This window comes from Levilactobacillus humaensis (genome assembly GCF_024345185.1).
GTDB classification, from domain to species: Bacteria; Bacillota; Bacilli; order Lactobacillales; family Lactobacillaceae; genus Levilactobacillus; species Levilactobacillus humaensis.
In genome coordinates this window covers 1-41063 of sequence record NZ_BROB01000022.1, presented here as the reverse complement: position 1 = coordinate 41063, position 41063 = coordinate 1, and the positions used below count along the sequence as shown (strand labels likewise).

At 49.2% G+C, this 41063-nt stretch carries 36 protein-coding genes; 7 read left to right on the top strand and 29 right to left on the bottom strand.

All coding sequences use genetic code 11. The annotated features are described in order from the left end of the window. Positions 1–488: 488 nt before the first annotated feature. Entirely contained in the window at positions 489–803 is a 315-nt protein-coding gene (locus OCU14_RS08155; protein WP_261810600.1) for a DUF7671 family protein, read from the bottom strand. After that, a complete protein-coding gene (locus OCU14_RS08150) occupies positions 800–1840 on the bottom strand; it encodes a lipoate--protein ligase family protein (protein WP_261810599.1) in 1041 nt (346 codons plus the stop codon). Before OCU14_RS08150 ends, OCU14_RS08155 begins: the two co-directional genes overlap by 4 nt. Before the next feature lie 141 nt (positions 1841–1981). Here OCU14_RS08150 and OCU14_RS08145 point away from each other — a divergent pair, with 141 nt between their 5' ends. Continuing rightward, on the top strand, positions 1982–2356 hold the full coding sequence (locus OCU14_RS08145; protein ID WP_261810598.1) for a glycine cleavage system H family protein: 375 nt from the start codon (positions 1982–1984) through the stop codon (positions 2354–2356). Between the two features lie 51 nt (positions 2357–2407). Here the strand turns inward: OCU14_RS08145 and OCU14_RS08140 are convergent, their stop codons facing one another. Beyond that, positions 2408–3391, bottom strand: coding sequence for an aldo/keto reductase (locus OCU14_RS08140; RefSeq protein ID WP_261810597.1), 984 nt, complete (start codon positions 3389–3391; stop codon positions 2408–2410). A 209-nt stretch (positions 3392–3600) separates the two neighbouring features. Between OCU14_RS08140 and OCU14_RS08135 the strand changes: the two genes are divergently transcribed. Further along, positions 3601–3816 carry a P8 family protein gene (locus OCU14_RS08135; RefSeq protein ID WP_261810596.1) on the top strand — a complete coding sequence of 72 codons (216 nt, stop codon included), beginning with the start codon at positions 3601–3603 and terminating at the stop codon, positions 3814–3816. Positions 3817–3875: 59 nt separating this feature from the next. On the opposite strand, the gene OCU14_RS08130 is transcribed toward OCU14_RS08135, so the two are convergent. The 7 genes from OCU14_RS08130 to OCU14_RS08100 form a co-directional block, all read right to left on the bottom strand. After that, complete coding sequence (locus OCU14_RS08130) at positions 3876–4502, bottom strand: histidine phosphatase family protein (protein WP_261810595.1); 627 nt, start codon at positions 4500–4502, stop codon at positions 3876–3878. A gap of 15 nt (positions 4503–4517) precedes the next feature. After that, on the bottom strand, positions 4518–5459 hold the full coding sequence (locus tag OCU14_RS08125; RefSeq protein WP_261810594.1) for a DMT family transporter: 942 nt from the start codon (positions 5457–5459) through the stop codon (positions 4518–4520). A gap of 190 nt (positions 5460–5649) precedes the next feature. Next, a complete protein-coding gene (locus OCU14_RS08120; protein WP_261810602.1) occupies positions 5650–6294 on the bottom strand; it encodes a methionine ABC transporter permease in 645 nt (214 codons plus the stop codon). Between the two features lie 39 nt (positions 6295–6333). Further along, the gene (locus tag OCU14_RS08115; protein WP_261810601.1) at positions 6334–7380 is read right to left on the bottom strand and encodes a methionine ABC transporter ATP-binding protein; all 1047 of its coding nucleotides are present in this window, start codon (positions 7378–7380) and stop codon (positions 6334–6336) included. Positions 7381–7454: 74 nt separating this feature from the next. Further along, on the bottom strand, positions 7455–8261 hold the full coding sequence (locus OCU14_RS08110; RefSeq protein ID WP_261810593.1) for a MetQ/NlpA family ABC transporter substrate-binding protein: 807 nt from the start codon (positions 8259–8261) through the stop codon (positions 7455–7457). A 508-nt stretch (positions 8262–8769) separates the two neighbouring features. After that, entirely contained in the window at positions 8770–9318 is a 549-nt protein-coding gene (locus tag OCU14_RS08105) for a DNA-3-methyladenine glycosylase I (RefSeq protein WP_261810592.1), read from the bottom strand. A 454-nt stretch (positions 9319–9772) separates the two neighbouring features. Continuing rightward, positions 9773–11413, bottom strand: a complete 1641-nt coding sequence (locus tag OCU14_RS08100; protein WP_261810591.1) for a peptide ABC transporter substrate-binding protein — start codon at positions 11411–11413, stop codon at positions 9773–9775. Positions 11414–11814: 401 nt separating this feature from the next. On the opposite strand from OCU14_RS08100, the gene OCU14_RS08095 reads away from it, so the two are divergent. After that, on the top strand, positions 11815–14064 hold the full coding sequence (locus OCU14_RS08095; RefSeq protein WP_261810590.1) for a glycoside hydrolase family 3 C-terminal domain-containing protein: 2250 nt from the start codon (positions 11815–11817) through the stop codon (positions 14062–14064). A gap of 189 nt (positions 14065–14253) precedes the next feature. Here OCU14_RS08095 and OCU14_RS08090 read toward each other — a convergent pair whose 3' ends face one another. From OCU14_RS08090 to OCU14_RS08070, 5 genes are all read right to left on the bottom strand, one after another. Then, complete coding sequence (locus tag OCU14_RS08090) at positions 14254–14700, bottom strand: GNAT family N-acetyltransferase (protein ID WP_261810589.1); 447 nt, start codon at positions 14698–14700, stop codon at positions 14254–14256. A gap of 17 nt (positions 14701–14717) precedes the next feature. Next, positions 14718–15701, bottom strand: a complete 984-nt coding sequence (locus tag OCU14_RS08085) for a choloylglycine hydrolase family protein (RefSeq protein WP_261810588.1) — start codon at positions 15699–15701, stop codon at positions 14718–14720. A 557-nt stretch (positions 15702–16258) separates the two neighbouring features. Beyond that, complete coding sequence (locus tag OCU14_RS08080) at positions 16259–19408, bottom strand: AAA family ATPase (protein WP_261810587.1); 3150 nt, start codon at positions 19406–19408, stop codon at positions 16259–16261. Between the two features lie 3 nt (positions 19409–19411). Continuing rightward, on the bottom strand, positions 19412–20542 hold the full coding sequence (locus OCU14_RS08075) for an exonuclease SbcCD subunit D (protein ID WP_261810586.1): 1131 nt from the start codon (positions 20540–20542) through the stop codon (positions 19412–19414). A gap of 16 nt (positions 20543–20558) precedes the next feature. Next, the gene (locus tag OCU14_RS08070) at positions 20559–21119 is read right to left on the bottom strand and encodes a DNA-3-methyladenine glycosylase I (protein ID WP_261810585.1); all 561 of its coding nucleotides are present in this window, start codon (positions 21117–21119) and stop codon (positions 20559–20561) included. Positions 21120–21336: 217 nt separating this feature from the next. Between OCU14_RS08070 and OCU14_RS08065 the strand changes: the two genes are divergently transcribed. Both OCU14_RS08065 and OCU14_RS08060 read left to right on the top strand, forming a co-directional pair. Continuing rightward, entirely contained in the window at positions 21337–22263 is a 927-nt protein-coding gene (locus OCU14_RS08065) for a matrixin family metalloprotease (RefSeq protein WP_261810584.1), read from the top strand. Positions 22264–22538: 275 nt separating this feature from the next. Next, complete coding sequence (locus OCU14_RS08060) at positions 22539–23501, top strand: GH25 family lysozyme (RefSeq protein WP_261810583.1); 963 nt, start codon at positions 22539–22541, stop codon at positions 23499–23501. Between the two features lie 172 nt (positions 23502–23673). Here OCU14_RS08060 and OCU14_RS08055 read toward each other — a convergent pair whose 3' ends face one another. The 4 genes from OCU14_RS08055 to OCU14_RS08040 form a co-directional block, all read right to left on the bottom strand. Then, a complete protein-coding gene (locus tag OCU14_RS08055) occupies positions 23674–24804 on the bottom strand; it encodes a family 8 glycosyl hydrolase (RefSeq protein ID WP_261810582.1) in 1131 nt (376 codons plus the stop codon). A gap of 175 nt (positions 24805–24979) precedes the next feature. Further along, positions 24980–25300, bottom strand: coding sequence for a carboxymuconolactone decarboxylase family protein (locus OCU14_RS08050; RefSeq protein ID WP_261810581.1), 321 nt, complete (start codon positions 25298–25300; stop codon positions 24980–24982). 14 nt (positions 25301–25314) lie between these two features. Next, positions 25315–25725: a cupin domain-containing protein gene (locus OCU14_RS08045; protein WP_261810580.1), complete on the bottom strand. Its 411-nt coding sequence runs from the start codon at positions 25723–25725 to the stop codon at positions 25315–25317. Next, the gene (locus OCU14_RS08040) at positions 25725–26159 is read right to left on the bottom strand and encodes a MerR family transcriptional regulator (protein WP_261810579.1); all 435 of its coding nucleotides are present in this window, start codon (positions 26157–26159) and stop codon (positions 25725–25727) included. The genes OCU14_RS08045 and OCU14_RS08040 overlap by 1 nt, the downstream gene beginning before the upstream one ends. Before the next feature lie 560 nt (positions 26160–26719). On the opposite strand from OCU14_RS08040, the gene OCU14_RS08035 reads away from it, so the two are divergent. Then, on the top strand, positions 26720–28948 hold the full coding sequence (locus OCU14_RS08035) for a KxYKxGKxW signal peptide domain-containing protein (RefSeq protein WP_261810578.1): 2229 nt from the start codon (positions 26720–26722) through the stop codon (positions 28946–28948). Positions 28949–29016: 68 nt separating this feature from the next. On the opposite strand, the gene OCU14_RS08030 is transcribed toward OCU14_RS08035, so the two are convergent. The 10 genes from OCU14_RS08030 to OCU14_RS07985 all read right to left on the bottom strand — a co-directional run bounded on the left by OCU14_RS08030 (position 29017) and on the right by OCU14_RS07985 (position 40606). Next, positions 29017–29583, bottom strand: a complete 567-nt coding sequence (locus OCU14_RS08030; protein WP_261810577.1) for a TetR/AcrR family transcriptional regulator — start codon at positions 29581–29583, stop codon at positions 29017–29019. A 215-nt stretch (positions 29584–29798) separates the two neighbouring features. Beyond that, the gene (locus tag OCU14_RS08025) at positions 29799–32018 is read right to left on the bottom strand and encodes a SpaA isopeptide-forming pilin-related protein (protein ID WP_261810576.1); all 2220 of its coding nucleotides are present in this window, start codon (positions 32016–32018) and stop codon (positions 29799–29801) included. A gap of 363 nt (positions 32019–32381) precedes the next feature. Further along, positions 32382–33224, bottom strand: coding sequence for an aldo/keto reductase (locus OCU14_RS08020; protein WP_261810575.1), 843 nt, complete (start codon positions 33222–33224; stop codon positions 32382–32384). Between the two features lie 51 nt (positions 33225–33275). Then, a complete protein-coding gene (locus OCU14_RS08015) occupies positions 33276–34457 on the bottom strand; it encodes an MFS transporter (protein WP_261810574.1) in 1182 nt (393 codons plus the stop codon). A 106-nt stretch (positions 34458–34563) separates the two neighbouring features. After that, positions 34564–35751, bottom strand: a complete 1188-nt coding sequence (locus tag OCU14_RS08010; protein ID WP_261810573.1) for an MFS transporter — start codon at positions 35749–35751, stop codon at positions 34564–34566. A 111-nt stretch (positions 35752–35862) separates the two neighbouring features. Next, positions 35863–36510: a TetR/AcrR family transcriptional regulator gene (locus OCU14_RS08005; protein ID WP_261810572.1), complete on the bottom strand. Its 648-nt coding sequence runs from the start codon at positions 36508–36510 to the stop codon at positions 35863–35865. A gap of 66 nt (positions 36511–36576) precedes the next feature. Beyond that, complete coding sequence (locus OCU14_RS08000; RefSeq protein WP_261810571.1) at positions 36577–37797, bottom strand: ABC transporter permease; 1221 nt, start codon at positions 37795–37797, stop codon at positions 36577–36579. Beyond that, positions 37797–38519, bottom strand: a complete 723-nt coding sequence (locus OCU14_RS07995) for an ABC transporter ATP-binding protein (protein WP_261810570.1) — start codon at positions 38517–38519, stop codon at positions 37797–37799. The genes OCU14_RS08000 and OCU14_RS07995 overlap by 1 nt, the downstream gene beginning before the upstream one ends. A 136-nt stretch (positions 38520–38655) precedes the next feature. After that, complete coding sequence (locus tag OCU14_RS07990) at positions 38656–39603, bottom strand: ADP-ribosyltransferase (RefSeq protein ID WP_261810569.1); 948 nt, start codon at positions 39601–39603, stop codon at positions 38656–38658. 337 nt (positions 39604–39940) lie between these two features. Then, positions 39941–40606 carry a type 1 glutamine amidotransferase gene (locus OCU14_RS07985; protein ID WP_261810568.1) on the bottom strand — a complete coding sequence of 222 codons (666 nt, stop codon included), beginning with the start codon at positions 40604–40606 and terminating at the stop codon, positions 39941–39943. Positions 40607–40845: 239 nt separating this feature from the next. Between OCU14_RS07985 and OCU14_RS07980 the strand changes: the two genes are divergently transcribed. Then, entirely contained in the window at positions 40846–41016 is a 171-nt protein-coding gene (locus OCU14_RS07980) for a DUF1697 domain-containing protein (protein WP_261810567.1), read from the top strand. Positions 41017–41063: the final 47 nt, after the last annotated feature.

The window sequence follows — 41063 nt, the reverse complement described above, 5'->3', positions numbered from 1 at the left end:
CACAATGGTGATGTGCCCTTTTATTATACAAAAATGGTGTTGATGGATTTACCATCAACACCAAATATCATAGATCCATACTTTCGGTCAGGATTTTTTGTTGCGATCTAATTCTAATTTTATTAGCCAAATCGTTATGTTGCCTAGGTACCTGTGAAAACTGGAACGGTTTGTCTGATCCTGTAAGGGTCAGACAAACCGTTTATATCTTTGTCATGCACACCAATATAATCACTAACAACTCCCCTAGCCGGAGGAGGCCAGAGATGGAGCCGGCCGTGGCGGTGGTGTTAACTGGTGCCTTTTCCAGTTTACAGCACGGGCGACTTTGAAGACCCGCGCTTCTGGCGGGGCTTCAAATCGAGCGAGAAGCCCGCCCTTCAGGCTGAAGCGTCCCCACAGCAGGCGGAACCTCTGGCAGCCGCAGGCGGCCAATCTTAGCCTAAATTAAAAGGGCCATAATCCCTTCGATTACAGCTCCAATATTTCTATTTCGGTAACTGCGACTGGGCCAATTCAAGAACATCTGGACCAACGAATTCACTCGTCAGCCGTTGCATTGGCGTAAACTGGTGGCGTTCCTTGAATGGCACAGGGGAAGCCGCCACCACGGCCACCTTGAGGTTGTTTTCTGTCAGGAAAATCTGCCCGACCCCCTGATATTTGCCCTTACTGTGTTTCCCGGTTCGCCAGGAATGAAGTTTGAAATCCCCATCTGGTTCCCGCTTAATTTCATATTGTCCCGAGGCGTTGGCCGCTACCGGCACCCCTATATATTGATTCACGGCATATTTGCCCTTCATTCGTTATCCTCCTTAGTCAAAGCCGACGCGACGATAGCGACATCGCTAGCCGCCAGCACACCACGTTCAGCAGCGGCTGACAACACCGGGGTGACCGCCGCTATCGTGGCTGGTTGCCCCATCAGTTGTTCAGCAATCGCTGCCAATTCAGTTGGCGTCCCTACCGTCCCAAATAAGGCCACGCGTCGGTACTGACCCGCGTGACGGGTAAAGTTCACATGGAGATCACCACTTGCTAACTGGCAACGGCGATACTCCCGTAAGCCAGGATTGGCCCCATAATTCCAGGCATCAGTTCGATATTTCTCCGCGAGCCGCTGATCAATCACTGACCAGTCTCGATCTGTCAGATGATAGGTTTCAATCTGGTCTAAGCGATCTACCTTAAAAATATGACACAGTAAGGCCGTCTTAAATTCTTGGATTGTCAGGTCACGATAGGCCGGCGCCAGGTATTGGCGGAGATTCGTGATGGCTACGCGATTGGAAGACACCCCACGATGCGCATGCTTGGTCACCGGCAATAAGACGTGGTGCGCCGCATCAACGTTGAGATCATACATGATAGTCCCCCCGGCAGCGTAGCCCTCGCCACTTTTAAACATGGTCATCCCCGAGAACTTCTTTTCACCAACCACGAGATTACTCTTCTGGCGAATACCAAGGTCTGACACGCCCATGGCCTTTAATGCCCTTAAGATAGGATCGGCGAAGATGGCGTAGTCGCCAAAGACTGAACCATCTTTGGGATCGCCATTCACGATATGTTCGAAGATCAAGTTCCGTTCATCGTGGTAGACGGCACCCCCGCCAGAGGTTCGGCGGACCAACTGAACGTTCTGATCGGCGAGGTAGTGAAAATCCACTTCCGCCGCCACGTTCTGATTGATGCCGACGATAACCGCTGGTTGATTGACATACATCATGAAACCATGTCCCGGTAACTTGAGATCATTGACCAAATAATTATCAATAGATTGGTTCACCACAGCGTCCGTAACCGCTTGACCATTTCGATTGGTATCAATAAGAAACATCGTGTCAACTCCCTTGGTTTCAACTTAATAAATGTAGTTTAGCATAACCCTCTCCCCGTTCCAATTCTCAAGGGATTCCAGTTGTCAGGCTCGCTGATTAAAGGCTATACTGAAGGCACGATTAAGAAGGAGCGAACTGCGATGGCGACACAAACAATTTGGCAACGACTCACGACCTGGTGGCAACACCGCCATCAGACGGCGCCGGAGCTGACCATTACGGATGGCGTCTGGCTGGAACAGCGTGACCAAGGTCACTATCGTCTGGGCCTGGCTAACGATGCCCGTAAACAGATGGGTACTCTGAGTTTCGTGGATCTCCCCATCCTGAGTGGTGATCATCTGGCGGCTGGCGATGACATTCTCGAGGTCGAGAGTGACAAGGCCGTTCAGAACTTCCAGACGCCGACCGCTGGCACCGTCGTGAAGATTAATGAAACCCTGATGGATAATCCCGAAACCATCAACACCAATGATCAGGCGGCCAATTGGGTTCTAGAACTTCAAGCCGACTAACTAAAAATGGTCATCAGCACGTCTTTCAACGTGGCTGATGACCATTTTATTTTACCAGCGATATTGAACTGGATCCTTGATGTATTTATCGTAGACGTCGCGCACAATCACCATCTGTTCAGGCGTAAAGGCAGGGACATCGGCAGCGGCCACGTTACGGCTGATCTGCTCTGGCTTAGACGCCCCAGGAATCACTGTGCTAACGGCATCAGCCATCAGAATATAACGTAAGGCCATCTGGGCCAAGTGATCGCCTGCGTGCAGGCGTTCCTTAAGTTCATCGGCCGCACGCACACCGGTTGCGTAATCCACGCCGGAGAAAGTTTCCCCTTGGTCGAAGGCTTCCCCATGACGGTTGAAGTTGCGGTGGTCGGCCTTGCCGAACGCCGTATCCAGGGTATATTTACCACTCAACAAGCCGCTGGCCAAAGGAACTCGGGCAATGATACCCACATTCTGTTCCTGCGCCATCTTGAAAAATCGGTCGGCGGGCCGTAGACGAAACATGTTATAGATAATTTCAACGGCCGAGATGTCGTAGTCTAAGGCCTTCATCGCCTCTTCGACCCGTTCCACACTGACCCCATAATTCTTAATCTTCCCAGCCTTTTTCAATTGATCGAGGGTGAAGAAGACTTCTGGCGTGTAATACACAGCGGTTGGTGGACAGTGTAAGAGCACGTTATCTAAAGCATCGACATCCAAGTTTCGCAGACTTTCCTCCACGAATTTTGTGATATTGGCGGGCGTATAGCCACTAGCCACGTGCGGATCAAGCTTACGCCCCACCTTAGTGGAGACGAAAACCTTATCGCGTTTGCCTTTAATAAACGTGGCTAAGGCCCGTTCACTCAACCCGTCCTGATAGATATCAGCGGTATCGAAAAAGTTTACCCCGGCGTCATAAGCAGCGGATAAGGTGTTTTGGGCATCATTCTCGTCGAATGGGTCGCCCCATTTTGATCCTAATTGCCATGTTCCTAATGACACTTCACTAATCTTGAAACCAGTCTTACCGAGTTGTCGGTATTCCATACCACACACCACTTTCTGGCAGTCTCTTGCCACTCTGATATCTCTCATTCTGCCGTTTTTATCAAACATCGTCAATAGACCTAGCGGATCATTTAAACAAAATATTTACCATTCTCACTTAAAAGGACTAACATTAAAAATGAAGCCGGTGAGATTCATGCTAATCACAAATTCCACTGACCCCAAATTCTTTTTGGAGGTAATTGGTTATGGCTGATTTTGAAAAGACTGCTTTATTGGATGAAAAAATGAGTGAAGCGTTCGACTGGTCCGACCAGGCTCTGCCTGTTCGTGACGCATTGTGGGACCACTTCATGGAAGCCAATGGACATGACACTGATAAAACTGAAGCTTCGATGAAGGAAATGGATGCGAAGAGCGACGATGAAGTTCGTTCTTACGTTGAAGACAACCTCAAGAAGTAATCGACATTCAACTAAAAAATAACCCCGCCGATTGGCGAGGTTATTTTTTTACAGTTATTTTAGTTAAAGTTGCCAGTTCCCACATTGTAGAATCGCAAGTAACGTCGGCCCGTGGCCGGATCAATGGTCATCCGCGTCACGCTAGTATTACTAGGCTCGGGTAACGCGGCCGTTGCCGGCGCACCCAACGTGAGAAGCGCCAGCGTCTTAATCGTCAACCCGTGACTCACCACGAGAACGTGATCGTCGGGATGATCCACGACTTGCTCGGCCAGCCATTGCCCGACCCGCCGCTGAATCATCAGATATGATTCACCACCGACGTTGACCAATTCATCCGGTAAGACCTCGCGCGTCACGGGATCAAAGGACGCCGCGTACTCGGCACTAACAGCCGCATACGTTTGACCGCTCCACTGGCCATAGTCGGCCTCTTGTAAGCGTTCATCGAATTCGGGAACTACCGGGATTACTTGCGTTAATGCGGCAGTCGTTTGCCGAGCACGATGCAAGGGACTGCTGACGACACGGTCATACTTAACTGCCCGTAAGGCCTGCGCGAGCTGCTCGGCCTGTTGTAAACCGCGAACAGTCAGATGCGTGGCCGCCGTGTCCAATTGTCCCTGAAAGACTTGGTCGACATTAGCCTGCGTTTGACCGTGACGAACCCAATCAAAAGTTGTCAATTTCGCTCACTCCCGTCAAAAATCTTTCTCAACAATCTTCCGCCGCCCACGTTGGAGCAGGTAGATGGCCACAATAACCAAGACGGAGCCGACAACTTCAGCGATGGAGATCTTCAATCCTAAGAAAATAATCGAGAGCACGAAGGTCATCACGGGTTGCACGGCATCGACGATACTAATCACGTCAGACGGTGCGAAGTGGGTACTGTACAAAAGCAAGGCAAATGGCAGGATCGTTCCAATGATAATGACCGTCGCCATCGACATCAAGAGTGTACTCGTCAAAGGTGGCGTGTGCACCCAAACTGGTTGGTGAATATTGAAAATCACCCCAGCAATGAAGGTTCCCCAGCCCAAGACCGTAATGGGTTGGTGACCATAATCACGAACCAATGGCCGTGGCAACACCACGTAAAAGGCCGCGGTAATTCCGGAACCAATCCCCCACAACAGGGAATCAAACGGAATAGCCAGTTGTGAAATGTTCCCGCGGGTAATCGCTAGGAATACCCCGAGCATGGCTACGGCAAAGGCAATCAAATCACTTCGTAACGGCCGCACATGCTTAAACAGCAGACTTCCCAGCACGATAAACAGCGGGCTCAAATACTGAAGAATCGTGGCCGCAGCGGCATTCCCCGTTTGAACGGAAATGTAAAACGTCAACAGGTTGGCCCCCAGTCCAAAGATGGCATACGCCACAACCAACCCGATCTCCCGCCAACTCTTAAAGATGGTAAACGTTTCTTTGCCATACATAATCATACTGATAATGAGTAAGGTGACCCCGGCCCCCATCGTCCGAGCAGATAGGAACCAACTTGTGGGAATCGATTGTCCCTGTGAGATGAACTGAAGCACCGTCCCCGATACTCCAAACATTGCCGACGCAACGGTCGCCCAGAAAATTCCTTTGACGACGTTTTCGGTTGCTGATCCTGTTTTTTTCAAGCCCATGAATCCTTTCTCTCTCACGTCACGCGTGTGTTTTTAATTTTTCTATTTTACCTAAAAATCATTAGAATTTGGCAACAAAATCGCGGTTTCTAAAACTTTTTAGGTTACCCCGTTTGCCAGTTAACAGACTTCATAGGAAAAGGAGAGTGGGAAACATTCCCAGCTCTCCTTTTCGAATTTTTAATAGCGGTTAAGCCGTGTGGTCCACGCGACGGGCCAACAGGTCACCCACTAATTGAATAGCAAAGACAATGACTAAGATGATTAACATGGCCAAGACGGTCACGTCCGTTTCAAACCGACTGTAACCGACGTTGATGGCCAGGTTCCCCAAGCCACCCCCACCAATGGCACCAGCCATAGCGGTCAGGTCAATCAAACTGATCAGCGTTAGGACGGAGGAACGAATAATATCGGCCAGACCTTCCTTGAGATAGACCCGGAAGATAATCCCCATGGGACCGGAACCAACCGATTCAGCCGCCTCGATCACCCCGTGGTCAACTTCTGCCAAGGCATTTTGAATCTGCCGCGCATAGAACGGGGCGGACCCAATCACCAAGGGCACAATCGCTGCGGTTGTCCCGATGGCAGTCCCCACGATCAACCGTGTTAAGGGCGCAATCACGGCCAACAGAATGACGAACGGAATCGACCGACAGAGGTTGACGATCTTATCAAAGATGTTGTAAATGATGCGGTTCTCTAGGATACCACCGGGTTGGGTGACAATTAAGCCCACCCCGATAACCAGTCCGAGGATCCCCGCCACCACAGCGGTAATCAGCGTCATATACAGCGTCTCACCAGTGGCTTGAATAAAGTCACTCTTCATCGTAACGGCATTAGGAAAATATTTAGCAAACCAACTCAATTAAGCCACCTCCGAATCCGTGGGCTTCAAGTGGGTAATCTTAATTCCGGCATCCTGGCAATACTGCCAAGCGTCTTGCAACTTATCCGGTTCACCAGACATCACCACGATCAAGTTACCCAGTGGCGTGTTCTGTAAGATTTCCACGTTCCCATATAAAATGTTTGAAACTACATCGTATCGCTTGTAAAGTTCCGTAATCAGCGGCGCATCGGTACTTGCGCCCACGTACTGGAGCTGAACCAACTGTTGATGATCGCTCAAATGGAGGGCACTGGCCTGCTTGTAAATCTTTTCCAGGGCCTGATTAATCTGTGTCGCCGTGTTGATGAAGTCTTGCGTCAATGGCTTCTTCGGCTGACTGAAGATCGAGACCAGGTCGCCCCGTTCGATGATTTCACCGGACTCCATCACGGCAACCTTGTTACAGATTTCCTTAACGGCTTCCATTTCATGGGTGATGAGCACCACCGTGAGACCGAGCTCCTTGTTCAATCGCTTCAACAGTTCCAGGATGGAGGACGTGGTCTTAGGATCCAAGGCACTCGTCGCTTCATCACTGATCAGAATCTCGGGGTCGTTGGCCAACGCTCGCGCAATGGCTACCCGTTGCTTCTGACCACCGGAGAGTTGGGCGGGATAGTCGTTGGCCTTTTCACTCAGACCAACGAGATCCAAGAGATGCGCCACCTTCTCCTGCCGATTCTTCTTAGATAAACGAAAACGTAAGGGATAGCCCACGTTGTCCGCAATCGTCCGCGAATCCATCAGGTTAAAGTGTTGGAAAATCATCCCAATTTTAGTTCTGGCAGCCCGTAGTTTTCGGGGCGTCAGGTGTAAGATATCTTGGCCGTTCACCACAACGGTGCCGGCAGTCGGTGGCTGAAGCCGGTTAATGACCCGCACGAGCGTACTCTTCCCCGCACCGGAATAACCCACTACCCCATAAATGTCTCCGCGATTGACGGTCAATGACACATCCTTCACGGCGTTGACGGTCTGTCCCTTATTATGGAAAGTGACGTCGATATTTTTTAACTCAATAATCGCTTCGTTAGTCAAATCTTCGTGCTCCTTACTCGCCTTATGCCGGCTAATTTTAACTTAGAAATCGCAGTCTGTTACCAAGCTGGGATGGTTAATCCGTGGTAGTACTTCTTCAATAACTTCTTCGTTGCTTCGGTCTGGTAAGCCTTCACAATCTTCTTGTAAGTCTTGTTGTTCTTGTCAGCCTTGTTCGTGGCAATGATGTTAATGTAAGGAATTGAAGCCTTGTTAATCTTTTCCTTGTAAATAGTTTCGCTGTTTGGCAACTTCGCTTCGGCAGCGAATTCGTTGTTGATAACGGCACCAGCGGCATCCGTTAAGGAACGTGGCGTCTGAGCGGCATCGACTGGGGTAATCTTCAAGTTCAACTTGTTCTGGGTGATATCCTTAGGCGTTGGTAATGCCTTGCTACCGTCCACTTTAATCAGACCAGCTGATTGAAGCAAGTGTAAGGCCCGACCTTCGTTAGTTGAGTCGTTAGGAATCGTAATTTGGTCGCCCTTCTTGATATCAGCAACGCTCTTAACCTTCTTGGAGTAGAGACGTAGTGGTGCGCGGACAGTCTTCCCAATCGAAACGATGTTGCTCTTGTGGGCCTTGTTCCATTGATCCATGAAGTACGTGTGTTGGAACGAGTTGAGGGCAATTTCATGGTTTGTTAAGGCTGCGTTAGGCTGGTTGTAGTCGGTAAAGGTCACCAACTTGATGTTGACCCCTTCCTTCTTCAACTTCTTTTGAACGGGCTTCCAGATCTTTTCATCGGAACCCATGATCCCGACTTTAATCGTCTTGTTGCTGCTGGACTTGCCACAACCAGACACAATCAACAGTGGAACTAACAGTAATAATAGCCAACTAAAATGTTTAAATGATTTCTTCATATTCAAAATCCCCTTTATCCCTTTTAAAGAATTTATTTTGAAGCTAGCGATTGAAAACAATGACCAAAAGAAAAGAGTCCGCTTCTAATTTAATAGAAACGAACTCTGTCGTGGTACCATTCTAATTCAAGTCAGACTATGCCGACCCCTCATTAACACTCGCCAGCTTGCGCCTTAAAGTGCGTGCACGATAATGAGTGCCAAGCATTACCACTTCATCGAAAAGACTCAGCGGTACCAATTCATTTCAGGCCATCTTCACCCCGCCGTGGGTTACCCGCTTTCAGCAAATCGCGAGCTCTCTTGAAACCATTGACGGTGGTTACTCTCCTGATCACATTGTTTTCAATCGCTTAATTTAATAGCAAGTCTAATGCAATTCTAATTCGGTGTCAAGCACAATCGACAATAAATTTATTCATAACGGATCCCGTCCCAGCGGCTCTGGCCAGCCAGCGCCCCAAATAAATCGGTTTCAGGTTCTCGTGAATTCTCACCTAATTTTCACTTAATCGCGTGTGTCGGGCTCTCGTAGAATTCCCGCAGCTAGCAGAAACATGTGGGTCACCACTGGCCCCACGAAGCTAAATCCACGGCGTTTCATGTCCTTGGCCACAGCACTCCCCAGGGTCGACTGATGAGCCACCGCGTCACGCTCCGGCGCTGGTAAGAGCAATGGCGTCCCATCCACAAAGGCCCACAGATAGGCGGAAAAACTGTCGAACTGCTGCTGAACCTTGAGAATAGCACGGGCATTCCGGAGCACAGCCTGAATCTTACGATGATTACCAATCATCCCCGGAAACGCCGCAATTTCTGGAATTGCCAATTCATCAATCATGGCCGCTACTGGCTGAATTGCCATGCCGTCAAAGACTTGCCGGTAAACTGGCAACTTGCTAGCTGCCGCCTGCCAACTCAGACCAACTTGAAAAACACCCACCGTCAACAGTTCGAATAACACGTGGTCATCATGTGTTGGCGTGCCAAAGTAGGCATCATACTCCGCGGCACCATCTGTCTCAAATTGGCGACCATCATTCGGTCCGATTGCCATCAGTCTGCCCTCTCCCTTTAATCTCACTTAATTGTAACGGGACTCACCGGTCACTGTAAAGTGGAAAAGGACGCCAACAGCATCGGCGTCCTTTCACGAATCTAAAAATTTAATTACGTTACGCCCTTAAAAACCAATCGAAACATGGTGAAAGCAACTTCACCAACTGTCAGTGACCCGGCTAGTCACCGGTTTCCCATGATCAAGTAGAACTTACGACAGTCCTAGTTGTGGCAACCTACTATCCTAGCCGGAGGAGGCCAGGGATGGAGCCGGCCGTGGTGGTGATGTTAGACCGAGTGCGTTTCTCGGCCTTACATCACGGGCGACTTTGAAGACATGTGGTCTTCGTGGCTTCAAATCGAGCGAGAAGCCTGGTTTTTAGGCTGAAGCGTCCCCACAGCAGGCGGAATCCCTGGCAGCCGCAGGCGGCCAATTCACACACACCTAAATGCTATTTAACGTAAGCGTACTTGTAACTCCACTGAGTCCCGGCAGTGTTATGAATCACACCCTTGACCGTGGACCGTTGGAGGTAGGCGTAATTAGCCTGATAAAGGGGCGTAAAGCTCTGTTCCTTGTTGATGAGCTTAGCGGCCTGAACCATGTCCTGCCAACGCGCCTCGTCGTTCCCAGCATCTTGATTCTGGGCCTTGTCGATCAAGGCATCGTAAGTCTTGTTGGACCACTTGCCATAGTTCAAAGCGTTGGAACTCGTTGGAATCTGCATGAAGGAAATGGGATCGTTGAAGTCGGCTCCCCAGTGGGAGAGGAAGAGGTCAAAGTCACCACTCGTTGCCCGTGATTGGGCGACTGAAGCCGGAACGTTTTGAATCGTGAGGTCAAAACCAGGTAGGTTCTTTTCCAACGTTCCCTTCAAATATTGGGTAACGGTACTAGCAGCGACATCATCATTTCCAGCCATGATACTCAGCTTGACCTTCTTCAGTCCCAGCTGTTTCAAACCAGCCGCCCACTTCTTCTTCGCCAGAGTTGGGTTGTAGGCTGTGGTATTCTTAACGGCTTGTTGCTTGGCAAAGTCTTCACCCGTCTTCGGATCCTTGGCAAGACCACTAGCCACAAAACCAGTAGGGGTCACAGAACCATCCCCCAAGACCTTCTTGGTTAACAGGCTGCGATTGATCGATAAGGCAATTGCTTGGCGGATGTTCTGATTATTCATGATACGCCGCTTTTCCTTATCAGCATCTTGAAAGTTGTACTTCAGGTGAATCACGATGGAGTAAGGATACTCCTTGAATTCCTTGTTGTTCTTATAGTTCTTAACTTGCTCCGTCGAGAGCTGTGCGAAGTCGAGCTTCTTGTTCTGGTACAGGCTCAACCCCGTTTGCGGATTAGTAACCACCTGGTAGCTAATCCTATTTAACTTCACAACCTTCTTGTCCCAGTAATGGTTGTTCTTGACGAATGACCAGGTATTCCCAGTCCCACTCCAGTTGGTAATCTTAAACGGTCCACTGTACACCATGTACTCGGACTTAGTGGCATACTTCTTCCCATACTTGTTGACGACCTTTTCATTTTGTGGGGCAAATAACGGGTATGCCATCAGAATCTTAAAGTAGGCAATCGGCTTATCTAATTCGATAACAACCGTGTGCTTGTTCTTGGCGTGAATCCCAATCTCACTGGGATCGGCCTTACCAGCGATAATCTTATCCCCGTTCTTAATTCCGGAGAACATCGTCGTGTAGGAAGCCTTGGTGGCTGGCGTCAACGTCCGTCGCCAGGAATAAACGAAGTCCTGCGCCGTGATAGGATCGCCATTACTCCACTTGGCGTTGTCGCGGATGTGGAACGTCCAGGTTTTCTTGTCCTTGGACATCTTAGCGGAATCCGCCAATCCCGGGGCCACCTTACCGTCCTTGCCTAACCGATAGAAACTTTCAAAAACGTTCCCGGTCTGACCATAACCCGTGGCCTTAGCCAAATCGATCGTATCCAGTTGTGCCGTCGCTGGTAACTTTAAGTCTTGCTGGGGCGTCGCTGATGATGACGATTGCCCACAAGCAGCCAGACCCAATCCCATGGCGACTACTGCAGCAACTAATCCGATTCCGGTCCATTTTTTCATAACATTAACGCTCCCTTTTCCTCAATTTAGTGGTGTGCAATCCCCTAAACTCATAAACAAAAAAGCGGGTTTCCTCTCACAGTCAATCGTGAGAGGAAACCCGCTACAGTGACAACAATCGTTGTCGTTATGTAGGTCTACTGGTTTGCCTGGAAATCACGATTTAACCCAACGCAAATAGTCATGTTACATTCGCAACATGCAGTGACCGTCATTTGATTGTGGCGTACGTTGGCTAACATCATGGTTTCCTCCTTACTTTTAGTTATTAAATGGATTGCACAAATTTAAAGGTACGCTATTTGCCAGGCTTTGTCAAAAGAAACGGTTTCCTTACTAACATCACTTCCGGGAAAACGGTATACTAGGACTAGCTGAAAAAGTAGAAAGGATTTGAACGTATGGACATCGAACGCACGCTTGCTGAACTCACGTTACCCGAGAAGGCCGCACTGGTCTCCGGTAAGAATTTCTGGTACACCGCCGCTATTGATCGGCTGGGGCTTCCCGCCCTCATGTTAACGGATGGCCCTTCTGGACTCCGTAAGCAAAAACCAGGGGCAGATGCTGGTGACATCACGGATTCCGTGACCGCCATTACCTATCCTTCGGCAGCCCTCACGGCTAGTTCTTGGGATCAATCTCTCATGCAACGCCTCGGTGAACACCTCGGGCAAGAGGCCCGTGCCGAACAGGTCAGTCTCCTCTTGGGACCCGGCGTTAATCTGAAACGTTCGCCCCTCGGCGGTCGTAATTTCGAATATCTCTCCGAGGATCCTTTGGTCGCTGGTAAACTCGCCAGTGCCTACGTCCGCGGCGTTCAATCCCAACACGTGGGCGTCGCCGTCAAACATTTTGCCGCCAACAACCGTGAAAATCAACGGTTCACGGCCTCCAGTGACATGTCCCAACGGACGCTCCGTGAACTCTACTTAAGAACCTTTGAAATTATCGTGAAGAAAGCTCGTCCTGCCAGCATCATGACGTCTTATAACAAGGTTAATGGCGTCTTGAACTCCGAAAATCACCACCTCTTACGTGACATTTTAAGAGACGAATGGGGCTTCCACGGTGCCGTCATGTCTGACTGGGGCGCCGTGGCCAACCACGCACGGGCCTTACGAGCCAGTCTCGACCTCGAGATGCCTGGTAAGGGTCAAACCTCGATCGATGAAATTTTGCGGGCCATCGAAACCGGTGAACTGGACGAAGGAACTCTGAATAAAGCCGTCCGCCACATCCTCCACCTCATCGACGACTGGGCCCCACAGACCACCGCTGGTGACTACGACCATCAGGCACACCACACCTTTGCCCGCGAAATTGCGGACGACAGTATCGTTCTGTTACGGAACCACGATGAAGAATTACCGCTACACCCCAAGACATCCGGTAAGGTCGTCGTCATTGGGGAACTCGCCGAGAATCCCCGCTACCAAGGAGCCGGCAGCTCATACGTTAATCCATCTAACTTAGTTACGCCATTGGAAGCTCTTAAAAATACTGGGCTAGACGCAACCTACTATCCTGGTTATCGGTTAGATCAGAGTGAAACCGACGACCACTTGGTTCAGGAAGCCCTGACCGCCGCTAAGGAAGCCGATCACGTGATCATCTTCGCCGGCTATCCTGCCAGTGATGAGTCCGAAGGCTTTGACAAGAACTCCCTGATGTTACCAGAAAATCAAACCGATCTAATCGGCAGTCTGGGTCGTGTTAACGCCCACACCACGGTTGTCCTGCAAAATGGATCGGCCGTTGAAATGCCCTGGATTCACTCGGTCACTGCTGTCGTTGAAACCTACCTGGCCGGTGAGGCCGTGGGTGAAGCGACCTGGGACGTCTTGACTGGTCAGGTTAACCCATCTGGTCACTTGACCGAAACCTTCCCCATTCGTTTAACTGATACGCCAATGGCACCAACCTTTGGCCAGGATCCCCAACATGAATACTACACGGAAGGAATTTTCATGGGTTACCGCTACTATGATACCCACGAAATGCATGTCCTTTATCCATTCGGCTATGGGCTCAGCTACACATCATTTGAGCTCACCGATCTCGCGGTCGACCAGGATGAACACGGGGCAACGGTAACGTTCAACGTCACCAATACCGGCGATGTTGCCGGGAAGGCCGTGCCACAACTCTATGTAGCCAACCACTCTTCCCACGTGCCAATGCCAACCAAGGAACTGCGGGCCTTTACCAAGGTTGCCGTGGAACCTGGCGAAACCAAGACCGTCACCCTCAAACTCAGTCGCAAAGACTTCAGTTGGTGGTGTGATAGCAAGCACCGTTGGCAAGCAGACTCTGGCGATTACGAAATCATGGTCGGGCAATCCTCCCGTGATATTCGCCTCCAGACCAAGTTGACCATGGACTTCAAGAACTCGCCGGCCCCCATCACCATGGAGACCTACCTGACCACGATCGTTCGCGACCACAAGCTGTTGGACCAATTTAAAAACACGGTTCTCAAACCACTGGGCGCCAACAATCCCCTCGGATTCAGCGATCAACAAGATGATCAGCCACAGCTGACCCAAAACCTGATGTTCCTCAACATGCCACTGCGGGCCCTAGTGGCCACCGGTGTGCCGGAAACGTTTGTGGCCGACTTTATCAGTCTCGCCAACCAACGCAAATAACTTTAGTTAGCGTGTGACAGAAGGCGGTTAGTCAATGAGCATTAACGTCGATAGACGAACAATTCCGGTCTTGGATTGTTTGTCTATCGGGGTTAAGCGGAGTTGACTGCCTTTTGTCACACGTTTCGACCATAGACGTTCGGAGCGCAAAAAATTCCTGAGACTTTTGTCTCAGGAATTTTTTTGTGGTTATTTAAGTGGCAGGATCATGTCGAGATGAGGAATACCGATGTCCAAGTAGACATCGCTAATCGGTTGAAACCCGAAGGACTCATAGAACTTTTGCAAGTAAGCTTGCGCCTGAATGATGATTCGACCAGCATCGGGATACGTTTCCTTGCAGGCAGCGATGGCTTGGGCCACGAGTTCGCGTCCACTACCATTACCACGAGCGTCAGGTGCGACCACGACCCGGCCAATGCGAACCTGATTCTGTTCATCCATCAGCCGAGCATACGACCGAATCTTACCATCGGGTGCCTGCGTGAACAGATGTTGGGCAGTCAGATCCAAGTCGTCCACCTCTTGATAGGCACAGGTTTGCTCCACGACGAAGACCGCGGTCCGTAACCGATAAATCTCAAAGAGTTCGGCCGTCGTTAATTCTTGAAAAGACTTTTGTTGAAAATCACTCATCTACCCACCAGCTTTGATTAGTTTAAATTATTAATGTGAACCTGATGATCCAAAGGATACTCAACTGGTGTATCCCAATTGTTTAACATTTCATCCGTCATTTTGACCCCTTGAAGTTCCAAGTTGTCGTAAGGTTCCATGTAGTAGGCACGGTCATCCAAGGCCATGTAGCCCCGGTACTGCGTGTAGTCACTGGCGCCGTCGTCCTTGAGCTTAACACCCTTAGGAATCGTCACGCTGTCCATTAAATGTTGTAATAAATTCAACGTAGTCGGCGTATCTGCCGCTGCTTCACTGTAATGCTTGTTGAAGACGGTCCGAACAAACCGAGATGGTGAGGTATAATCCCCAGGCATCCCTAAAGCACCAGTACCGGGACCCTGTGTTGCCAACTCGAAGCCTTCATAGTTATGCAGTGGTCGCTGACTCGCAACGAGCGTGCCATAGGTACTAAGATTCTGTAAGTGCCAGCTCAGCTGTGGCGAGTTCGCCATCACGCCGACTGGATCATCGATGAGGTGAAGGTCGTCACTCGTGGCTTCCAACACAGTTGTCTCTCCGGTTGGATCGCTAAAGATGAAATGTAAGGGTGTTGTCAGACCTAGCAAGGAGACCGGGACGTCCACGAGTTGAACGTTTTGAATCAGTTCGCGGAGATCGGCCACACTCTTGGCGTTTCCTAAGACCCAGGCAACCAGGTCATGTGGGGCGATGCCGAGTTTGTCAGCGGCGGCTTCCTTAACGTACTTCGCATATTGTGAGAAGTAGAGCGCAGCAGCACCCAGGCCAAATTCATTGACCCCATCAACAAAGATGTAGTGTTTCAGATTACGTCCAGCTCCTACGAAACCGTACTTCGTGGTGAAGGCACCAGCATCCCCCTGGATTTTCTGGTTACGAGGCATAAAGATTGGTTGGCCACCTAATTCAAAGGCAAAATCCATGGTCCGTGACAAAAAATGATCACCTTGACTATTTTCATAGGTCAAACTAGTACACATCAAAATCATCCCGTTTCTAATATAATTATCCATTATTCTAAACCTAAACTAGACGTTATGCACGCATAATCGTTGATTATATAACTATTCTTTAAAAACAGTGGTCAACCGCGTCATCACACCGTTTAACGGTTTAAGCCACTAACGATTATCTGGGGTGATCATGTCCGCTAAAAATTAGGTCACCGTTAGAAGTTCACCGGCAAAACTGACCAATTTTCTCGAATCTCGTGTTCTCGAATATTCATTTCGCAACCCATCGGTTATGCTTAGCGGTGAAAAGTGTTTCGGTTTGACCCCAACTACCCCCAAGGGGATTGTCCGGCTGGCTGCTTCGCTACCAGTAAAAACAACCCGGGTACGGCTTTCAATGCTGCTCAACCAACTTACCTGGCGAGATCGGCCTATCCACTACAAGCGAGGGCTATGTTCCCGTCTAGCGACCCGAGTTCCCCCTCCTTTTCTGGTAACAGCCCCGGTAGTTTGCGAAACACTTTTCATTAAAAAGAGTCACGGACAACATCCGCGACTCTTTTTGGCGTCTGACGACCAAACGCTTAATCTTCGATTTGATAGGTAATCTGGCTCTCACCATTCCCGTTGCTAACCACTTGCAACTGGTTAGGCACCTGTTCTCGCAGTTCACTGACGTGACTGATAATCCCAATCATCCGATTCTGTCCCTCAACACTCTCAAGCGAGTTCAGAGCCGTCATGAGGGCATCTTCATCCAATGACCCAAAACCTTCATCAATGAATAAGGCTTCGACATCTACACTGCCTGTGGTGCGCTGAATAACCTCACCTAGGGCCAATGCTAAGGCCAGAGCGGCGATAAAACTCTCCCCACCGGACAAGGTGTGGACACTTCGTTGTTCGCCTACGTGGTCATCATAGACGTTGATTTCCAGTCCAGATTTTTTCTTGTAGGTGGCCGGACTCTCGTCGACCAAGAACTGGTAGCGGCCGTTAGTCAATTGCTGAAGTCGTTGATTACCAACCTGCAAGATTTGTCGTAGATAGGTTTGCAACACGTAACGTTCCAAGCCCAGCTTGCTATTCGGACCATCCCCATTGGTCACACCGACCAATTCATTGAGAGCCTGCGTCTTTTGAACCGCAGCAACCTGTTTCGCAACCAATTTCTGTAGCTGTTTGACGTAACGGTCATTAGTCTGCCAGCGATCGGTCAATTGGTGTTGTTGGTCCAGCAGTGCCGTTACCTGCTGTTGGGCATCGTGCAAGTCGTTGCGGGTTTGTTCCCGATTAGGCTGTGGCCGATCGGCAACTCGCTTCTTCAGATCAGTAATACTCGTTTTAACCTGTGCTTGTTGCTGTTGGAAATCAGTGAGTTGTTGCCGCAATCGCGGCAAGGTCGTCACTTGTGGTAACAGCTCGGCAATTGCGTCTTCTGCCAACGCGGTCAACTCAGGACCTTGCTCAGCAATCGCCGCCTTCAATTCGGCCTGCGCTGTCGTGAGTCGTTGCTGACTCGCGTTGTATTCCTTAGCTGCCCCATCTCGTTCAGTAGTGGCCACGGTCACAGCATCTGACGCCGTTTTAACGGCTTGAACACAGTCATCCCACAACTTTTGATCGGTATCTAACTGCTGTTTTAACTGCTGATCCTGTGCCTTAAACTCCGCCAAGGTTGACGCATCTTCAGGCAAAGCCTCACGCTGTGTGGTCACTTGAACTTCCAAATGATCAGCGGCAGCCGCCTTATCCTGACGCGCCTTCTGAGCATCCTTGATCATTTGCTCTAACTGTTCCGCATCGCTTTGTAAACGTGCAACCTGTGTTTGGGCCTTCTTGATTTCTGCTAGTGCCCGGTCATTCTTGGCAACAGCCGCTTGATAGGTTGCAACCAGATCGGTCACACGCTGTTGGCAGTCAGCAAAGGTGCCCAGCTCGTCATCGCTTGTCGATACGGCCGCAATTAACTTGGTCACATTCACTTCACGGCTCTTCTGCTGATCGGCTAATGTGGTCACTAATGCCTTGAGTTTGGTGTCTAATCGCGTGACCTGCGTGTGACGATCTTCCGCATGTTGCCGGGCAGCCTTCACTTCCGCCTCGGTCACCGCCGAATCAGTGACAACCACTGGATGCGGATGATCCACAGACCCGCAAACGGGACATGGTCGACCTGGCTCGAGCTGAGCCGCTAACTGAGCAATCTGATGTTCCAAGAGTTCTTGATTCAACTCTTCGAATCGCGCCTGGCTCGCTTTATACTCGTGTTGTGCCTGGTCTAAGCTTGACTTTGCCGTGGCAACTTTTTTCTCCGTCGTCGCGATCTCTTGATCGGCGTCCTGAATCCCACGAACTTGACGTTGCCAGTCATTCAACTCGACCTCACGCTTGCTGAGCCGCTGTTGTTCCTGATAGTGCTCAGTCTGAGTTTCCGTGATGGCTAGTTGCTGTTTGAGTTGTGCTTGCGTCTGCTGACCATTCTTTGTTAGTTCCGACTCGGTAGCCTCGGCTTGTTTACTGGCTGTCTGAGCAGCTTTTAATTGTTTCGTCAGGTCGGCAACTTTTTCGTAAATTGGCATCATCTTAGCGCGGGCCGTCAAATTGGCCTTGGCTTCAGTCAAACGCGTTTCAATTTTAGTTGCCGCTTTTTGATTTTCTTGCGCTTGTTTAAACTTTTTCTGCTTTGCTGTCAGTTCAAGGACTGATTTCTCCGCTGCGGCCTTTCGCTTGTCAAGGTCCCGCTGAGCGCTGGCTCTGGTGGTCCACTGCGGTTGAATAGCCTGGATGCGTTCCAGTTGTTGGCTGGCAACGCGTTTCACCTGCATCTCCGGCTCGCGGTCTTTCAATTGTTGCTGTCGCAGTAACTGTTTTTCCAGTTCCTTTTGGTCTTTCAGCAACTGCTCTTCGCGCGTATCCTGTTGGGTCAAGGCTGTGACTTGGTTGTTAGCAGTCGCAACCTGACCCTTAGCGGCCGTTTCGGCGGCTTGAGTAGCTGTCTGCTGGTCCGCCATCAGCGTCAAGACCGTGTCTGTCTGTGCCTGAGCGATAGCTGTCTCCGCCGCCTCTTGATTCTCCGGTGTCCAAATCAGACTAGATTGAACCTGTTCCCGGTCCCGATCGGTTTCCTTATTCTTATCCTGCTCAGTTCGCAATTGGGCCTTCAGTTGATCGGCCCATAAGCCAAAGATTTCCGTGTTAAAAAGTTGTTCCAGCACAGCCGCCTTCTCGTCACTAGGCGCGACCAAGAACTGACGGAACTTGCCCTGTGGGAGCAAAACAATCTGAGCGAACTGCTTGCCATCCATTTGAAGCAGATCTTGTAAGAATGGCCGAACCTGATTGGCCTTCGTCAGTTGTTTGGTCTCTGTGCCGTTCTCGAAAACAGTCAGTTCCACACTGGCTGGGGCATTGGTAACTCCGGATCCTCGCTTTTTCTTCAGTGTTTGCGCGGGTTCTCGAATGATCCGGTAGTCCCGATGACGATGGCTAAAGGTGAACGTTACCCGCGTATGATCCTCGGTCGTGGCAAAATCAGACCGCATCGACGTCGGTTCTCGATCGACTCCGGAGGACTGGTCAAAGAGGGCATAGCACATCCCATCGAAAATAGTGGTTTTCCCACTCCCCGTCTTCCCACTAATCAAGAAGAGTGGATTGTCGAATTTTTGAAAATCAATTTCTTCGTCGCGATAAGGCCCGAAGTATTGTAAATGTAAAGTTAACGGACGCATGGCTTACCCCTCCTCTTTCTGAGCGCGTTGATAGGCTTTTTTGGCCCATGTCTCCTGTTGATCCGTCAGTGGATGTTGCGTGACCGTTTCGAAAAAGTCTCCCAATAAAGTTAAGGGGTCCTGTTGCACCTGATCAATGTCGAGAGTTTTCGGGGCCACGTCAATTTGATTGATTCGGTGCAACTCAATTACTTTAGGGAAACGGGTCTTGAGCCGTTGCATCACATTGGCAATTGGGGCTGTATCGGTCAGCTCAATCGCCACAAAGTCATCTGGTGTCACTGAAAAGACCTTGTCGGGATCCATTAATTCTTCGAAAGATGCCCGTAACACCACGAGATCATGCAATGGCTTCAATGGTTTAAAGGTGACCGTCACGGGATCAGTGGCCGTATCGACAATCCAGACGCCCTTGGTGTCCAGCGATTCACTCGTTGAAAACTTCAATGGTGACCCACTGTACTTCATCGTGGGTTCATTCTGTAAAGCCTCCTTGCGGTGTAAATGCCCCAAGGCGACATAATCAAAATCACGCAACAGGTCTACCGGAACAGCATTTAGTCCCCCAACCTGGACCTGCGTTTCTGAATCGGTATGGGTACTGCCGGCAGCAAAGAAGTGCGCGACCAACACGTGCTTCATCTGCGGATCGAAGGTAGCGACCATCTTGGCCACAACCTTTTGCATGGCTTGTTCCACCGTTTTCAGGCTCTCATCTTCGAAATATTGACGAGCCGCGAACGGTTCAAAATAGGGCAATAAGAAGAACTGGGTGCCGTCCATAACAACTGGCGTAAAGGCATCTTTTAAGCGTGTATTGAGGTAGAACGCGGTACTCTTAAACCAGTCGCTTCCCTGGCCCAATCGGACACCAGAATCATGATTGCCACTGATTGCAAGTAAGGGGAAATGCTCCTGACGGTTCAGATCCACCAACATGTCATCAAGCGCGGTCACCGCATCTTCGCTAGGTAGTGCCCGATCGTATAGATCCCCAGCGATCACGATGGCATCAACCTTCTCCGCTTCAGCAATGGCCTTAATCTGACGGTAGGCGTCTCGCTGTTCCGTCAAGAGGTCGTAGCCATGAAGCTTCTTACCAATATGCCAATCTGCTGTATGTAAAAAGCGCATTTATCTTAGTCCTTCCTTATTGCTTTTCTGGTGCCCAATCACAACTCAATTCGTGGTCATTGATCAGTCCGGCGGCCTCTAAAAAAGAATAAACCGTCGCCGGACCGACAAACTTGAACCCCTTCTTCTTCAGCTCGCGGGCCACTTGTTTTGATAAATCGGTAGTTGCTGGCAAATCAGCCATCGAATGAATGGTATGTCGAATGGGCTGACCGTCGACGAACGCCCACAGCCAACTGGCAAAGTCCGCCGGGTCGTCCCAAGTTAAGATCGCTTGGGCATTGGCCACGGTTGCCTCTAACTTGCGACGGTTACGAATGATGGCCGCATTGGTCAAGAGCCGTTCAATGTCAGCGGGGGTCATGGCCGCTACCTTAGCCAGATCATAGTCGTAGAAAGCCGTCTTGAAGGCCGCCCGTTTATTCAACACGGTTTGCCAACTTAATCCGGCCTGATAGGTTTCCAGACTCAACAGCTCAAATAGTTTTTGGGGATTATGCTCCGGTCGCCCCCACTCCTCATCATGATAATCCTGCATAGAAGGTGAATCAGACACCCAGGTACACCGCTTAACCACTGAAAAGCCCCCTTTTTATTGTTAAGTTTACTATACCAGATTTACAAATAAAGTTCCCGAACATTTGTTCTCACACCGTAAATAATTCACCCCACTAACCCCGGTATCATAGGGTTAATGTCCAAACTATTTGGGGCCTTCTTTGCTTGACCCGTTACGGGGAAAAGGCTATGCTATTGTAAACATGACGTTTTGGGGAATTGAGGAGGTCAAACTCATGCATCGAACACACCATTTAGGAATCCGTTCACTACTCGTGACTGCGGCTGCGGCGCTACTGATTACACCCGTGATCTCGACCAGCACCGTGACGGCACATGCCGCCAGTGTGAACCCGTCAGCGACAACACTGAAGAAGTCCAAGAGCTACTACCGTAAGAATGCCCGCAAATTGGCTAAACGCTATAAGCTCACCTACGATGCCCAGTCGGCATTGAAGAAGAACGGGCGTGCCACAGTTTGGATCAACACCAGTGATTCAAGCCTCAAGAGTAGTACGAAGATCGCCATGAACTATTGGAATAAGAAGCTTGGGAAAAAGGAATTTGTTCAGGGCTCAAAGAAGAACCACACCCTGACGCTCTCCATCTCGAAAGCTAAACCAACCAAGTCCGACCAAAGTGACGCTTGGTGGACGCCTGGCAAGAAGAAGCTTCAAGTTCGGTGGTCCTACTACCGTGACGAGACGCAAAATATTGCCGTTTCCATGACTAATCAACTCAATGACGCCTTCTACAAGAAGTATGCGAAGACCATTGAAGCCAAAGCCAAAGCTAATTTGGCTGCCAAGGGTATCACGACAAGCTACGACAATTACCAAAGCCTCTTCAACACCGAGGCAGCGGCGGTTGAAACTTCTCTGCCCGCTTACGACACTTTGAAGAAGGAAGTCAAAGGCGTCAATAGTGTCGCCAAGACTGGCCGTAAGTACGAATATGCCAGCACCGTGGCTCACGAATTGGGACACGTGCTCGGGTTGAACCACTCCCCGAAGAAGGCCGATCTCATGTACTTTGAGAGTGGCAACAGCAATGTCTACAGTTACAAGAAGGTTAAGGCTGGCTTGTCTAAATACAATCCAATCACCACAACCGATAAGAACCGGGCCAAGTTGGCATTAAAAGTCTATGCCGCTGCTCACTAAACTTAAATCTCACTGAAAGCGCGGCCGTGAGCCGCGCTTTTTTCATGACAAAATGCCCAACATTTACCAGTTCTTCACACAACAGATGACAGTCTGATGACTTAGGCGCCGGTTAATCATCCCCAACACCCTCGGTAACATCCACCATTTACCGGCTCCATGTATCCCGACCTTTCAAGGCTGAAATCTAAATGTAATCAACTGTAAACCTGTGGTAACCTTTTAGCCGGCCATACCGTGTACAATGAAGGCAAAGATTGAGGAGGAAGTATTTTATGTCTAATAAGTTACATAAATTGAGTGTTGGTATTGCCGCCTTCGCCGCCGTTCTCGCTGTGGGTGTAGGGCTCAGCACGACTAAGGCCGATGCCGCAGCTAAAAAGGTTGCTGACATTTCGCAATATCAAGGAAACATCAACTGGAAGAAAGCTTCCAAGGATCTGAAGTACGCGATCATCCGCGTGCAACATGGGAGCAAGGGTGACGCTGGTTACATGGTTGACAGCAAGCGGAACGTCAACGCCAATGGTGCCCACAAGTATGGCGTTCCATTTGGCCAATACATGTTCGCTGAATTCACGAGTGTGAAGGATGCCCAGAATGAAGCCAAAGACTTCTATAAGCGGAGCAACAAGAACACAAAGTTCTTCGTTTTGGATGAAGAAAAACGGATGCCTTCCGCTAAGAACAAGGAACAAACCTACGTCAATGCTTGGTTAAAGACGATGCGTAAGTTAACCGACAAGCCTTTAATCATGTATGCCGGTGAATACTACGCCAACTATCATAAGCTGAACTTCAGCAAGTTCGATGGTGTTTGGATTGCCAAGTACAGTTCTTACAAGCCTAAGGTTTCCGGGACGTCCGTTGATCTCTGGCAATACACCAGTTCTGGCCGTGTATCCGGAATCAGCGGTAACGTCGACTTGAACAAGGTCTTAGACAAGTCCACGGTTGACAAGTGGTTCACGGGTTCCATGACCCACAAGGCCAAGGCTAAGCCTAGCTACTACAAGTCTTTAGATGGCGCTAAGGGTGTCACGGTTAAGAAACCAATCTTCGAATACACGTCGACGTTGTTCACTAAGAACAAACGGATCTCACAGACGCGGATCAAGGCTGGTAAGAAGTTAGCCGTTAAGGCCGTTGTTAAGAACAACAAGGGCTCTTACCGTTACCAATTAACCAACGGTCACTACGTTACTTCCCAAAAGAACTACGTGACTCCTTACAAATAAAGAGTAATTCTGACGATGATCAACTTCCGAGTTGACCATCGTTTTTTTTGCATAAAAATAGACCGGACAATTGCCCGGTCTGATTCGTTAAATTTCTATGGCTGAAACGTGCGACAAAAGGCAGCTGGTTCCGTTTAAACCTGATAACCGCCTTTTGTCGCACTCTATTACTCTATTGTAGTGCCGTGACCACCTGTAAGGTTGCCGAGAAGTAGTTGCGTTTTTCAATCTTCTTCGGTAACTGCTTAGCAGTCTTCTTGGTTAAACTCTTGTAACCCATCGTCTTAGCGGCCACGTGAACCGGTGCGGTGAACGCCGTATTCTCGTAGCTATTGACGGCCCGGCCGCTCACGGTATAAACCGCCGTAATCTTCTTTTTCTTATTGTAGAAGGCCAGCTGTTTCTTCAAGGCTTTCTTGGTGACACTATCCTTGCTAATCTTATAGGTCTGAGCTAAGCGCCAAGGCACCCGGCAAGCATTGTAGCCGACTTGGTTATCCGTCCCCGACTCAATCGTATACGGTTTAACGGCCTTGAGTTTGATACTCTTCTTGGTCGCAAAGATAAAGTCTGGGAATAACCCGGTCTTGTGACGCGCACTGAGTTTCTTCACGGCCACTTGACTCTGTTTAGCCACCTTGTTCCAGGTCTTATCCTTGGTGTATTTGGCAAAGGTCTTAAAGTACCCGGTCATCAGATCCGCCGTCCGGAGCTTGCTGACATCGTAACTCGATGTTGCCCAATTCCCCATGGTTGGCAGATAGGTTGTCTTGTTGATTTCCTTTTGCTTGATAGCTTTGATCAATGACTTGGCCGCCTTCTTATAGTTGGTCTTGCGGCTTCCCCACTGCTTGTCGGCAAGGATGAGAGCGTAGGCAATATCCAAATCTCCATCGGTCGCACTATTCTTCTGGGACCCCTTGCTGGTCATCTTACCGGAGCGCTTGGTCTGTTGCCATTGCATCAGCGGCACCTTGCTGGATACCCGGTGAGACTGATAGTATTTATAGAATTGATTAAACGTGGTCTGGGTCTTGGCGCCCTTCTTGGCAGCCAGGACGGCCGCCAACATGGCATAGCCTTGACCTTCGGAAAGCGCCGTTGTCTTCCCCTGACCATTGTTACTCTTCACGTACTTCTGGGATGACCCGGCCACATAGGCCTTACGCCACTGCTGATACTGGGTCACTGCTGCATTGGTCTTGGCCTCGCTAGCTGTTGGACGAACAGTCGCAATGCCAGCTACCAGTCCTACAACCAACCCGATACCGATAACGACTCCCATTAACCGACGTTTATGCATACTTACAACTCCCTTTTTAAAAAGATCACGACATTCTAATTACCTTTAATTATCTCGCAAACTAAATTATTTGTCGTCCAAAATAACCCAAGTCATTAATTTTGACCTGACAACTGATTTGATGGCGACACAAAACGCCCGAGAACTTAACCATTCTCGGGCGTTGTTTCATTTCTTAATCTGTAAAGACCTTTTTGGCGATCCCAAATGCGGACCAGGCCTTGGGCCAACCCACGTAGAAGGACAAGTGAGTAATCACTTCGGCAATTTCATCCTTGGTGATCCCGTTTTGTTTGCCAATCTTCAGGTGTGCTGGGAGTTGTTCAAAGTTTCCGGCGGAGATCAGGGCTGAAATGGTAATCAGACTCCGTTGATGGGCGGAGAGCTTGTCCTCACGCGACCAAACTTCACCGAATAAAACGTCATCATTGAGTTCTGCGAACTTAGGGGCAAAGTCACCTAAGTTGTCGCGACCTGCTGTTTGCTTCTTTGCCATGAGATTCAGGCCTCCTAGTCTAATGCGTTGTAGTGAGCATCGTCGACGGGTTCCAACCATTCTGGGGTACCTGCCGTGATGGCGATGTGACTGAACCAGCTATCTTTGGTAGCACCGTGCCAGTGCTTAACGCCGTCCTTGGTAACCACGACATCACCGGGATGTAAGCGCCGGGCAGGTTGACCGTCTTCTTGATACCAGCCTTCACCACCAGTAACCAACAGAATTTGAAAACCATTGTGATGAATGTGCCAGTTATTCCGGCAACCAGGTTCAAAGGTCACGTTACCAACACCCACACTGACGTCAGGGTCACTCACTAATCCTTGTAAGTAGCTCTGACCGGTAAAGAACTTTTGGTAAGCCTCGTTCTTGTCACCTGCTGGGAAAATCACACCATTTTTAATATCTTCATTCTTAGCCATTATTTATTCTCCTTCGTGTCATTGAATTGTTGTAAATAGTCATGGAAACTCTCGGAGTCGTCAATCGTGTGATCGACCTTGCCGTCATACCAGTCGATCTTCCGGATGAGGACCTTGAGATGCATCTGAAGCTCAGCAATATCGGCTTCCGCATCATCCTTAGTCTTCTGTAGCATGTCACGCCGCTCAGTGATCGTGCTGTCACCTTCAGCTCGCAGTCGAACGTAACGTTTGAGATCATTTAGACGGAGTCCAGTTCCTTTGAGATGCAGGATAAAACCAACCCATTGAATATCATTCTCTGTATAATAACGAACGCCATTTCCATCACGCTGGGAAACGATCAAGCCTTGGTCCTCGTAGTAACGCAAAGTGTAGGTCGACAGACCCACCAATTTTGAAAATTCACCGATTCGGTACTGTTTATCTGCCACAACGACGCCTCCTTGAATGCCTTACAAGCCCTAGTAAACACCTTCGAGTGCACTTTAAGTCAAGACAAAAGACAAAATATTTTTATCAGTTCAATCATAGCTGAAGATATCATTGACCAACAGTTTAACGATCCCATTTTTTGAAAAAGCCGGCTTAACCGCTGATAAAGATTCGGACTTTTCAAATTCATTTGGCATTAAGTAAAGAAATATAACAAACACACCATGACTTATATACGACTGCAATTATCATTTTATTCGAATGACGCAATTAGTTAAAAATGTGGTCAGCTGGCGAGTTATTCCTGTTATTCTCAAGTGAGTGTTGCAAGACAAGAACTGCTAAATGCTTATTTTACAACGGTAAACCGGTTTAATTTCACGTAACTAAGAATAACCCACGAATTAGTTTTCTCCCTTTATGATTAAGCTTGAATTACCTGTAAAAAAGCGTACAATGAAGTTGTAGAAAAGATTGTCCACATTAACTAATGTGTGGTAAAAAGAGTAACCAATGACTAGGGCGAAATAATTTCACAGCAATTGAGGAGGAAATCATCATGAGGAAGCAAGCTAACGTTGAAACTAAGGAACACTTTAAGAGTTACAAGGCAGGCAAGAACTGGGTCTTCGCTTGCATCACTGTTGCAACCTTAGGCTTAGGGATGACTGGCATGGGCGTCACTGCTAATGCTGACACCACCCCCGCCGCAACGCCACAAACCGAAAATGAAAGCGATTCCAGCTCTGAACAGTCTAATCAAGCAACCTTGAAGGCGTCCAGTGATACCAAAGAAGATACATCTGAAAGTAACGCAGATACTAAAACAGATACTGAAACTGATACTGAAACTGATACTGAAACTAAGACCGATACTGAAAAAGACAACACTGAAAAAAAGGTATCCGATCCAGCAACTAAGGACGACTCGGATACCACTAAATCAGATGCACCAGTTTCTGACAACAATGTTTCTGAAGTGAAGAAGGACGTTCAAGAAACACCTGAAGTCGCAACCACTCAAACAGACGATGTTAAAGAAGAAGCTGCACCTATCAAAGAATCATCTGACGACACCGTTGAAAAGGTTCAATCATTCTCTTCAGTTTTACCAACGTCTCTGTTATCTCGGAGCGCTTTAGTGAAGGCCGCAACCTTACCTGACATCATGGGTGTCGATGCCACCGAATGGATGCCCGATCCTGCTATGCGGGCTTGGGTTATTAATGCCGCTAAGTTCTTTAATAAAGGTGCTTACATCACATCGAGTAACTTATTCCTCTATCTCTCCAAAATCACTTCATTGACTGATTATGGTTATACTGGTGACCTACCCACTGACTTCACTGGAATTCAATATCTCACGAACTTAGACGGTTTCACTTTGACTAAAAAGGCTATCGCCCCAGAACACATGATTGACTTTTCCTTCGCACCAAAACTGACAACACTAGCATTGACTGTTCCAGAAAACACACCGATGCCCGCTCAAGATGCTAGTACCTTTATGAAGACTTATCTGGGTCAAAATACCCAATTAAAGTATCTTAGCATCAATCACTACAACCTAACTGGTAATGTGCCAGATCTTTCGGCCTACACCCAACTGATTAACGTTAACTTCGATTTTAATGCTATGACCGGAGCTCTCACTGATATCGGCAGTTTACCAGAAGCCTTGTACTTACAATTCAGTGATAACAAGCTCTCGGGTGCCTTCCCTGATCTTAGTGGATTTCCAAAATTACAAGCGCTTTATCTGGAGGACAATGACCTTAGTGGCAAGTTACCTGACTTATCTGGTTACACCAACCTTAGCACGTTGCTCATCGGTGGGAACCACTTTACCACCAATTTTAATGATGACCATCTGCTAAACACTTGGACTTCCAAACAAACAATCCAAGGCGGAACCTACAAGCTTTCCGAACTACCAGCAATGTCCACATTTGATCCAATTAGTGGCCTGCTCTTCGGTTCCCAAGACCTCGCCGGTAACATTGATCCAACTGCTAAGTACAAGGCTATCACAGAAGGCGCCTTGCCTTTATACTTCTGGAATAATCCGGATCCAGACAATCCATTAGGCTTCGTTTACAAGGCCAATGGAACGCCCATTCCGGCCGGGACCTACACGATCACCGTTGTCACAACTAACAACTACCAAGCGGAAACGGACGTCACCTTCACAATCGTCGATGATGTCACGCCAGTTGATCCGGATCCCGATCCAAGTACCGACCCTGGCACGACGGACCCAACCGATCCAACCACTGATCCCGGCACGACAGACCCAACCGATCCAACCACTGATCCCGGCACCACCGACCCAACCGATCCAACTACTGACCCCGGGACCACAGACCCAACCGATCCAACCACGGATCCTGGTACGACGGAACCAACAACGCCCGTCACCCCAACGACGCCAATTACTGACGGCGACGGTGACCAAGTGGTAACTGGCGGGGATGGCGACCAGATCGTTGACCCTACTGAACCAACCACTGACAAAGGCAACCACGTTGTCAACATCACTGCTGGTGATAAGGCCAAGGGTGTCAAAGCCACTGGCCACAAGACCACGACCAGCACAATTGTTAAGACTCATGGTCAGGCCGCTCAGGTGACCGCAACCAAGTTAGCCACATCCAAGACTAACCACCAAAACGCAACGACTTTACCACAAACCGGTGAAAAGCAAAGTGCCGTCTCAGTCATTGCTGCCGGTGTTGCCGTGGCCTTATCAACTTTAGGTCTTGGCTTGAGTCGCAAGCGTCATGAATAACTTACTCTAGTAACCTAAAAATCCATCCGAACACTGAACTTAATCAGTGTCCGAATGGATTTTTTAATTTATTTTGGATTTATTTGATCGATGGCGAGCTGCATGGTTTGAATGAATCGCGTGTCAATCTTCCGTTGTGAAATATTCAAAAAACCGCCAAACTCCTGAACCAGAAAACCGAATAGCGTCGAGCGATAAAGCATTGACGCAACGAGGCCCTCCTCGTCACCACCAACCAGATGTAAACTCTTAAACATTTGCAGATAAAGCGTCATCAACGCTTCATGGGTCCGTTTTAACTGGCGCATGTCATTAGGATCCATCAGGATGGGCGCGAGATGTTGTTGTTTTCGACAACCTTCCCGAAATTCCTGAGCAAAGACCATCAGAGCTTCCTTGCCGCCAACCCCCACTAACCGCCGCATTAGCTGATCCGCCAGTTGCTGAACGAAGCGTAATCCCACTTGGTCCAGGAGATCGGTCAGACTATCCGCATAGTTATAAACGGATTGGGGCCGAATTTCTAGAGCATCAGCTAAAGCTCGGACAGTGAGGTTCTCAATCCCATTCTCTGCGATCAGCTGATTGGCCTTCTCCAAGACAATATCTTGGGTTAATGCTCGTCGTTTTACCATGTTTTCGCCTCATTTAAAGTCTCGTATTCTCAACTAATTATACCTTGAACGGCTGGTAGAATAAACTACTTATCCAAATATCGAGTCGCCAAATTATTCCAACTTAGTGTAGCACATTATTCCATGCGATCATAGTTAATCCCATTATAAGTAGTGACATAAAATGACGAGTTGCCCGCTGGGTAAACTCGTCATTTATTAACCTGCATATGACGTTAGTAACGCCGTTCCCAAACAACCCAGCCGCCAGTCGTTAAGGCTAACAGGAAGGCCAACCCGGCCACAATTAATGGCTTTGCTGAACGTTCCCCAGTCTGTGGTAACGTCTGACCGGTGTAGGTGCTTGTAGCATGACTAGAACTCGTCTGACCAGTCGTTGGTGCCGTGTTGCCTGCACCACCAGTGGCCGGATGCTGATTCCCAGACCCCGTCGTGTTACCTGGTTCTGGTGTTGTAGTCCCTGGATGAGTTGGCGTCGTTGGCGCTACTGGTGGCTTTGGTGCCGTCGGATGCGTTGGGTTTGGATTTGGCGTTGGCGTCGGATTTGGTTCTGGCGTTGGCGTTGGTTCTGGCCCTGGTTCCGGTGTCGTTGGTCCGGTAGGTGGCGTGGTAACTGGTGGTACTGTCCCACCAGGAGCCTCGCCGCCACCGCCTGGCGTAGTCGCTGAATCTTCGGCAGTCACTGCGACTGCTGCCATTCCATCACTGCTAATGGTAAAGGCAATCGGTGTCTTATCAAGCTGGTAGCCTGCTGGCGCTTTCGTTTCAACGAACTGGTAGTTTCCAGCGGCGAGACCATCGACCTGAATAATCCCATCGGCATCTGTCGTCAAGTCTGACTTCATGACTTCACCATTGCCGTCTAACAAGTTGTAAACAGCACCGGCTAACTTTTTACCAGTCGCCTTGTCCGTCTTGGTCAAAACGACCTTGCCAACCGGCTCTTCATCATCGTGATCGGCAACGTCTTCGGCGGAAACATCCACTGCGGCCGTTGACCCACTCCCGATGCTAAAGGTAATCGGTGTTTCATTTAACGTGTAGCCTGCTGGGGCTGCCGTTTCAACTAACTCGTAGTCGCCAGCGGCCAACCCCTTGTAGGTCAAGACACCCTCGGCATTGGTTGTTAAACCTGAAGCCACTTCGGTGCCATCGCTCTTCTTCAACGTGTAGACTGCCCCGGCTAATTTAGCACCACTATCCTTGTCCGTCTTGGTTAAAACGACCTCGCCGGAATCTGGAACAACCGGTGTTGGCGTGTCCTCAGCGGAAACGTCGACCGTCGCCGTCTCACCCTTCACAATGGTGAACGTGATTGGCGTTGCATCCAACGTGTAACCTTCTGGGGCCGCCGTTTCTATGAACTTGTAATCACCGGCAGGCAGGCTAGCGAATGAAATGTTCCCGTCGGCATCGGTGACTAACCCTGACCCATAGACCTTGCCATTGCTATCTTCTAGCGTATAGGTCGCGCCAGCAAGCTTAGCACCAGTCGTCTTATCGGTCTTGGTTAAGAGAACTTCACCATACTGATGGTCGGAACCATTGCCACTACCACTGCCGCCCCAAGTAATTTGGGCCGTCACATATTGACCATTCAGTGAAGCGGTATTCGTCCAAATCTCACTTTCACTCACATCATTAGGCGTCGTTTGATACGTCATATTAACGGCTTTGGTAACGTCTGGGAACGTAAAGATCAGGGTGTTCCCTTTGCCCTCAACCTCAGGGGTAACGGTCCCATCGGCAACGAACCCGCCATCTTCACCATACTTACCAGTCTCGGCATAGACACTGCCGGGAATATAAGTTTGGTTAGGACCTAACGTATCCGTGATAACCGCGGTTCCCATTGCCATGCCATTGGGGTTAAACGCGATGTTCCAGGTCAGCTTTGAGGGTGACCCATCTGCATTTCGATCGGCAATCCAGCCAACCTTGTTAACTCCCCAATCATGGCCTAGGTTTTCATTCTCATTAGTCCCAGTCACATAGAACTGCAGGTGACCACCACGGTTAGTAGCGGACTGACCTAAGACATCGTTAAACGTGATAGTACCGGTACTTTCACCAGCTTTAATCGTAAAAGTGCCGACGACTCGTCCAGAATCATCCTTCAAACTAACCGAGATATCTTGGCTCGCCACCGCGCTAGGTGGTAACGTCACTGATACCGTGTCGCCTGCTTGGATGGCTTCCCCATCGGGAATCCCCCAAGTGTAATTAACTTCATAACTGTTCCACTTACTTAACTCGCTCCCTAAAGGAACCTTGCTCCCTTGCAGATCGGTAAGGGTCGGATCGTTTCCGGTGAGACCTGATACCATTAACTCAGCGGCGTGGGCCGTCACGCCACTGGTGATGAACCCGCCTGTAAGGAAGACGGTCAGTGCCATCACTAGTCCAAAAATGATGGGCCAAATCTTCCTTTTCATCGTCATCCTCCTCCAATCACCAACACCCCCACAGTGGGTTGCTCCATTATGGGGATCAAAGCTTACCGAATTAAAAACTACTCTTCTATTCCGCTTCAGCCCCCACTATAACGACTTCTGTAAAAGGGCGAGTCCTGAGTGCTCATCCATTTGACGTTTCATTTTATGAACACTCAACCCCACTTTTAGCGGCTATCGTGATTGACTTCTCTGCGTCGCTGTCACCACTAGTGATCTAGCCCGATCAATGCGAGGTTTAGGGAATTAACTGATGATTGATTTCGGTTGCAAACAAAAATGGTATGAACTTATTTTGTTCACACCATTCATTCGTCGCTTGATTATTCAATTGGTCGGTAAAAATTAGTCGAATTCCTCATATTCATTAGGATCCTGATTGTCGATCCGCCCGTCAACTCGGCTGAGAGCCGTAATTGCCGCTACCTCTTCTGGTTCCAAACTGAAATCGAAGATGTCGAGGTTCCCACGTTGGTGAACCAAGTTGCTAGCCTTAGGGATCGGCACGATCCCCCGTTGTGTGTGCCAGCGGAGCACAATTTGACCAACGTTTTTGCCATACTTAGTTGCCAAGTGCTGGATCAAGGGTTCCTTTAGAGCTGCACTTCCGCGTCCCAATGGACTCCAGGCTTCGGTCACAATGCCCCGCTTCTGGTCTTCAGCCACCATCCGTTCCTGAGTCCAGTAAGGATGAACCTCCAATTGGTTCACGGCTGGCGTCACCCCGGTCTCTTTAATCAACCGGTCTAGATGCTCGGGCTCAAAGTTTGACACCCCGATTGAACGAATCAACCCGCGAGTCTGCGCATCGATCATGGCCTGCCAAGCTTCAACGTAGTGGTCCCGCTTGGGCAATGGCCAGTGAATCAGAAATAAGTCAAAGTAGTCGAGTCCCATGCGATACAGGGACTCCTGAATCGACATGGTGGCGTTGGCATACTGGTGATACTTACCGGGTAATTTTGACGTCACGAAGAAGGCCGAACGTGGCAAGCCCGACCGGCGAATGGCTTCACCGACGGCTCCCTCGTTGTCATAATTCGTGGCCGTGTCCAAGCTTCGATACCCGTCCTTAATGGCCGCCAGAATCTGATTGACCCCTTGACCACCACGAACCTGATACGTGCCTAACCCAATGGCGGGCATTTCAAAACCATCATTTAATGTGACTGTCTGTACTTCTGTCATGAGTGAACCTCCTAAACGCAATCTCACATTCTAGCTTAACGCGAGCCCGTTCTAAAGGGAACTGGTTTGTCTGTGCCAGCGAATGACGCGGTTTAAGGTCAATGCCAATCCCAGTGAGATGGCAGCGTAGACAGCCGCTCCCCAGCTAATATAGCGCAGTCCGACCGTTCCCAGCATCCCCGAAGCCGTGGCCGACCCCAGCGAAATTCCAAAGTTAAAGAAGATTGAATTCAATGATGAGGCCAACACGGTCGACTGCGGATATTCCTCTTCCGCAATGTTAAGGAAATGAATCTGGATTGGGGAATTGATGACTGTGACAATCAGACTCATCACTAGCAGGATCCCTAGTCCCAAGACTTTTGAACCCAGAGCAAATGGCAAGACAGCTAATAAGATAATGTCCGCAATGTAGAATCGTGGCATGATCCGCAATCCATTGCGCTCGGCCAGCATCCCCGAAATACGGTTACTGATAATACTCATAATCCCAATCAGGAACAATAGCCAATTTAGACTCTCATTACTAAAGCCCAGAGCCGTCGTCAGCAGTGGTCGGATGTAGGTATAGTACGCGTACATTGTCGCCGCCGTAAAGAGTACCAGGGCAATCCCCACGTAGATACGACGGTCCTTTAGTAACACCAGTTGATTGCGAATACTGCCCTGAACCTGTTCTACCTGGCGTGGCAAGAGCCACCCCAATAAGACCCAGGTAATCGCACTGATCCCAGAGATCAGGTAGAAGGCGTCGTGCCAGCTGTAACTGGTACTAATGGCCGTCCCGATCGGCACCCCGAAGACGGAAGCGATGCTAAATCCAGCGAAAATCCAAGACACGAGCCCTGCCCGTTTCTCCCGCGGGGCAATCGTGCTCGCAAAGGTCATGATGAGGGAGATAATGGCACCCGCCACCATAGCCGTCACCATCCGTGACACCAGCAGGACTGGATAATTCATAGCAAAGCCACTCAAGGTATTCCCGAGTAAAAATACCCCCATCAAGACCATCAGCGTCTTGTAGCGGCTATAACGACTGGTCAGAATCGTCACAAATGGCGTACTGACGGCATAAACCGTCGCAAAGATCGTTACCAAATACCCCACCGTGGCGACCGGCACCTGATACTCTTGGGCAATATCGGAGAGCACACCGACCACAATAAATTCATTACATCCCAGCATAAAGGCCACCAAAACGAACACGATGGCCTGCCAACGATACTTATTCACAATAGTTTCTCCTCTGAGTCGGTCTAGTTAGTCATATAGTTCAGCTTACACGATCCCTCAGGAAAATTCTCCGGTGACGACTCATGAAAACGTCACCACTTATTTTTTAATGATTAAACGATCGTAACTGCCGCCGCTTCGCCATTTCGTGGTTCAAGACGACCACCAGAATCAATGAAATCACGGCATAAGCAATTGCCCCAAAACTCAGGCTCTTCAGTCCGGCATGGTTCAAAAGCACGGAGGCTGTGGCCGACCCGACCGAGATCCCCACGTTAAAGAAGATGGGATTGACCGCCGCGGCCAACATCATGGCTTGCGGATAGCTTTCCGCCGCCACATCCAGGAAGTGAATCTGAAGCGGTGCCCCGGCAATGGTCACAATCAGCGCAAGGGCTAGCAGGATGGCAAATCCCAAGAAAGCGTGGTCCAGCGCCAGCGGCAGGAGTAATAACAACACAATGTCAGCAATGTAAAACCAGGGAATCACCCGCAAACCATCGCGCTCGGCCAAGGTTCCTGACAAGCGATTACTGATAATACTCATAATTCCCAGAATAAAGAGGAGCCAATTCAGACTGGAAACACTGAATCCTAGGCCCTCCGTAATCAGGGGTCGAATATAGGTGTAGTACGCGTACATCGTGGCCGCCATGGTCAGGTTGAGCCCAACTGCCAAATAAACCCGCTTGTCGGTCAGAAAAACCAGCTGTTCCTTAACACTCCCGGTACTCTGATCGACGTGTCGTGGTAGCAACCAGGCTAACAGCGCGTAGGTTACCAGGGTAATTACCGAGATGATATGGAAGGCCGTGTGCCAGCTGTCAGCGGTACTGATTGCTGTCCCGATCGGCACCCCAATGACGGAAGCAATACTGAATCCGGCCGAGATCCAGGCGATTAGAATCGGCCGTTTGTCACGTGGTGCAATGTCGTTTGCAAAGGCAATGATAAAGGACTCAATGGCCCCAGCCACCACGGCCGTCGTCATCCGCGCCGCAATCAGTAACCCATAAGTCGTGGCAAAACCACTCAAGGTGTTTCCCAGCAGAAAGATAGCCATAAGTACCATGAAGACTTTATAGCGACTGAATCGGTTTGTCAGAACCGTAATGATCGGCGTGCTAACGGCAAATACCGTGGCATAGATCGTCACCAGATAGCCCACCGTGGCTACCGAAACACTCAGGGTCTTGGCAATGTCTGAGATCACCCCAACGACAATGAACTCGTTGCAGCCTAACATGAATGAGGTGAGAACAAAGATAATCGTTTGTAACCGGTACTTGGTCATGGTAAATCCTTCCTTAATGACGCCAAACGTCTCGTTTTTAGTTTTATAGTCTACCTTACACGACAAACTAAAAAACGGCTAGCCCCCAAATGGGAAAACTAGCCGTTCAGCTTACTTTTTAAGCGTTCGAACAATCTGATTCGTGATAATTTCTAACTCTTCCTGCTCACCATGCAACAATGCTGGCACGTAGGTCCCTTGGATGATGTAAACCATCATTTGCCCGGCAATCACGCGAAGCAAACCAGCGGCATCAACGTCGTCACGCAGCTCACCGGTATCGTAGAAAAATTGAATGAGTTCTTGGAGAAAGTTAAAGTCCTCACTCTCAACGACCTTAGCGAAAGCCTGGCGCATCTCGGCATTAGTCATCATTTCCACCGCGATGATCCTGACAGCTTGCTCATTAGATTTAATAAAATGATACCTGTCAGTTACAATGAAATGAACGATCTCGGTTAGCGTCTTTCGTTTTGCGATACCTCTGAAGAACTCGTCGCGGTAAGTTGGAAAGAAGTGTTCCAGAACTGGTTGGACAATTGCCATCAACAAATCTTGCTTGGTATGAAAGTATTTAAAGATGGTGGCCTGACTGATCCCCGCTTCTTTGGCGACCTGAACCGTCGACGTCCCATCAAATCCAGACTCAGAGAAGAGCCGCATCGCGGTAATCAACGCGGCCTTCTTGCCCTTAGGCATTTTCTGATGGTCGAGCCAATCACGATAATTATCAAAAATTGGTGGTTCCAAGCTGGTCACTCCTTTCATAGATTCCTGTCAAAACACCATTATACGCGATTATTCTAAAGAATGTTCGTGATTTTGTTAGACTTTCCGGTACCGCCGTAAGCCAACAATGTTGAGAATGGTCAGGGCCACCAAGAAACCTAACAGTACTAAGATGTCGCCACCTAGGTCGAAGATCGAGGTACCCCGCATGATAATCGCGTTAACTGCATCTCCCGAGTACTTTAGTGGGATGATGTAGGCAATATCACTGACCCAGCTAGCCATCGAATCCAGCGGAATTAAGCCAGAGAAGAAGACTTGGGGAATGATGACCAGTGGAATAAATTGCATCATTTGGAATTCGGAGTTGGCAAAGGTAGACAGGAGAATCCCAAAGGCCAGCGCCACGAGAGCCAACAGCAAGTTAATCAAAATCACACTCACTAAGTTCCCAACAACCTCGATGCCCAATAACCAAACCGTGACCAGAACGATCACAATCGTTTGAATGACGGCGAGAATCCCGTAGCTTAACATGTACCCGTAGACGATGGAAGACCGCTTAACTGGCGTTGCTAACAACCGGTCTAGGGTTCCTGTCGTCCGTTCCTTCAGCAGTGCCATCCCCGAAATCAGGAACACGAAGAAGAAGACGAAGAAGCCCATCAGGATTGGCACCATCTTGGCAAAGAAGCCGGTGTCCTTATCCCCGTATACGTAGTGATTGGTAATCTTTGGCGTCGTCTGACTAGTACTCTTGGTTGCATGATTTGTCGACGTGGCCTTGGTGGCAGCGGCCTTCTGAGTGGCCGTAGTTGCACCAGCGGTCTGACTCGCCGAACTCGCTGCGGCCTGTTGCTTCTGCATGGCAATCAGCTGAGCCTGGAGCTTAACCGTGGCCTTGGTACTCTTCTTTAGCGCAGACTTTAACTGGTCAATACTCGTTGCCGTCAACGCATTCTTAAAGGCCAACTTAACGGCCGCCGTTTTAGAGGAATCCGTGTTGGCATAGGTCAGGCTAAAGTTCTTCCCGTTTTTCTTGATAATAGCATCAATCTTATCATCTTTTAACGCCTTGTTGGCATCCGCCTTGCTATCGTAGGACTTGACGTCAACGTGCTTGATACTGCCCATTTCCTTGTTGAGCTTCTGTGTTACGGCAACCGTACCGACATTCACATTTGTCGATGAGTTCGTGTTGAAGATCACACTCATCAATAACATGACCAGGACGGGGGCCAGGAACATTAAGGCCAACGTCCGCTTATCTCTAAAGAGTTCTTTTAGAACCCGATTCATAATTGCAATTGTTCTCATTATTCAACACCCTCCGCCTTTAAGAAGACATCTTCAATCGTCGGCACATCGTACTGTTTCTTCAACACCCCAGGTTCGTCAAAAGCCATGACCTTACCATCTAGCAGCAAGGCCACCCGATCGGTTAATTCGGCTTCGTCCATCACGTGAGTCGTGATGAGAATGCTCCGACCCTCGCTCTTAATCCGATCGAGTTCCGCCCAGATTTGACGACGCAGGGCTGGGTCAATTCCGACGGTCGGTTCGTCCAAAACCAATAACTCAGGACTACCAAGCAGTGCGATGGCCAGCGATAACCGCCGCATCATCCCACCGGAATAGCCAGAGACCCGTTTGTTCAGGTCCTTAGTTAAATCAACCACTTTAGCCGCATGTTCAACCTCGGCCGCCATCTGGGACTTTTCAATTCCCTTCATCTTGCCGTAAAATACCAGATTTTCTTTTCCGGTCAAGGCATCGTACAGGGCATCCGTTTGCGCCATGTAGCCAATCCGCCCCAACAATTGGCGATTCGGCATCGTAGTGTCAAAGACCTTAGCAGAACCGCCACTGGCAACTTCCATGCCCAACGTGACCTTGATGACCGTCGATTTACCGGCCCCAGAAGGTCCAATTAAACCGACAATCTCGCCCTTGTTGACGGTGAGGTTGATATCCTTCAATACCGTTTCATCGCCAAACTTCTTGGCTAAATGTTGTAAATCAATAATTGCTTGTCCCATAATAATACCTCCCAAAGCTTTATAAATTTAGATGAGTGAGTAATTACTTACTCGATAAGGTGAGTATACAATCACTTTTCAAAAAAGTCAACAATCCCATAAAAAAATTGGTTCCTCATCGAGAAACCAATTCTTGTTATTTGTTCATCAAACTCATGGTAATCAAGCGATACCGCTGATTTTCATTGACCGTTGAAGTATGCTTGTGCTGACCATATTTAAGCGTAACCTTTAGCCGCCCCTTAATCGTGACCTTCTGAATCTTAGTCACCACTAACTTGGTATTCGGATTCAGGAGATACTCGTATTCTCCCTCATATTCGGAGATTGGATTCAGATACGCCCCGTGGTAGCCGGCCGGCATATTAACCTTCAATAAATCTTCGGACATAAAGTCAGTTCCCACGGACTTACTCAGCGTGGTCGAGGCAAAACCAGGGTCCTGGTAAACGGCTCCCGGCTTTAACTTCTTTCCTCCTAGCGACAGATTCACAATCCAGTCCGAGGTGCCGCGGTAGACAGTCATCGGTTGCTTGAGTTTAAACGTCTTGAGAGCCGCTCTCAGGTCCTTGACGCGTTGCCGTGACTGCACAGTCGAACGCTTCTTAGGCTTCCTTAGAACGTTGTTAATGGCGTCTGAGCCCTCCCCGGTATAGCGACCGAGTACCTGGCGTTGTCGCTTACTGAGTGTCTTATACCACTTGCGAGACTGTCGATTCAGCTTCTTTCTCGCCTGCTTGGAAATCGTGATTTTCTGAGTACTGTAGGTCACTGCGGCCAGGTTGTTCACCCACAAGGGCTGGTTACTATCGCCCACTGCAACCTTGGTCCGACCCTCATGATGACTCATGATCGTCAGCGCAGTATTCTTAGGAATTGTGACTGTCTCATCGGTTGTGGCCGATCGGGCGCTAACGTCTCGGTCTGTCACAACCTGCGTGGTTCCCGGCGTGGTCGTTTGACTGGTCCGATCAGTAATCGTGTAAACCTTGGACTTAGCACTGGCAGTCTCTGCTCCCAGGACACCACCACCTAAGGTAAGGCCCACCATAGTTAAGGCCACAAAGCGTTTGTATGTATTCACTTCTAACTCCTCCTCCGAAACCCCCACTCCTTGTAGCGTTTCAGCCACTTGAAGTTAATTTAAGTATACCACCATTGAATTCGGGTTAAACGGTTTAATCCATCATTATTTGGGCCTAGTTCAAGGCTTTGTAGGCAGCGTTCCGAGTGATTTGACTGAAGTTACAAAAATAAGGAACTGTACCGGCTTGGTACGGTTCCTTTGAATTCACACTGTCGAAACGTGTGAAAAAGGGCAGTCAGCTCCGCTTAACACTGATAGTCAAATAATCCAAGCCCGGGATTATCCGACTATCACCGTTAATGCTCGCCGGATAACCGCCTTTTTTAGCATTCTTCTACTTTGTAATAAAATCCAACAACCTCGCCATAACCAAAAAGTTCTCAGCTGGAATCGGGAAGTCTGCCACGTCCTGTGCCGTTTGATTGAGAACCGATCCCCGGACGTAGTCGCCATCGTTGACGACCATCGTGTAGACATTATCTTCCATGACTTCGAGGTGGAACTGCAGGCCGATGACGTTGCCGTTGACCAGTAACCCCTGATTGTCGATCTGATCGCTTTCAAATAACCGAATCGCCCCTGCCGGGAGGTCAAAGCGGTCTTGGTGCCAGTGCAGCACAGTCATAGTCTTGGGAATGCCCGGGATCACCGTCGTCAGACGTTTGACTGGCGCCCAACCGACTTCCTTTGCCGGGGCCGGACTGACCTTAGCTCCCATGAGTTTGGCTATCTGTTGCGCACCGAAACAAGCGCCAAATATAGGCTTATGGGCAGCCATCATCTGTCGCATCAGCTCACGTTCCGCGGCAATCCAGGGGGCCGAATCATTGGGACTGATCGGTCCACCTAAGACGACCAACAGATCGGTCTCATCTACCGTTGGCAACTTCCCGTGTTGCGCTGGATGGTAGACGAAGACCTTATGTCCCCGGTCGTGAGCCCAGATTCGAATCGCACCGGGACCTTCTTCCGGTGTATGTTGCAAAATATTAACGCGCATGGCACTCACATCCCTCCAAATGGATCGCCCGGATTGTACCACTCGAAACTGGCCACTGCTTCTCAAGAGGTTCCGTTTGATTGGTCACCCACTCTACCCCGAACAGGAAAATCAAATTTCCAGCATAAAGCGCTTGCAAAAAGTAAGCCTTTTGCTTAACGTTAGAGGTGTTGTTATTTCCATAAGGAAACAATAGATTATAATTGACCGGAATAACCGATAAAGGATGGTCTTGTTTGATGGATTATCTCCTTCTTTTAAGGGGCATCAATGTTGGTGGTAATCACCGTGTCCCGATGGCTCAGCTCAGAAACCAACTCACCGCGACTGGCTTCACAAATGTCCGTTCCTATATCAACAGTGGCAATCTTTTTGTCTCCGACGAATTTACAATCGAAGTGCAACACTAATTGAATAAAAAGACCCATAGCGGGTACAATTACTTAACGACCAAGAA

Bases quoted from the DNA above. Each gene is read 5' to 3' on its own strand.
- OCU14_RS08045 (WP_261810580.1), bottom strand. From the start codon at position 25,725: ATGGCTAAGAATGAAGATATTAAAAATGGTGTGATTTTCCCAGCAGGT.
- OCU14_RS08035 (WP_261810578.1), top strand. From the start codon at position 26,720: ATGAGGAAGCAAGCTAACGTTGAAACTAAGGAACACTTTAAGAGTTAC.
- OCU14_RS08000 (WP_261810571.1), bottom strand. From the start codon at position 37,797: ATGAGAACAATTGCAATTATGAATCGGGTTCTAAAAGAACTCTTTAGA.
- OCU14_RS08140 (WP_261810597.1), bottom strand. From the start codon at position 3,391: ATGGAATACCGACAACTCGGTAAGACTGGTTTCAAGATTAGTGAAGTG.
- OCU14_RS08150 (WP_261810599.1), bottom strand. From the start codon at position 1,840: ATGTTTCTTATTGATACCAATCGAAATGGTCAAGCGGTTACGGACGCT.
- OCU14_RS08105 (WP_261810592.1), bottom strand. From the start codon at position 9,318: ATGGCAATCGGACCGAATGATGGTCGCCAATTTGAGACAGATGGTGCC.
- OCU14_RS08025 (WP_261810576.1), bottom strand. From the start codon at position 32,018: ATGAAAAGGAAGATTTGGCCCATCATTTTTGGACTAGTGATGGCACTG.
- OCU14_RS08145 (WP_261810598.1), top strand. From the start codon at position 1,982: ATGGCGACACAAACAATTTGGCAACGACTCACGACCTGGTGGCAACAC.
- OCU14_RS08095 (WP_261810590.1), top strand. From the start codon at position 11,815: ATGGACATCGAACGCACGCTTGCTGAACTCACGTTACCCGAGAAGGCC.
- OCU14_RS08030 (WP_261810577.1), bottom strand. From the start codon at position 29,583: ATGGTAAAACGACGAGCATTAACCCAAGATATTGTCTTGGAGAAGGCC.
- OCU14_RS08085 (WP_261810588.1), bottom strand. From the start codon at position 15,701: ATGTGTACTAGTTTGACCTATGAAAATAGTCAAGGTGATCATTTTTTG.
- OCU14_RS08065 (WP_261810584.1), top strand. From the start codon at position 21,337: ATGCATCGAACACACCATTTAGGAATCCGTTCACTACTCGTGACTGCG.
- OCU14_RS08090 (WP_261810589.1), bottom strand. From the start codon at position 14,700: ATGAGTGATTTTCAACAAAAGTCTTTTCAAGAATTAACGACGGCCGAA.
- OCU14_RS08055 (WP_261810582.1), bottom strand. From the start codon at position 24,804: ATGCATAAACGTCGGTTAATGGGAGTCGTTATCGGTATCGGGTTGGTT.
- OCU14_RS07980 (WP_261810567.1), top strand. From the start codon at position 40,846: ATGGATTATCTCCTTCTTTTAAGGGGCATCAATGTTGGTGGTAATCAC.
- OCU14_RS08155 (WP_261810600.1), bottom strand. From the start codon at position 803: ATGAAGGGCAAATATGCCGTGAATCAATATATAGGGGTGCCGGTAGCG.
- OCU14_RS07985 (WP_261810568.1), bottom strand. From the start codon at position 40,606: ATGCGCGTTAATATTTTGCAACATACACCGGAAGAAGGTCCCGGTGCG.
- OCU14_RS08010 (WP_261810573.1), bottom strand. From the start codon at position 35,751: ATGACCAAGTACCGGTTACAAACGATTATCTTTGTTCTCACCTCATTC.
- OCU14_RS08110 (WP_261810593.1), bottom strand. From the start codon at position 8,261: ATGAAGAAATCATTTAAACATTTTAGTTGGCTATTATTACTGTTAGTT.
- OCU14_RS08020 (WP_261810575.1), bottom strand. From the start codon at position 33,224: ATGACAGAAGTACAGACAGTCACATTAAATGATGGTTTTGAAATGCCC.
- OCU14_RS08100 (WP_261810591.1), bottom strand. From the start codon at position 11,413: ATGAAAAAATGGACCGGAATCGGATTAGTTGCTGCAGTAGTCGCCATG.
- OCU14_RS07995 (WP_261810570.1), bottom strand. From the start codon at position 38,519: ATGGGACAAGCAATTATTGATTTACAACATTTAGCCAAGAAGTTTGGC.
- OCU14_RS08075 (WP_261810586.1), bottom strand. From the start codon at position 20,542: ATGCGCTTTTTACATACAGCAGATTGGCATATTGGTAAGAAGCTTCAT.
- OCU14_RS08060 (WP_261810583.1), top strand. From the start codon at position 22,539: ATGTCTAATAAGTTACATAAATTGAGTGTTGGTATTGCCGCCTTCGCC.
- OCU14_RS08120 (WP_261810602.1), bottom strand. From the start codon at position 6,294: ATGAAGAGTGACTTTATTCAAGCCACTGGTGAGACGCTGTATATGACG.
- OCU14_RS08125 (WP_261810594.1), bottom strand. From the start codon at position 5,459: ATGGGCTTGAAAAAAACAGGATCAGCAACCGAAAACGTCGTCAAAGGA.
- OCU14_RS08050 (WP_261810581.1), bottom strand. From the start codon at position 25,300: ATGGCAAAGAAGCAAACAGCAGGTCGCGACAACTTAGGTGACTTTGCC.
- OCU14_RS08135 (WP_261810596.1), top strand. From the start codon at position 3,601: ATGGCTGATTTTGAAAAGACTGCTTTATTGGATGAAAAAATGAGTGAA.
- OCU14_RS08080 (WP_261810587.1), bottom strand. From the start codon at position 19,408: ATGCGTCCGTTAACTTTACATTTACAATACTTCGGGCCTTATCGCGAC.